This window comes from Acinetobacter sp. SwsAc4, assembly GCF_013391535.1.
In the GTDB taxonomy this organism is placed as follows: Bacteria; Pseudomonadota; Gammaproteobacteria; order Pseudomonadales; family Moraxellaceae; genus Acinetobacter.
Window position 1 is genome coordinate 1 of record NZ_JACAXC010000012.1, and the last position, 57,671, is coordinate 57,671.

The following is a 57,671-nucleotide window of genomic DNA, read 5'->3' on the forward strand; positions in this document are numbered from 1 at the left end:
GATCCCTTCCCGAACTCAGAAGTGAAACCTCTTAGCGCTGATGGTAGTGTGGCCTTTGCCATGTGAGAGTAAGTCATCGCCAGCTTTTAAATCTAAACACCCCTAACCTAACGGTTAGGGGTGTTTTTTATGCTATTGCTTCTATCTATTTGTGTTTCTTAATATTGAATAGCATTAAAAAAATACAGGGAAACAAAATCAAGAACCCAGTTTTGTTCGTGAATGGATATTGGATGATCCTGACGGTGGGCTATATGTAGCTTTTATTGCATCAGATAAAAAGGTCTGGACTACTTCTAGTCGTTATGCGCATTCATCTGCTTCAAGGAGTACGACTTGGTCTAGTTTTCTAGCAGAGGATTTAATTAAGCTTGTGCGAAGAACGATGGGACAGAACGTGCTTGAAGAAATGCTTGAGTGTCTTAAGCAGCAAAACATAAAATAATACTACGCTATTTGAATGTTTGTTAAATGAGAGGGATACAATCCCCATTTACAATAAATATTTGCACCTTTGTTATTTTTGAGCAGATTAATCAGTAGAAAAGAGCTTTGCTTATAGGCGTAAACATTGCTTTATGTTATAAATATTTTTATGGGCATGTTTTTTGCTTATTTAAAAAGGGAAGTCTTAGTATGAAATTATCTGTAGGGTTGAAAGTTGCGAATAGTTTATCGTTAACCCCTCAATTACAGCAGGCAATTCGCTTACTACAACTTTCTAGTTTGGAGTTGGAGCAAGAAATACAAATTCAATTAGATAGTAATCCGTTACTGGAAAAAATTGAAGAAAATAATACAACAGAAAGTTTATCTACTTCAGAGATCAGTGAGTCAGGAGATTTAACAACTGAACTTAATGCAGATCATTTACCAAATGACTTGCCTGTTGATACCGAATGGGATGATATTTATACACATCAATCAACTGCATTGGCGTCGCCAGAATATGAGGAACGAGAGGATAATCGTCAAGTTCAATTGAGTCTAAAAGAACATATCTTAGAGCAAGTGAATTTATTGCATTTTTCTACAGTAGATAAATTAATTGCCTATTGCATCGTTGATTCTTTAGATGATAAAGGGTTTTTAGATGCTGAATTAGATGATATTTTGCTTGCAGTTACTCGTTTATTACAGGAAATGGAGAGTGCTGATGAAGTTGAAGAAGATGAAATTATTGTTGTTTTAAAACATATTCAACGTTTAGATCCAATTGGAGTGGGTTCTCGAAATTTAGCAGAATGTTTAAAGATCCAATTAGAAGGCATAGATCAAAAAAAATCATACTTAGCTGAAGCAAAGTGTTTACTGAAGTATTATGAATTATTAATAGCAAATGATTTAAATAAACTATTAAAACAAACAGGTTTGTCTAAAGAGCAGTTGAAAGGTGCTGTTGATTTATTAAAAACATTAAAACCGTATCCAGGTTTAGAATTTAACCAACAAGAATCTGAATATCAAGTTCCTGATGTTGTGGTTTCCAAGAAAGATCAGCATTGGCAAGTGCAGCTTAATCCAGATGTTATGCCTAAATTAAGGATTAATTCTTTTTATTCAAATATGATTCGTCGTGCTGATCAGAGTGATGATAATGTTTATTTACGTAATCAAATGCTTGAGGCGAAAAATTTTATTAAAAGTATAGATGAACGGCATAAAACATTACTCAAAGTTTCAACTTGTATTGTGGAACATCAGCGAGCTTTTCTTGAACAAGGACCTGAGGCGATGAAGCCTTTAGTTCTCCGTGATGTTGCAGAGGAAGTTGAATTGCATGAGTCTACTGTCTCACGTGTAACAACCAATAAATATATGCTTACACCACGTGGTTTATTTGAATTGAAATACTTTTTTTCAAGCCATGTTGGAACAACGACAGGTGGTGAAGCATCTTCAACTGCGATTCGGGCAATGATTAAAAAATTAGTTTCGAATGAAAATCCGCGTAAGCCTTTGTCTGATAATGCAATTGCGGAAATGTTGAAAGATGAGGGGATTGAAGTAGCTCGACGTACAGTCGCAAAATATCGTGAATCGTTACATATTCCATCATCTTCAGAAAGAAAAGTCTTGATCTAAATTTCAAGGTGTGACTATTCTAGGGATTCATTATTACGGAATAATGAATCTTTTTAATAATCACTAAAGGAATCGCTAAAATGATTTAATGAATGTTGAATCTTAATATGCATTAAATTTGCTTAGGCGATTCTTTGTATCCTTAGAAAAGGTGAGGGATAGAATTATGCAAATAACGATTCGTGGACACCATTTAACTATTACGCCTGCTATTGAAGAAAATATAAAAATGAAATTTAGTCAAATGACTAAGCATCTAGATCAAGTGAATAGTATGCAAATCAAATTGGCTAAAGATCATCAAATTGATAGACGTTCTCATAAAGGGAGCTCAAATCATATTGCTGAGGCGATTATTCGCTTACCGGGGATTGAACTGTTTGCGCAGGCGACAGCAGATGATATGTATACTTCGATTAATAAATTAACAGAAAAACTAAAAAGACAGCTTGCAAAACATAGAAAAATACAGTGTTCTTATCAACATGAGCTGGCAATTTTAACTTAAGTTTTTTATCAAAAGAGGCTATTGTAACTAGCCTCTTTTTTTATCGATAAAAAAAGAAAAGGCTTACTGAATTATCTGAAAAAGTTATAGTAAAATGTATGGTTTGACGCCATGGTTGTATAAGAGGTCTAGTAATGAATAGTGAGCAGTTCACGCAAATTTTAAAAGAAGCTTTCCCTGAAGCAGAAGTAGCAGTGAGTGGCCAAGCTGGGAAATTCGACCTTCGAATTGTTGATGATCAGTTTGATGGCAAACGTACGATTACTCGTCAACAAGCCGTATATGCACCATTAAACTCTTATATCGCAAGTGGTGAAGTGCACGCAGTTACGATTCGTGCAATGACAAAAGACGAATGGCGTAAAGCAAGCCTTTTCGGAGCTTAAATATTAATGGATAAATTTTTAATTACGGGCGGTGTTAAGCTCGAGGGCGAAGTACGTATTTCTGGTGCTAAAAATGCGGCTCTGCCTTTACTTGCTGCAATGATTCTTGCAGATTCTCCGATTACTTTAACGAATGTACCTCATTTAAAAGATGTGAATACCTTAGTGAAGCTGATTGCTGGCTTAGGCGTTACAATGAGTTATGAAGGGGATACGGTTCGTGCGGATGCGTCAACATTAGATAATCAGTTTGCACCTTATGAACTTGTGAAAACTATGCGTGCATCAATTTTGGTACTCGGACCACTATTGGCTCGCTATGGAAATGCTAAAGTTTCATTACCTGGTGGTTGTGCGATTGGTTCACGTCCTGTTGATCAGCATTTAAAAGCATTGGAAGCTTTAGGTGCGCAGATTGAAGTTGAAAATGGTTATGTTCATGCTTCTGTTGATGGTCGCTTAAAAGGTGGCGAAGTTATTTTTGATATGGTCACTGTTGGTGGTACTGAAAATATCTTGATGGCTGCTGTATTGGCTGATGGTGTGACGACAATTCGTAATGCTGCTCGTGAACCTGAAATTACTGACCTTGCACAAATGCTCATTAAAATGGGTGCCAAGATTGAAGGTCTGGACACAGATACATTAGTTGTAACTGGCGTTGAAAGTTTACATGGCTGTGAATATGCGGTTGTTGCTGATCGAATTGAAACTGGTTCATATTTAGCTGCTGCTGCAATTACAGGTGGTCGAGTTAAAACCACGCATACGGACCCAGCATTGTTAGAAGCAGTATTGGATAAGTTTGAAGAAATGGGTGCAGAAGTGACCCGTGGTGATAATTGGATTGAACTAGATATGCAAGGTAAACGTCCTAAAGCTGTGAGCTTTAGAACTTTACCTCATCCCGAATTTCCAACTGATATGCAAGCGCAGCTTATGGCGGTCAATGTGATTGGTCGTGGTTTTGCAACGATTTCAGAAACAATTTTTGAAAATCGTTTTATGCATGTTCCTGAATTGTCACGTATGGGCGCAAATATTCAAGTGGAAGGGCATGATGCAGTCGTAACTGGCGTAGATAAATTGCAAGCTGCTCCTGTAATGGCGACTGATTTACGTGCATCATTTTCTCTTGTTCTCGCTGCATTAGCCGCAGAAGGTGAGACTTTAGTTGATCGTATCTATCATATCGATCGTGGCTATGAACAAGTTGAAGAAAAGTTACAAAGTTTAGGTGCTCAGATTAAGCGAGTAAAAGGATGAATGACTTAAGAAACGATGATCCAAATTTTGATGTAATGGGTAATTTTGATCATGGTTTAACCTTAGCACTCAGTAAAGGACGTATCCTAAAAGAGACATTACCTTTACTTGAGAATGCGGGTATTAATTTATTAGAAGATCCTGATAAATCACGTAAATTAATTTTCCCAACCACACATAAAAAAGTACGTATTTTGATTCTTCGTGCTTCTGATGTACCGACGTATGTTGAGAACGGTGCAGCAGATTTTGGTGTGGCGGGTAAAGATGTGCTGATGGAACATGGCGCCCAACATGTTTATGAGTTACTTGATCTAAAAATTGCAAATTGTAAATTGATGACTGCTGGTAAAGTTGGCATGGAACGTCCGAAAGGCCGTTTAAAAATTGCAACTAAATACGTGAATCTTACTCGTCAATACTATGCAAGTTTAGGTGAACAAGTTGATGTGATCAAACTGTATGGATCGATGGAGCTTGCACCTTTGGTTGGGTTGGGTGATTACATCGTCGATGTGGTCGATACAGGTAATACTTTACGTGCCAATGGTTTAGAGCCATTAGAAGAAATTTGCAAAGTTTCTTCTCGTTTAATTGTCAATAAAGCGAGCTTTAAACGTAAACAAGCCGTGTTGAATCCAATTTTGACGCAACTTGAAGAAGCTGTGAAATCACGTTCAGTATGATTTTGCATGATGATTCAAAAAACCGTTCTTTTGAACGGTTTTTTATCGCTTAATTTTCTAATTAAGGGAAAGAATGTCTTACTTTCAGATGATGCTCGTTTAAAACAACAAGATGCGCCTGAAAATTTAAATGCTTCAGTTGTTGTGGAACGTCATGGTGCTTTGAATTGGCTAATACAGCATGATGGAGATTGGAATAATCCAGACTTAAATACATAAAATTTAAAATATTTAAACCTAAAAATGATTTTTTCTATTAAAGCAGGTGGAAATGCTGATGTTATCTTGCCCACAAGCGTGTTGAAAAAGAGTAAACTTAGCCTTCTCTTATTCGCCTTGTGGGTAAATTGATGCGACGTTTATCGACTCAGGATCAAAATTTTAAACAGGCATTTGCTGAACTTTTAGCATTTGAAACTGTGAATGATCCTCAATTAGTACAAACTGTAGACCAAATCATTGCTGATGTTCGTCAGTATGGTGATGATCATGTACTTAAATTAACACAACAGTTCGATCGACATCCAGCGCATCAATTCTCGGATTTGGAACTGACCCAAGCTCAACTTAAAACTGCATTTGAAGGCTTAAGCACAGAAATTCGTGAAGCCTTAGAATTGGCTGCAAAACGTATTCGTTCTTTCCATCAGGCACAAAAGCAGGAAGGTTGGACTTATGTTGATGATCTGGGTAATACCTTAGGTCAGAAAGTCACGCCACTTGATCGCGTCGGGATTTATGTTCCTGGTGGATTAGCATCTTATCCATCATCTGTACTTATGAATGCTTTACCAGCACATGTAGCAGGGGTTCCTGAAATTATCATGGTGGTTCCAGCGCCGAATGGTGAATTGAATCCATTGGTTTTAGCAGCTGCATATTTAGCAGGGGTAAGCCGTGTATTTACTATTGGCGGTGCTCAAGCCGTTGCAGCGTTAGCTTATGGAACGCAAACTATTCCAGCGGTCGATAAAATTACAGGACCGGGGAACCGTTTTGTAGCAGCAGCCAAACGTGCAGTCTTTGGTCAGGTGGGTATTGATATGATCGCGGGGCCTTCGGAAATTTTGGTGTATGCCGAAGGGGAAAATAATGCTGAATGGTTGGCTATGGATGTATTGTCTCAAGCTGAGCATGATACGGTTGCACAAGCCATTTTTATTACGCCAGATGAAGCACTTTTAAATGCTGTCGAAACAGCCATTGAAAAGCATTTAAGTGAATTACCAAAAGCAGAAATTGCTCGAACTTCGATTCAAAATCGTGGTGCGTTGGTACTGGTAAAGGATCGTGCGGAAGCGATAAAACTGATTAATCAGGTTGCTCCAGAGCATTTAGAATTATGTCTTGATGATGCTGAATTAATGAGCCAAGAGATTCGTCATGCAGGTGCGATCTTTATGGGGCGTTATACGCCTGAAGCGATCGGTGATTATTGTGCAGGTCCAAATCATGTTTTACCGACTTCGGGTACAGCGCGTTTTTCTTCACCGCTCGGCGTTTATGATTTCCAAAAGCGTTCAAGTTTAATTATGTGCTCGCAAGAGGGCGTTAAAACTTTGGCTAAAACAGCAGATGTGTTGGCAGTTGAAGAAAATCTTGATGCCCATGCACGCTCGGCACGCTATCGTTATCAATAACCGATTCGAAGAATAGATAGGGGCTGATAGAAGCCCCTTTTTTGAGATATATGAGAGTAGAACAATGACGTTTACAACTGAACAAATGCGTTTTTGGAGTCCAGAAGTTCGTGAACTTGAGCCATATGTACCAGGTGAGCAGCCTAAGATTCAGAACTTACTAAAACTTAATACCAATGAAAACCCATATCCACCATCACCTAAAGTTGTGGAAGCTGTTCAAGCAGTTTTAACTCACCAAGCCGATGCTTTGCGCTTGTATCCAGATCCAGATGCGACCGCTTTAAAGCAGGCAATTGCTAAACAGCAGCATGTTGATGTTGCTCAAGTCTTTGTCGGTAATGGTTCGGATGAAGTTTTAGCGCATATTTTTAAGGCTTTTTTTATTCAGAAAGAGCCAATTCTCTACCCAGATATTACCTATAGTTTTTATCCTGTTTATAGCCAGTTTTTTGGAACTCAGACCAAACAGATTCCATTGAATGAAAAATTCGAAATTGATGTGTCGGATTATGAACAGGAAAATGGCGGTATTATCATTACTAATCCAAATGCGCCAACCAGCATTGCATTAGGCTTAGATCAAATTGAACAGGTGTTAAAAGCCAATCCTGATCGAGTCGTGGTGATTGATGAAGCCTATGTCGATTTTGGTGCAGAGTCAGCGGTACAATTGGTCAATCGTTACGAAAATTTAGTCGTTTGCCAAACGACATCTAAGTCTCGTTCATTGGCGGGATTACGTGTCGGCTTTGCGATTGCACAAGCGCATTTGATTGCAGCACTTGAAGCTGTAAAGAATAGCTTTAATTCATACCCAATCGATCGTTTTGCGATTGCCGCAGCGGTAGCCTCATTTGAAGATCAAGCTTATTTTGAAGCACAATGTGCCAAAGTGATTGAGAGTCGAGAAAAATTAGTTGGTGATCTCGTGGCTTTAGGTTTTGATGTATTGCCATCGAAAGCCAATTTTATCTTTGTCATGCATCCTCAATACGACGCTGCTCAACTGGCTCAACAATTACGTGAGCATGGTATTATTGTGCGTTATTTCAATAAACCACGCATTAATCAATTCTTGCGTATCACGGTTGGTACAGATGAACAAAATCAACGTCTAGTCGATACACTTAAAAATCAAATTTTATAATTCTATAAAATTTAGTTCTCAGATTTTTGCCATGTATTGAGCAAATCAAGCATGGCAGAAATTTTATCAAAGCATTCTTGGTACTCGGCTTCGGCATCAGAAGCAACCGTAATGCCGCCACCTGCCCACATCGATAATTGATCCTGATATTTTTGAATACTACGGATTAAGATATTCCAGCAACCTGTTCCATCAAAATTAAAATAACCCAAACTTCCACAATATGCGCCACGTGGAGCACCTTCTAATTCATTAATAATTTGCATAGCGCGAATTTTGGGTGCCCCTGTAATTGAACCACCCGGAAGGGCGGACAATAACATCTGCATGGGGTTTACTTCTTTTTTTAAGGTTGCAGTGATTTCACTGACCATATGATGAACTTGGTTGAAGCTTTCAATTTCGAAAAGTTTTGTCGTTTCTACAGATCCTGTTTCTGCATAAACACTTAAATCATTCCGAAGTAAATCAACAATCATCACATTTTCAGCCTGATCTTTTTCAGAGCGGCTGAGCTGATCTTTTGATTGTTGGTCTTGCTGGGCATCATCAAAACGAGGCATTGTACCTTTAATTGGTCGTGTTTTAATTTTTCGATTTGTTTGAAATTCGACAAACAATTCTGGAGAACAGCTGAGTAGCTCAAAATCATGTATCTTGAGATAGGCAGCATAAGGTGCATGGGTGAGCGCCCATAAATCCTGTGCTCGATCTAATAATGAGCCTTCTGTTTTTGCAATAAACTCTTGAGTTAAATTAATCTGATAGCAGTCACCAGCTTTGATATATTCCTGCACTTGATTAAATGCATGTAGGTATTGTTGCTTAGACCAGCGCGGATAGCATTTTTCTAATAATGAGAAAGGTGTTTTTTGAATATTGGTTGATTGATTAATTAGATTTATGACATTTTGATAAATACTTTCAGCTTCATTTTCATCACTATAAAAATACCAAGCATCATCCTGAAACTTTAAAAAAGTCGAATATAGACCTAAGAAAAAACTGGGTTGATTTCGTGAAACCATGTTTATAAATTGATTTGCACTATAGTCATAGCTAAAAAAGCCAATATATCCACCACCAAAAGTAGTTTTCTTTGAACTTTGTGAGTGGGATTGAAAATTTAAAAAATCGCTAATAGGTAAGGTTGCTTGTACATTCTTATATTTATTAAATTGAGTTTTACAAAATTTTTTGAGTTCTGACTGTTCTAATACTAAAAATTCTTGAGGCAAAAAACCAATTGTCGGAGTGTGATTGTCATATAAATAAACTAAACCAGTGAGTTCATTCAATTGTATAAGAAGGTCAAATGCAGAGGTGAGTTGCGTGTCAAGTTTTTGCTGAAAATGAGACATATAACAAAAATACATTCATATACATTTGGAAAATATAATTGTACTACAATCATCTAAACTCTACTGATATTTATCCTGTAGATAAAAGTTGAAAAATATTTCTGAAATGTATTGTGATTCTGTCTACTGAAATTGTAAAACAAGTTGCAATTTTCATGAATTGGTTTAAGAAAGCGCAATTGTTTACATTTTGCAGTGATTTGGGCGGATGATAAAAGGTTTAAATAGGATATTTGACTGTGATTTTCTAAAAATGCTAATTAAAAAACTATAGTGCTTTCCATATGTTAGAGCATATAAATTAAAGTGGTGCACGAAAAAAGTATTATGCCGTTTGTCGGGTTATTTATAAAAAACGATTAACAGTAGTTGAACATAAAATAACAAACCTGTAATTTAGTACTTGCTAAACGAACTACTCAAGGATTGGAAGTTCAAGTTGTCATTAAGAAAAAAACGACCGTGGACAGTTTAGAGTAGTGAAAGTCAAAAAATAAATGCTCTTGGGAGAGTGCTCAATGAAAATGTTTACTAAACTAGCTTTAGTTTCTTCAATGGCGATTAGCGCGAATGCAATGGCTATGCAGTCAATGGATGATGCTGCACTAAGCGCTGCTACAGGTCAAGACGGTATCAATATTGGTATCGGTATTTCTAAAATTGAAATCGAAAAAGTTTTAATTCACGATAATGATGGTTTACAAACATCAACTGGTATCACTGGCGCTACTGGTACTGCATCAACAACATCTTCTGGTGCGATTGTTATTAAAGGTAATGGTCAAGGTACTGCTGCAACGAACCCTAACTTTGCAAATGGTATTGTAATTACTGCTCCAATGGATGCTACAGGTACTGCTGTAGATAACACTCGTGCTTTAACATCACATAACCTTGCTGATCTTACAATTGATACAGACAAAGGTACTGGCACAAATGGTGCGTTCCTTAATGTCGCAGCTGCTGTATCTGGTTTAGATATTTATATCGGTGAAATTGGTGTGTCTGGCTCTAATGCAGCAAGCACTACAGTTCGTCGTGGTAACGATGCAGCTAACTACAACGCAATTTTATCTGGTTTAACAATCAAAACAGGCGTTACAAGTGCAAACATCCAGTTAGGTGCTGCTCCACAAGGTGCAATGATTGTATTGAATACAACCATGCAAGGTGGTTTGGAAATTAAAAACCTAGGTATTATTGATAGTTCAACTAAACAAGGTACCGGTGATGGTACAGCTTCTAACCGTGCTGCTGGTCAAATTTACCTTGATAGCATCAAAGTTTCAGATGCTAGCAATGCAAACTTAACAGTGAATGCTGCAGTAAGCGTAGTTGGTAAAGAAGGTTCTAACAACGGTTACTTACGTATTATCACTGGTTCTGGTGCTACTACACCTAAAACTGATATGTATATCAAAGGTGTTCATTTAGGCAGTCAAGCAGCAGCTTCAATTGGTGATGTAGAAGTTCAAGGTTTACAAACTTACTATTTCGATGGTACTGCAAATGTTAAAGGTTCTATGATCACTATTTCTGGTCACTAATCTTATAACAAAAAAAAGCGCACCAGTTGCGCTTTTTTTATTTGAAATAAGTATTTTTTATGTGCTAAAAAACTTAAAATAGTTTTGTTGAAGTACAATAAATTACTTAATGACAACTAGTTTTTATTAAAACATACATTTCGTCAAAAAAAACTAAAAAAAAGCTGCTTTTTTTTATAAAAAAAGGTATCTTCAACATGCAGGGATGAGGTGTTTACGGACACTAAAATAAAATGAATAAGGCAAGTTGTGCCACTGTTAGAAAAAGAGACTTATGTTAGAGATCGCTTTAGGCTCAGCATTGATGTATTACTTTACAACGCAAGCCTTCGAAATAGAAAAAAAACCAGAGGGGACTGTATATTATACAGAGACCTTAGATTCTCGTAATCCTTCTTTTACACGTAATCATCGTGAGGCGGTCACAATTAAACCTGCTATAGAAGATCAATTTCGGGGTATTGTTCGTCAGGCGTATGACTACAGTTGTGGATCAGCCGCATTAACTACGCTGTTAAATGGCTATGGTGGTTTACGTTTGACTGAACAACAAACGATGACAGGTTTGCTTCAGTATGGTGAGTATCAACGTATTATTGAGCGCCGTAGTTTTTCTCTGTTAGACATGAAGCGATTTGTTACTGCACTTGGGTTGAATAGTGGTGGTTATCGAGGGGAGTTTTCAGATTTAACCAGTTTAAAACAGCCTGCAATTGTTCCTATTACTTATGCTGGTTTTAAACATTTTGTTGTATATAAAGCATATAAAAACGGTCGAGTTTATGTGGCTGATCCATCATTAGGCAATATTAGTTTTGATGAAATTCGCTTTAAACAGATTTGGGATAATAATACACTTTTCATTGTAGATATTCCGGAAGAGTATCGTAAAAATTTATTAGCGTTGCAAGACTCAGATATGCGCCATGTAGAAGATGCAACTGTTAATAAATACGCGCTTGCGGAAATTCAGTTTCCGACACAAAAGTTTGAACGTATGGCTGATAAGGCATCAACGATGCGTAAAGTATTAGATGCAGATCCGACCTCTGCTACTTACAATCAACCAATTACGACTTTTATGCGCTTATATTACAAGCGGAAGTAATTTAGAAATCATTAAAATTAATGTATTAATAGGATGTAACGCAAAATGAAAAGTCCATGGATGAACATCAGTGTGTTGGCATTAAGTATGAGTGCAGTAACAACAACACTTTATGCTGAAGAACAGAAATCAACGGAAGTTCAGACCGAACAAACAGCGCAAGTAGATCAAGCTACAAATGCAGTGAAAGATGAGTCCAATGTAAAAGCTGGTGATAGTCAAGCAACACAAGCAGCAAATGCATTACAAAAGCAAGAAGGTGATGCGACTAAAGAAACAAATTTACAAGAAGTATTTACATCTAACGAACGTCAATATTCATTGATAAAAAAAGGTGTTTTTTCATCTTATTATGATATTGACTATACGTATTATCGAGATAGTCGAATTGACTTAGCAACGAATGATAGTTCAAGTTCATTAGCACGTTTGCGTGTCGAAGAAGATGCTAACCATACTTTAACAAATACTTTTACTGTGCAATATGGTGTTCTTGATAATGTAACTTTATCCGCTTCTTTACCATTAATGGCTAAAAAAGATTTATTACAAGACAAAACTGCTGCTGGTTTAGGTGATATTTCTTTTGGTGCACGTTGGGAACCATTCCCATTAAAGCAAAGCCGTCTACCTTTAGTACTTTTTGGTAACTTATCTACTAAAACTGGCGATAGTCCATACGAAATAGGCATTGATGAGCTATCAACAGGTAAAGGCTATTATTCTGTTGGTGTGGGGGCTAGTACACGTAAATATATTGACCCTGTTGTTTTGTTCAGCTCAGTATCGGCGAACTATGGTCTGAAAGAATCTGGACTTAACCAATTACGCGGAAACAGAGTGTTAGAAAGTTTTGATCCAGGTTTAAGTGGTGGTTTTTCATTCGGATTTGCATATTCGTTTAACTACGACGTATCACTCACAATGTCCTATCAGCAAAGTTTTAACACTGGTGCAAAATTTTACTTCAAGAATGATGAAAGTTATCAATCGGCCGATCAAAGTAGTGCCATGTTGTCATTTGCATTGGGCGTAAGGGTATCACCAGAGACAATTGTAAATGGCACGGTTGCTATTGGGTTAACGGAAGATGCGCCAGATGTGTCCTTGGGCTTGTCATTCCCACTCGATATTATAGGTTTCGGCAAAAAAGTTCGTTAAGGAGATGTAATGGTGAAATACCTAAAATTATGTCCTTTAACGGCAGCAATTTTTTTAGCTAGCTTATCTAATATTGCTAACGCACAATTAGGACAGGACTTATCTGTAGATTTACGTTCATTATCATTAGGAAATGCAGTTACTGCTGATCCACCAGGCATTAGTGCAGTACATTTTAATCCAGCAGCACTGGCGAAAATTGATGGTTTACAAACTGATGTACAAGGGATTTTAGCTAATTTTGCGATTAAACGGGATTATTCAGCTCCTGCTGGTTATAATGTATTTGGTTATTCCGATGATCCGTTAGTATGTAATGATGGGCCAGAAAATGACTCAAGCATTTGTACTGACTTCAAAGGTACAGTCTCTGGTGATGTTGAATATGCCAGTATCTATGTTCCTATACTTAAAAAAATTGTTGATCTTGGTCCAAACTCACCTTTAGCTGCACCAACTGCTGGTATCGCATATAAACCACCTGGTTCAAAAGTAACATATGCAACTGCAGTATATGCACCATTGGTAGCTGGTTTTGGAGCAGAAGATGGTAATCCAAGTAATTATATGGGCCAACAAGTTGCATTAGAGCGTATTACCTATTTATCGCCCTCTTTTGGCTATCAAGTGAATGATCATTTATCAGTTGGTGCATCATTTGGTATGTCTTACCAAGCGATCGCACTTAAAACGGATCTACGCTTTCCAAATGAAATGATTGGTGTATTGCGAATGGTAGATGAAGTGATATGTACTCCATTTAAGAATAATGGAGATATTATCACTAACTTTCTTTTTTTTGGTATGTGTAATGCAAAAGAGGGCATGAACCCTTTTAGTAAGGTTGGGGCTATGGATGTTTCACTCGAACAGTCATTAAGTCCAAGTTATAATCTGGGTTTGCTTTGGGAACCAACTGATGATTTTAGCTTTGGGATGGTGTACCAGAGTGAAGCCAAAATGCGTCTGCATGGCAAATACCTGATTAATGTTGCTGAAGCACCACAACAGTTGATTGCAGGTTTAAACTCATCAGCAACAGGGCAGATTCTTGCAGCAATTCTTGGTTTTCCAAGCTATGCGCCAGCGGTAGAGTCTGGTTTAGTGGCAATGGATTTTAAATATCCTCAGCATTTCAAAGCAGGGATTAAGTACAAAGTATTTCCAGATTTACAAGTGAATTTTGACTTGGGCTGGACTGACTTCTCAGCATGGGATAAGTTCAAGTTTGAATTTGACCGTCAGATTTCATTGCTAAAAGTTGCGAAACTGCTATCAAATGATGTAACTGACCGTTCATTATCCTTACCATTAAAGTTCCAGTCTTCTTGGCGTTGGGGACTAGGTATTGAATATTCGGCAACGGATCGATTGAAGTTACGCATGGGGTATGAGCCTCGCACAAGTTCGATTCCTGACGATAAACGAAATACGATGGTACCTATTAATAATGCTCAATTATTTGGTTTAGGTGCCGGTTATCGATTTGATCAAGATACAGATTTAGATCTTTCAATTGGCTTCATACGCAGTCGTGATGATATTCCTGCAAATACGAGTAGTCTTGCAAATAAAACAGGGGTTGATAATATTTTATTAAACCCATACGCAGGCTTAGATATTAAAACCAATACTAAGATCACTTTGCTTGGTATCAGCTATAGAACAAAATGGTAATGTTAACGACTATGATATTAAAACAATCTAAGCTTGCAATAGCTGTAATTATTACTGTTATTGCAAGTACTTCGGTTGTATATGCAGATGGTTTTTATACAATTATTGGCCCTGATGGAAGACCAATGATTATTCCTAAAAAACCAACAGAAAATGAGAATAAAACAGATAAGGTTATACGTTCTAGTGATGTTGATTCTTCAGCGGCATCAGAAAAAAATCTACCTGTTGGAAATAATGTTAATTTAAATTTACCTGCAATATCAATATCTAAGCAAGATGCTGTTAAGAATACAGTTAAAATGCAATCATCTTTAGAATCAAAATTAGCTTCTGACGCAGAAGTAGTCCATCAACCAAAATCTCAAAATTTTATAAATACTTCAAAAGAAATAATTGATGCAAATACCAATAAAAAGATAACACCAAAATTAAATGTTGCTAGTAAAAGTCTAACTAATATTGAGGCAGAATCATCTGCTTCATCTGCTTCATCTGCTTCATCTGCTTCATCTGCATTCATACAAGTAGATGGTATTGAATATGTGAATAATGAATATTTAGAAGATCAGGAATTTAATTTAGAGGGTAAAAAGCGCTTTTATACTATGCCTGATGGTACAGGACGTTTAGAGACGATAGAGCGTAAAAAAGGCGTAAGTCGATCAATTTTGGATAAAATATTAAACAAATCAAACCAGAGTCTAAATTCAATTACTTTATCTAATAATTATGTTCGTTTATCTGCACAAGATTTATCTCTGGCATTTGAGAATGATCGTTGTTTCTTAGAAAGCTATAGCAAAAATAAAACAATCAAGAGTTTAGTTCCCGAAAAAGAAATTGGCTTATGGCCTCGGAAACCTATAAAAGAAAAATTTGAATATGAATTGGTCAAGCTTGATCAAAATATTCAATATATGCAATTGGATTCTTATGCATCTAATACTGATAAACCGACATATTATTGGCCTTTAGTGATTTTTTTAGATAAGTCTGGTTGTATATTAGAAGGCGTGAGTGGATTTAAGAATCAGAAGATTCCAGCAACATTATTACAACATGCAGCCCTTCAAGGTGTAATTAAGATACCGCCTAAAAGTTATTATATGATGATGACTCCATTAGCATCAGCCGTGGATGTTCCAGAGCAGGAACTTTCAAATCAAGGACAGATTAAGATTGCTGCTTTACAGTAAGCATTAATAGGATGAACCCATGACAAATAAGAAAATTTTATTACCTTTTGCTTTAACTGCATTAGTAGCTTTTCTACAAGGCTGTGGAGGTGAAAGTGCTAAAATTAATGAAGATCCAAACAAGGGTGTTAGTGGGGTAACAAGTAGTACAAGTTGTCTTGTAGGTAGTGATAATTGTTTACAATTTGTGATGGATTATCCTATTTCGGGTATCAATTTTGATTGTAGTAGCGATAAGATAAACCATTTTGCCACTAAACTTGAATCTGATGATCTTGTTAAGGGAGCTTGTAAATTAGGTGATGAGGTTAGTTTCTATATTCAGGGTGAAGGTGCTCGTAAAATTGATCTAGGTAAAGTTAAGTTAGATAATATTTCTAAATTAATTACTAAAAGCTTACCTAGAATTCGATTAATTGACTTAGCGATTGGCTTAACAGGTAAAACCCCTACATCTTTAGTAAATAGTAATGATGAAACAGTTCGTGTTGCTATAGGTATTGCTAAAGTTTTCCAAAGTTTGAGTGTTGAGCAAAATAATGTAATTGGTGATATACAGCGAGTCGAATTAACTAATGAGAGAAAAAACCAACTTACTAAAATAAGTAAAGATATTGGTATGACAGAATGGGCTAATAATGAATATATTAGTGTTCTAAAACCATGGCTAGATGTAGGAGCAGTTCCTGATGATGAAGCACTAGATGTAATTACAAAATTAACTAATTTAACTAATGTTGGTGTTTGGGAGGCTGCTTTACCTATATTTAAACCAGGTGGTGACATTCAATTAACTGGTGTAGATGGTTTCTTTGGATGTAATAAAGGGGTATATGATGATTGCGTATTGCCTAAGAATAATTTAATACATTCAATGGGAAGCTTTAATTTATTGTCTGATCGCCAAGGTTATGTAATTGGTTCGGGACAGCAATGGCGAGGTGCAGCAACTATTATAAATAATATGGTTTCACCTCCACTTGTATTGATCAATAAGGTAAAGCCAGTAAAACTACAAGTGAATGCACAAAATGAATGGTTAAATCCAATTTCTAGAGAGGTTAATGCTACTAAACCTTTACATTTTAGTTTAAATAATAATATGAACGATGATTTAATGCTTTATCAAGGTAAAGTCATTAATGATACAACAATGCCAGGAACAGAAGCATTTTATAAAAAATTATTAAATACTAAAGATAATGAAACAGTAAATCTAAATCATTTAACTTTGTGGCAACAAACTATATCGGGTGAGTCATATCGTGGTGGAATGGATATTATTAGAGCTGCTCCAGCGAATTATCTCGATAAAAATATTTTTAAGACTGAGAAAAATGTTAAAGTCGGACAAACATATATCTTTCCATTTTATGCAACTTTGAATTTTAAATTTCAAGATTCAAATACTCCACCTGTGAAAATTGGAATAGTGATCGACGAAAATGGTGATATCCGTACAGATATTAAAAATAATTCAACTGAAACGGACATGTCAGGAGTTTGTGGTAAACCGAAAACATTAAATCCAGATGGAACAATAACGGATACTAATGATCAAATACAATATCGTATAGGAACCACGGGTGCGACTTCGAACTTAGTAAATGAAAAGTCTATTACTGTTCGTATGATTTTATCAAATCCTAAATTTTCTAAAATTGATGGAACAGTGTTTGGATTGAATTTAAGTGCTGGAACAGGCGCAAAAATTAACTTATATAATTTATTAGCAGGTCAAAAGATTGTTAGTCTCACCAATTTTATGAATAATCCTGTAACGTGGTCAAATACATTTGCACAAGCTCAAGCTACTTATATTAATATATACGAAAATAGTGAAACGGATAAAAATCAATATGTACCACCTACAGATGAAGAACGTGCACTTGCGAAAAGGAATTCTGGTACAGTGACTATCGAGCTTGCCAATCAAAATATCCCAGAATGTAATGCTATTAGAACTAAGTAATATTCTATTATACTAATTTTAATCAACTAAAAGCCTCATTTTTGAATGAGGCTTTTAGTATTAAGAAAACTAAAACTATTTATTTAACCTGTACGATCTAAACGTGTACCTAATGTTTCTAAATGAGAAGGAAATAATCCTAGTTTACGATCTGCAAAATAATGTTTTAAAGTTTGTTCTACACTTGGAAATGCGAGTTCCGCCCAAGGGATATTATGTTCTTCAAATAAACGGCATTCGAGACTTTCTTCTCCAGCTCCAAAAACACCATCTTTCAATTGTGCTTTAAATAGAACATAAATTTGTCCAATACGTGGAATATTGTACATACAATATAACTGTTCGATTTCAGCTTCAGCTTCAGCTTCTTCTCGTGTTTCACGAGCAGCACCTTGTTCCATGGTTTCAAATAACTCCATGTAGCCTGCAGGAAGTGTCCATAGCCCATAACGTGGCTCAATAGCTCGCCGACACAATAAAACTTTATTATCCCAAATGGCTAATGCACCGCAAATAACTTTCGGATTTTCATAGTGGATGTTGCCACAGTGTGTACAGACGAGCCGTGTTTTATGATCACCTAGCGGGATTTTTGCTTCAGTTTGATGTCCACACGCAACGCAAAAGCTCATAATTATCATCAGCTACAGAGATAACTCAGCATAACTGAATTTTGATCACTTCGCATCATGATCTATGATTGTGATTGAAATTTCAGTTATGATGATTTGTAAGGAAAACGAGAAAAAGAGATGAGTCATATGGAAGAACCATCGTTAATACAGCTTTTACAACAACGGTTGCGTTTTTCCAAACGAATCCAACAAGCTGATGCAGCGGTTTTAATTGCAATTACACAAGAACAGCAACCTAAGGTCTTACTCACACGTCGTTCAATCCATTTATCTCAACATGCAGGTGAGGTGTCTTTTCCAGGAGGAAAGCGTGATCCGAGTGATACCAGCAATATTGTGGTGGCGTTACGTGAGGCACAGGAAGAAACAGCGCTTAATCCGTTCGATGTCAAACTGTTAGGTGATTTGCCAATACAACGAGCCCGTAGCGGTTTATCTGTGAAACCGATTGTAGGATTAATCCCTGCGGAGGTGGACTTAATTGCTCAACCTACAGAAATTGATCGTATTTTTTTTGCACCATTACAGCAGTTAATTGATGCACCGCCTTTACCATATGAAGTACGTTTAGTTCGACAATCAATTTATTTTCCGAGTATGCAGGTTGAAAATGAGATCGTATGGGGCTTAACCGCTCGAATGTTAGTATCATTATTTCAGTATGGACTAGGACATCAAAAAAAATGGCCTTTTTTAGTTAATCCTCCTCATTTTGGATTATCTAAATTCTAATCACGTCTTCTTAAAATAGAGTAGTATTTTGTCATGATGTACACATATCAAGGATTGAGCCCTAAAGCATTACATGAACCTTGGGATGGCTGGATTGCACCGAATGCAACGGTGATTGGTCAAGCTGAGTTAGGTCGCCAAGTCAGTATTTGGTTTGGTGCGGTTGTAAGAGCTGATAACTGTAAAATTCGGATTGGTAATTTCTCGAATATTCAAGAGAATGCAGTTTTACATACTGATGCAGGTATTGAACTGAATATTGGGGACTATGTGACAGTCGGTCATCAAGCAATGTTGCATGGCTGTACGATTGGGGATAATTCTTTAATTGGTATCAATGCTGTAGTTTTAAATAATGCTGTGATTGGTAAAAATTGTATTATCGGTGCAAACGCATTAATTCCAGAGGGTAAAGTTATCCCTGATAATTCTGTAGTCATGGGGTCCCCAGGAAAAGTGATCAAAACATTAGATGAGCATGGCGCTGCACGGTTACGCTTGAGTGCTTTACATTATGCTGAACACTATAAGAATTTTTTAGTATTGGAAGAGTTTAATTTCTAATAATTACGAGTTGATATATTGTGTTTCTTTAGCCAAGTATATCCTTGGCTTTTTTGTATCTATAAAAAGCCAATAACTCGCTTAGGGCGCTTGAGTGGGGTATGATACTCGACGTTTTTTATCTCTTTTAAGCTAAGGTTTTTGCATGAAGTTGCTTGCATTGGAAACTGCAAATGAGCACTGTTCAGTTTCATTAATTGATGATGTTCAAGAACTCTATTTTCAATTAGATGAGCGACCAAAAGCACAAACGCAAACCATTTTGCCATTAACTGAACAGGCACTATTACAAACTCAAACTCAATTGGCTGATTTGGCTGCAATTGCGTTTAGTCGTGGGCCAGGTTCATTTAGTGGTGTACGTATTAATGCTGCGGTTGCTCAAGCTTTGGCATGGTCACAAGATTTGCCTGTTATTCCTGTATCAAGCTTGCAAGCGTTAGCGCAAGCTGCATATCGTTTGACAGGATTACAGCAGGTTACAGCTGTTTTAGATGCACGTATGCAAGAAGTTTATATTGCTAATTTTAGTCTAGATGAAAATGGCATTATGCATGCTGTCGATGAAGAAAAATTATTAAATTATGAACAAGCGACCGCATATCGTAAATTTACGGCGATTGGCTCAGGTTCAGAATTGATTAAGCCAAGTCAAATAGACTCGCAAGAGGCTTCCATTCTAAAAACGTCTGCAACAGAAATTCGAGCAACTGCACAAGACATTGCAACAATTGCGCAAATTTATGCTGTACAAAAAAAATGGGTTGATGCTGAGCATGCACTCCCTGTGTATTTACGTGATGATGCATGGAAAAAAATTCCAGAACAAAGTAAAGCGAATTAAGGTTAATTATGGATTTTTTATTGCTATTTAAAGCAGCAATTATGGGGTTGGTGGAAGGGATTACCGAATTTCTACCGATCTCAAGTACAGGGCACTTGATTCTAGCAGGGCAGTTGCTAGATTTTTGGACGCTTGAAAAACGAGATATGTTTGCGGTTGCTGTGCAAATTGGTGCGATTGCAGCAGTAATTTATGAGTATTGGGGCAAACTGTGGGGCGCATTAATTGGCGCACTCACAGGACAAGAGCAAGGTCGTCGTTTAAGCCTGAATTTAATCATCGCTTCTGTTCCAATTGTGATTATTGGCTTGAGCTTTGGTGATGTGGTAAAGGCTTATTTATTTAATGCGGTCACGGTTGCAATTGCATTAATTGTCGGTGGTTTCGTTATTTTATGGGCGGAACGCCGTCCGCATCAAATCGTGAGTCAAGAAGTTGAAGATCTAACATTCAAGCAAGCCACATTGATTGGTTTGATTCAATGTCTTGCATTAATTCCTGGGACATCACGTTCTGGTTCAACCATTATTGGTTCATTATTCTTAGGTATTTCACGTAAAGCAGCGGCTGAATTTTCATTCTTCCTCGGTATTCCTGTATTGATGGGGGCAGGCTTACTGGATATGTATAAAATGCGTCATGAATTACATAGTAATGATATGGCTATTTTAGCAGTTGGAATTATTGTTGCCTTTGTTTCAGCTTTAATTGTGATTCGTGCATTAATTCGTTATGTCTCTAAGCATGATTTCACCGCTTTTGCTTACTACCGTATAGTGTTTGGTTTATTCATTTTGGCGACATGGTGGACAGGTTGGGTGCATTGGTAATGCAGATGATCTGTTGGTATCAGACGGAGTACGCGGAGCAATTTCAACAACTTCAAACCCGATTAGCGAGTTTGGATGTCGAACTAAAAGGTCAAATCGTTGAAAAAGTGAATGCACGTTTCCTTCGTCTGAATCCAGACATGGCTTTGGTTTTAGATGAAGATGGGCTGAGTCTGGCTGCGAATGGGATGAAAATGCAACCGGATTGGCGTGCTGAAATTCCTCGTTTAAAACGAGCCAGTCTGAAATCCGAAATGATCGCAAGAGCATGTCAATTAGGTGAAAAACCTAATTTAATTGATGCAACAGCTGGTTTAGGTCATGATAGTTTATTGATGGCTTATTTGGGTGCTGATGTGCGTTTAATTGAACGTCATCCCATCCTATTTGTATTATTAGAATATACCAAAGCCCAAGCAGAACGAGATCCTTTTCTGCAATCTGTTATGCCACGGATTCAACTCATTTATGCTGATTCAACTGATTATTTACATGGATTAAGGCAGCGAGATGAACAGATCGATGTCATTTATTTAGATCCGATGTTCCCACAGCGAGATCAAAACCACCAAGCACAAAAGAAACAGGCACAGGTCAAAAAGCAAATGCAATTATTGCATATGTTATTACCTGAAGATGGTGAAATGGATTTAGGTGATGAATTACTGCATCTTGCCAGTAAAATCGCTAAACGCGTTATTGTAAAACGACCTCGACATGCAGTTTATTTGGCTGATCAAACTCCAGATCATCAATGGTTAGGTGATGCTTGTCGTTTTGATGCATATTTTCCCAAAAGTTCAACTTAACTTTTATCCAAGTGATTGTTTAGCTTAGGTGAATGCTCGGTAAAGATTTGTGATATAGTGCAAAAGCATGATTGATAAAAAATTCTTGTCGAGATTAAATGAAGGAAAGACGTTGTTCCTTTTAGGAAAAGTCATCTTCATTTGATAAAAGATAGACATATTTTCAATCTAAGCTTGAAAAGAGAAATACCCGAAGAACTTTATGATCGACCTCAAACCTTCCATTAATATCTGGCATGATTTTAAAAGTAACCAAATTGCTGGAATGTGGTTGTTCCTTGGGTCTCGACGTTCCTTACAGATTGTTCATCCATCAATTACCCAGCTCATTATTTGGGGTATTTTAGGTGGTTGTACCAACTCACTTTATAGCTGGTTGGTGGCAGGGCAAATTGGTGAGTTCAACCCTCAAGGTTTGATTGGTTACGCACTGTGGCCTTTTATTGCCTTAATTGTGGGGATTTTCCTTTCGCAACGCATGAACCAAGCCCGTTTAATGCTTGTACCTGCATTATTATGGTTAGTGCTTGATACCAATATCTTATTATTACAGTGTTTGATCCAATATTTAGGTTCAAATGGCTATCTAAATTTCATTCCCGATACAATCTATAATGGTTTCTTACCACCATTATTTGTTGGACTATTTGTTTGGCAAAGTCTGGCTGTGATTTGGGTATTTTCACGGGCATTAAATTGGCCGTGGTGGGAGCGTGCTTTAGTTTTTATTGCGACTATTGCAACCATGGTGGTTTGGCAGCTTTCGGTAAAAGATCAACCGATTTGGAAAGTTGAAGAAACACCACCAAGTTTTGCTGAAGATGCTTTTTATGCGCAAAGTCATGTGTTGGACAAAGCTTTAGATCAAATCCAATATGGTGATATTGCGAAAAGCCATTGGTATTTTATGGGCGTAGCTGGCGATAGCTACGCTGATGTTTTCAAATCTGAAATTGAGCGCATTAGAGAGCAATTTGATACCCGTTTTGGAACGTTTGGACGTTCCATTATGTTGATTAATAATCCTGCGACACGTCTAGATGTTCCAATTGCATCTAAAACCAGTATTGAGTTAGCGTTGCGTCGGATTGGTCAGCAGATGAACCGTGATAGCGATGTATTATTTCTTTATATGACATCCCACGGTGAGCGTAATCATTTTGAACTCGAAAATGCACCATTAGAATTAGGGCAAGTCGACCCGAAATGGCTACGTGAAACGCTCGATAAATCAGGTATTCGTTGGCGAGTGATTGTAATTTCAGCGTGTTATTCAGGAAGTTTTATTCCAGCGTTACAGTCGCCTGAAACCTTAATTATTACTGCTTCAGCCGCAGATAAAACCTCTTTTGGTTGTAATAATGAAGCAGATTACACTTATTTTGGTCGTGCTTTCTTCGATTTGGCGATGCGTGAACAATCCTCGATGAAAAAAGCATTTGATCAGTCTAAACAAACTGTGACACAGTGGGAAACAGCTCAAGGATTTGAACCATCTGAGCCGCAATGGGTCATTGGTCGTAACATGGAATTGATGTTGCCACAACTTGAGCCGTATTTATTCCCAACACAAAATATCACAACAACAGACATTACAAAAACACAGGATAATCAACATGCAGCTACTGCAAAAAAATCGTTGTTTTGAGGGTGAACAGCGTATTTATCAACTGGAATCACAGCATCTTAAAGGTCTAACCAAAGTTGGAGTGTATTTACCTCCTGCTGCTTTAGAAGGAAAGCCTTGTTCAGCATTATTTTATCTTGCGGGTTTAACTTGCACTGAAGACACCTTTGCGATTAAAGCACATGCACAACGTATGGCAGCTCGGCTGAGTCTGATTTTAATTTGTCCTGATACCTCTCCGCGTGGAGAGGGAGTTGCACAGGGCGATCATTGGGACATTGGTCAGGGTGCAGGCTTTTATATCAATGCTATTCAACAACCTTGGGTTGAACATTACCAAATGGAGTCTTATTTGGTTGATGAACTTTATGCACATGTTTTACAAGCATTTCCGATTATTGAAAGTCAGATTGGAATTTTTGGACATTCAATGGGTGGACATGGTGCATTAACTTTGGCGTTTAAATACCCAGAGCAATTTAAATCGGTTTCAGCTTTTGCTCCGATTTGCGCGCCAAGTATTTGTCCGTGGGGAGAAAAGGCATTTAGTCACTATTTAGGTACGGATCAACAGCAATGGTTAGCACATGATGCAACCGCTTTAGTTCAGCAAAAGGGTGGAGTCTTTGCGGAAATTTTAATTGATCAAGGTCTAGACGATCAGTTTTATGCTCAATTGAATCCTGAAAAGTTTAAGCAAGCTTGCCTAGAAGCAGGGCAACATTTAACTTTACGCCAGCACAAAGGCTACGATCATGGTTATTACTTTATTCAAAGTTTTATTGATGATCATCTGCAATTTCATGCGATTCAGTTACAAAAGGGAATGGCTTAAAAAAAAGAAGCTCGATTGAGCTTCTTTTTTAATGATGCTGCCATTCAACAATAAACTCTTGTTGTGCCATACGATTTAAATGATCAATAACCACCTGTTCTAGACGAGCAACATCTTCTTGCTGATTTTCAATCAATACATCTAAATGCTGTTCTTATGGTGTAAGCGTCACTGTTGCTGTCGGCATAAAAATTTTTGAATACTGCTCAGTCTCTGATACTTCAAATTTGTGCTTCCAGTGATTCAATAAATGTTTACTGATACGTTTACCATCGTGAGTTGTAATTTGTGTCGTACTATTCATTTTTTAACTGCATATGATTTCACCATTAAAAATAGCAAAATCGTATGCAGTCAAAAACAGTATTCATGCAACGTGTTGTTGCAAGTTTGCAATGTCGTAATCGTATCTTTGTAACAGCCTAAAGCCGATGAATTTGTTATAATTCAATTATCATTTTTCAAAGTTTGCCAGGTCATTCATGTCCAAGCCTTATTTAATTGCTCCTTCGATTTTATCTGCTGATTTTGCACGTTTAGGTGAAGATGTAGAAAAAGTTTTAGCTGCGGGTGCAGACGTTGTGCATTTTGATGTCATGGATAACCATTATGTACCAAACTTAACTTTTGGTGCAGGTATTTGTAAGGCATTGAAAAATTATGGAATTAAGGCGCCAATTGATGTGCATCTGATGGTTTCACCTGTTGATCGTATGATCGGTGATTTTTTGGAGGCAGGCGCAGATATTATTACTTTCCATCCAGAAGCAACGGATCATATTGATCGTTCTTTACAACTGATCAAGGCGGGTGGTGCTAAAGCAGGTTTAGTTTTCAATCCAGCAACCCCTTTACATTATCTTGATTATGTTCTCGATAAAGTAGATCAAATTTTATTGATGAGTGTGAACCCTGGTTTTGGTGGGCAAAAATTTATTCCAATGACATTGGAGAAACTTCGCCAAGCACGCAAAATCATTGATGCCAGCGGTCTTGATATTCGATTAGAGGTTGATGGTGGCGTCGGTCCAGCAAATATTCGTGAAATTGCTGAAGCGGGTGCGGATATGTTTGTAGCAGGTTCTGCAATTTTTGGTCAACCTGACTATACAACGGTAATTGATCAAATGCGTGCAGAATTAGCTCAAGTTGGTGCAAAAGAAATTTAGTGTTTTCATCCTATTTTTCACATAAGGTTGTGGATAACTTTGTTTATAACTGAGTGGATAACCGTGTTGATAAGCAAGTGGATAAGATGTTGTTAAAATAAACAAAATGATTTCAGTTGTTTATATTCTCAACAAAAATATCAAAAAAGGACAAATTTTTGTCCTTTTTTTGTGCGTCAAGTCCTTTATTTTGCTTTATTTTTGTTCATAACGTATTTTATTCTTTTTGCTTGATAAATCTGCAATCCTGTTGCTTAAATGCATGAAATTAGCATAAGTTGAACATAAAGTAGATTGTGCATAAGATAGAAAGAAATTATGCTAAGTAAATCGCATTCATTTGATGATTGATCCAAGGATATTTAGTGCAGCTTCATAAAAAATACAAGCATCTATGGTTTGTATTCCTGATGATATTTTTTATCGGGGGAAGCGGTGCGTCTATTGCAGCAGTCCAAAAGATTCAACTTGATCAAAAGACGCCTACAGCGCAAGTGATACCATGTCATGATCAACAGATGACACGTCCGCATCATCAAATGGATATGTCGCATGATGTAACCAATGTGGTTAAATGCCATGATGGGCAAATACAAGATCAGCAACATTGCCCTGGTTGTAATAATATTTCACATTGCCAAACGATTAATTTTGCACTCGATCAACAAATTCCAAGCCTGTCTGTTTCACCTTTTTTTGAGTTAAACACATATAAAAATACAGCGTATCAAGCTCGTCATCTTGCAGGTCATTGGCAAGAAATTTTACGTCCACCTAAAACCTAATCTGTCTTAGAAGCTCTTTTTCGCTTCAACGAGCGATTTAAAAATAGTTCACAGATTAGGAAAATATTATGTCCTCAAAAATATATGCTGGTGTCATTGCTGGCTTAAGCTTAATTTTTGCGCCTTATAGTTTGGCTGCAATAAAAGAATATCATCTGAACATTAATCAAGGAATGGTCAATGTCACTGGAAAACCTGTCAAACGTATTACGGTAAATGGCAAATTTATTGCGCCGTTATTAGAGTTTGAAGAAGGGGATGAAGCGGTCATTCATGTGCATAATCAACTCAAAGATCAAGATACGTCATTACATTGGCATGGATTGCTTTTGCCAGGATTGATGGACGGTGTACCCGGTTTTAATGGCTTTCAGGGCATTAAGCCAAAGAGTGATTTTACCTATCGTTTCAAGGTGCGCCAAAACGGAACTTACTGGTATCACGCGCATAGTAAAGGACAGGAACAGGATGGTTTATATGGTCCTCTGGTGATTTATCCAAAAGGAAAACAGCCTGTTGCCGCATATGAAAAAGCTGAGCGTGATTATGTGGTGATGTTGTCTGATTTTCATGAAACGGAAAGCGACAAGATCATGGCAAATTTGAAGAAGTCGGCTGAGTATTACCAAAACCAACGTGAAACGGTGGGTGATGTCTGGAAGCAGGTGAAACAAGACGGTTTAAAAGCAACGTGGCAAGATCGTTCGATGTGGAACCAGATGCGGATGCTCAAAACCGATTTATCTGATGTCACTGGTTATACTTTCTTGGTGAATGGGAAAACACCTCAACAAAATTGGACAGGCGCTTTTAAAATGGGTGAAAAGATTCGTTTGCGCTTTATCAATGCGTCAGCCATGTCTTTTTTTGATGTGCGTATTCCCAACCTAAAAATGACAGTCGTTAGTGCCGATGGTCAGCCAGTGAAACCCGTTCCTGTGGATGAGTTTCGTATTGGCACAGCAGAAACTTATGATGTGTTAGTGGAACCTAAGCAGGCACATTATCAAATTGAAGCTGAATCAATCGACCGTTCTGGTTTTGCAATTGCTTCATTGCACAATAGCATGACACCGAATACGCAAAAGGTTCAGATTCCTAAAGCGCGCCCACGTGCATTATTGACGATGGAAGATATGGGCATGGATCATGGTTCGCATGGTCAGATGGATATGAGCAAAATGAACCATGGTTCAGATCAGCCAGTGAATATGGCCAATATGAATCATAGTCAGCATCAGATGCCTCAAGGTAAAGCACCAGTTACACCGATGCAAAAAACAGCGATGGATCATCGCTCACATGAAAAAATGGACATGTCGAAAATGGATCATAGTGGACATGGTCGGATGAACATGTCGGGTATGGATCATAGTGCACACGGTCAGATGGATATGTCAGCTTCAGCAACGCCCTCAGATCATAGCCAACACCAGATGGTGGCATCTTCTGAAAAAACAACTTCAGATACCGTTCAGGGCTGGGCGAATGCAGCAACACCAATCGGTCAGAAAGCCTTAACTTATGCAGATTTGAAGTCGTTGCAATCACAACCTGAGCGTTATAGTCGTCCAGCAGAGCGAGAATTGGTGATTCGTCTTGGGGGTACGATGGAACGTTACATCTGGACGATTGATGGTAAAAAGTTTAGTGATCCTGACTTCAAACCTTTAACCGTGCGTTATGGCGAACGTATCCGTCTCAAATTTGTGAATGAAAGTATGATGGCGCATCCAATGCATTTACATGGCATGTTTATGCAGTTGGAGAATGGTCAGGCACCGCAGGATATGCCAAATAAACATACGGTGATCGTGTCGCCGGGCAAAACTGTTACAGCTCTACTGACTGCGGATGAGCTCGGTGAATGGGCGATTCATTGTCACCTGTTATACCACATGAGTGCGGGCATGATGAGTAAATTGATTGTCGCAAATGTCGATGGCAGCAAAGTTTCACAAACTATGTCTGTTCAACCTACTCAAGGAGCAAGCCATGCACATCACTAAGCAAGCTTCTACGATGAAACGCTATACACAATTATTAGCAATTGGTGGCATGGTTTCTTGTTTGAGTGTATTTGCATCTGCACATGAGGGGCATGATCAAATGATGCAAATGGATCAGTCGGTACAACAGAATATATTGATGGAGACATCATCTCCTGTTGATCATTTAGAACATCAACCTGAATTAAAGCAAGTACCATCTGATATTCAACATGACACACATGATCATCATCGTGAACATGGTGGACAAATTTATCAAGCCACAGCGATTAAAAATGCATGGATCGCTGATGACGATGGTCGAGGCAGTGCAAGTACTGAGCTAAAAACATGGGTGGGAAGTGATAAAAATAAAATATTCATTCAAGCACATGTTGAAAAAGCAGAATCGGAAAAAACTCAAACCGAAACAAAGCTGTTATACAGCCGCAATGTTGCTGACTTTTGGGATGTACAAACAGGTGTTCGTTATCAATATCAGCCTGAGCAAAAGCATGATAAAAATCAATGGGACGCGGTATTGGGATTACATGGTCTAGCGCCGTATTTTTTTGAAACCGAAGCCTATATTTATGCAGGTCAAAACCAACGCTGGCAACTGAGTTTGGAAACAACACGGGATGTATTATTTACGCAAAAGTTGATTGCTCAACCTTATTTGAATGCAGATGTAATATTCAATGATGAGTCAAGTTATGCAAATAAATCTGGATTATCTAAACTTCAGATAGGCCTGCAAACGCGTTATGAAATCAGTAAAAAAATAATGCCATTTATTGATGTCGCTTATGCATACAACAAAGGTTTGAAACAAACCGAATTACAGTCGGCTACAGACAGTAAAAAAGGTTGGCTATATGGTTTGGGACTTACGTTAAAGTTCTGATCCTTTGTCTAAAATGTCACTATCCTGAGATACTGTTGGTTTATACTAGCAGTATCTTTTTTGAGTCATTCATGGTGCATAAATGGCTTTAGAACAACAAGACAATTTAATAACTGATAAAGCAAATGAATCTCTAAGTCGGAGAGAAAAAACACAAAATTTGATAACTCAATTTGACACTGTTCCACGTGATGGCGGCAGTATGAAAGTCAGTTTTTATTATATTCCACACATGAGTAGTTTGGTGGAAGTACAACGTATTCGAAAAGCATTATTGCCATTTGCTGAAATTTTAGTTGAACATAGTATTGATTTAGATACACGTCATCTAACTTTATATCATCATTGTGGAATTGATGAAGTGACAATTGCTCTAATTCGCTTGAGCTTGGGAGCTGAGTTACAACAAACTTTGTCACATTATGAACCTTTAGAAATGAATACTTTGAATACAGATACTGCAACTTTACAGGAGCATAAAGTTGAGTCACAGGATAATTATTTAAGTGTTTTAGGTCATTTTTTAATTTCATGCTTCAATCATTTAAAGCAATGGATAAAATGCTTACAGAGAAAGAAGGATAATTAAGCATGCCAAGATGGATGTATGGTGTACTAGGATTGGCTATAGCATGGTTGGTTTGGACACAGGTATTAAAACCAGCGCCAAATATTAGTCAAATGACCACCCAACAAGGTGTACAGATTAATGCATTGGAGAGTTATGAAGGTGCATTTCGTGTGCTTTCTAGAGAAGACTACAATTTAGGGCGTGAAGCTGAATTTTCACCAATGGATATTGCTGTTGGTTGGGGAGATATGGCAAATCCGCAGATCTATAAACAAATTGATGTATCACAAAGTAATCGTTGGTATCACTGGCGTATAGATCATCAACCGCCTATTTCTTTGAGAGAAATCGCAACGCATAGTGCCAATATGCATCTAGTTCCTGCCAATGCTTATATCGCATCTCAAATGAAAAAAATTAAAAAAGATGATTTAGTCTATTTAAAGGGTTCTTTAATCGAAATACAGACAAAAGATGGCTGGCATTGGAAAAGTTCTTTATCCCGTGAAGATACAGGAAACGGGGCATGTGAGCTAATGCAGGTCGATCAGATTTCATGGCAGTAAATCTTAACCTTAGATAAACTTTTAATTTTTAAAATACTGCACTGGAATCCATACTTAACCTTTCACATAATCTCGAAATTTTACAGTACACTGCTTTTCCTAAGAGGACGACCTCACTTCAAAAGCATCACGTTGGGACGACCCAACTCTTGTTAAGGTTGAGTGTGAAAAATGGCATGGGCAATTTTAATTTTGGCGGGTATTTTTGAAATTATTTGGGCATATTCAATGAAGATGTCTGAGGGTTTTACCAAGCTAACGCCAAGTATCGTGACCCTCATTTTTATGATTTTAAGTGTCGTATTATTGTCAATTGCAATGCGATCGTTGCCTTTGGGTACAACTTATACGGTTTGGACGGGAATTGGTGCGATAGGATCATTTATTGTTGGCATCATGGTTTTAAATGAACCAATGACTGCGATGCGAATGATTGCTGCAATATTAATTGTATCTGGCTTAATGCTGATGAAATTGTCATCAAATTAATGGTTTAAGGAGAGTGTAATGCAACTGGTGTATATGTACATGGATTCTCCTGTGGGTGCATTAAAACTGGTTGCTCATGATCATGCACTGGTCGCCGTGATGTGGGACAATGAAGATCATAAACGAGTTCGACTGGCTGAACTGATACAAGATCATCAACATCCGATGTTACTTCGAGTTAAAAAACAATTAGAACAGTATTTTGCAGGGCAACGTCAGCAATTTGATTTACCTTTGGACTTTCAAGGGACAGATTTTCAACAACAGGTTTGGCAGACTTTATTAACTATTCCATATGGCGAAACACGTAGTTATAAGGAAATAGCCGTTCAGATTGGTAATGAAAAAGCAGTGCGTGCTGTTGGGGCAGCCAATGGTAAGAATCCGATTTCGATTATTGCGCCATGTCATCGGGTGATTGGTTCGAGTGGGGCATTAGTTGGTTTTGCAGGTGGTTTGGATAAGAAGCAGATTTTACTGAGTTTAGAGCAAAGCCAAATTCCATAATCTGTAGTGTTAATACTCGATTTTCATTTCTTTTTGGAATAAGCTACTTAACAGATATGAATCGACATATTTTATGACTTGAACCGTAACTCAGTTATTCGCGAGGCGGTGTCTTGCTTAGTGTAATTTAATATTAGGAATAACCTTCGGTTCGAGTTACTTTGGTTTCGCCCAAAGTAACCAAAGGCATTGTCATCTACAAAACCTGTTCACTTGTTGCATTTGTTTTATCTATCGCAGAAACGGGATATTACAAATACCACTCAGGTTATAGATGACCTTTCCGAGTCTCATATATAGGGTATGTATTCATTTTCTTTTTCATAACAAATTGAATGGAAGTTTAAAAATGGCTGTTGGTGACGTAACTATGCCACTTATGCATGTGGTGCAGGGTGTAAAAATTGGCTCAACTGAGGCGTATGTCCGTTATCCAAACCGACGCGATCTGGTCATTTTTGAATTTGCTGAAGGCTCAAATGTTGCAGGTGTATTTACTCAAAGTGCATTTGCTGCTGCGCCGGTTTTGCTTAGTAAAAAACACTTGGCAGAAAATACACCACGTTATTTGATTATTAACACTGGTAATGCAAATGCGGCAACAGGAACTGTAGGTTATAAAAATGCAGAAACGACGTGTGCCAAATTAGCGGAATTAGCAGGTGTCCAAGCGAATCAGATTCTACCATTTTCAACAGGTGTAATCGGTGAGCAACTTCCGATTGAGCGTTTAGTTCAAGGTATTCAGCCTGCATTAAATGATTTAAATGCGGATCGTTGGACTGAAGCTGCTTCTGGCATTATGACCACAGATACTACTCCGAAAGGTGCATCTGAACAGTTTGAGCTTGATGGTGTGACATACACCATGACTGGAATCAGTAAAGGTGCGGGTATGATTCGCCCGAACATGGCAACCATGTTGAGCTTTGTTGCAACAGATGCACCAATATCAAAAGTACTTGTTCAGCAACTGTTACAAACGACTGTCGAACATTCGTTTAACCGCATCACAATCGATGGCGACACTTCAACCAATGACTCTTGTATCTTTGTAGCAACAGGTCTAGCTGGTGGCGCAGAAATTGAGTCACAAGATGACCCTCGTTACCAACAAGTGCTGGATGTACTTGCGCGTATTATGAATCGTTTAGCACAATTGATTGTTCGTGATGGTGAAGGTGCAACTAAATTCATTACGGTACAGGTTGATGGTGGAGAAAATACTCAAGAATGTTGTGATGTTGCCTATAGCGTTGCTGAGTCGCCTTTAATTAAAACAGCTTTATTCGCTTCAGATCCAAACTGGGGGCGAATTGTGATGGCGATTGGTAAGGCAGGTGTACCCAACCTAGATAGTAGTAAAGTACAAGTTTGGTTAGGTGATGTACAGATTTGCTTAGATGGTGGTGCAAACCCAGATTATACTGAAGAAGCAGGTGCAGCCGTCATGGCTGAAAAGGAAATTACCATTCGTATTGACCTCGGTCGTGGTACTGCTAAAGACACGGTTTATACCTGTGACTTTTCTTATGACTATGTCAAAATTAATGCCGATTATCGTTCATAAATTTGCGTTATAATAAAGCCTCCACAGTGAGGCTTTTTTTATAAGCTGGTATGTGGATAGTGTGATATTAACTAAATGCTCACCAAGATACCCACGTTATAAGTTTGCAGCGATGCAAGCACGCAGGATAGAGAAGACGCTTTATGAATGATGCGAATTTAATTGCGAACGAAGCCAAAAATATTGTGCAGGCGCATTTAGATCGTTTGGGCGAGCCAAAGGACAATAGTCTTAGCCCAGAAGTGAAACAAGAAAAGTTTGCCCAAATTGCAGCTGAGTTGAAAAAGCGAAATGCAGTGCTGGTGGCGCACTATTACTGTGATCCTGAAGTACAAGAGCTTGCTGAACTGACGGGTGGCTGTGTTTCTGACTCACTGGAAATGGCACGTTTTGGTCGTGACCATCCTGCTACAACACTGGTGGTGGCAGGGGTGAAATTTATGGGCGAAACCTCCAAGATTCTCTCACCAGAGAAAACAGTGTTGATGCCAACTTTGGAAGCAACTTGTTCACTGGATTTGGGTTGTCCTGTGGATGAGTTCACCGCATTCTGTGACCAGCATCCTGACCATACCGTGGTGGTGTATGCCAACACCTCGGCGGCAGTGAAGGCGCGTGCCGACTGGGTGGTGACTTCTAGTTGTGCGGTTGAGATCATTGAACATTTAGATAGTTTGGGCGAAAAAATTATTTGGGCACCAGATCAGCATTTAGGTCGCTATATTCAAAAGAAAACGGGCGCTGAAATGTTGTTGTGGGATGGTGCATGTATCGTGCATGAAGAATTCCGTGCCCGTGGTATTGCGCAAATGAAAGCGCTCTATCCAGATGCAGCGGTTTTAGTTCATCCAGAGTCACCTGAATCAGTAGTGGATATTGCTGATGCGGTGGGGAGCACCTCGCAACTGATTAAAGCAGCTCAGACCTTGCCACATAAACAAATGATCGTGGCAACGGATCGCGGTATTTTCTATAAAATGCAACAAGCAGCGCCTGATAAAGAATTATTTGAAGCACCAACCGCAGGTGAGGGGGCAACTTGTCGTTCATGCGCACATTGTCCGTGGATGGCGATGAATGAACTGGATGGAATCTTGCATGTATTACAACATGCCGATCAAGAAATACACGTTGATCCTGCTCTTGCTGAACGCGCGAAATTACCCTTAGATCGAATGTTGAACTTTAGTGCTTCTTTGAAACGCTAAAACGTCTAAAAATGCTTGTTAAATATACATTTGATAAGGATTTATTCTTTTTTTGAAAAATAGGTGTTGACGTTCTAGGGCGTCGCGCCTAGAATGCACACCGTACCGCACGATGTGCGATACGCTAAAAGCTGAAAAGAAATCGGAGCATAGCACAGCCTGGTAGTGCACCTGGTTTGGGACCAGGGGGTCGTAGGTTCGAATCCTACTGCTCCGACCATTTAAAATATGTTGAAAAACATAGTTTTAAATATCGGCGAAGTATCGTGATAGTATTATCATCGTTATGCGCCTGTAGCTCAGTTGGATAGAGCATCCGCCTTCTAAGCGGATGGTCACAGGTTCGAATCCTGTCAGGCGCGCCATTTGGTAGCTTGGTATGTAGAATCAAAGTTTTGATGGTGGATGTAGCTCAGTTGGTAGAGCCCCGGATTGTGATTCCGGTTGTCGCGGGTTCGAATCCCGTCATTCACCCCAATTTCGGAGCATAGCACAGCCTGGTAGTGCACCTGGTTTGGGACCAGGGGGTCGTAGGTTCGAATCCTACTGCTCCGACCATCATCTTTAAGATGAGATAAAAAACCGCTAAGTTAGCGGTTTTTTTACGTCTGAATTAATTGATTATGTTATTAATATAATATTTATAACGTATTAGATTTATTATTTTAAACTTCAAAAACTATAAGTGATTGGGAAGAGATGCTTTTCTATTTTATTTTTATCATTATTATTTTAGCTGTTCTTACTTATTTGAAATCGCCCCATTTTAAAGGAAAGATGGGTGAACTCATGGTTGCCGTACATGTCGATAAAGCATTAGGCGATGAGTATATTCTGTTAAATAACTGTACGATTCCTGACCAAGAGCAGGGAACAACACAAATTGATCACATTCTAATAAGTCCTTACGGTGTTTTTATTATAGAAACGAAAAACTATACGGGTTGGATTTTTGGTAGTGCTCGTCAGAAACAATGGACGCAAAAGATTTATAAAAAAAGTTATAAATTTCAAAATCCATTACATCAAAACTACAAACACATGAAAGTTTTGGAGATGATTTTAAGTGATATACTTGAACCAAAATATTTGCATTCAGTTATTGTTTTTACTCCTAGAAGTGAATTCAAAACAGAGATGCCTGAAAATGTATTTCGTGGAAAGGCATGGATAAATTATGTAAAGAGCTTCAATGAGGAAGTAATCAGTTCAATGAAGCAAAAAAGAATTCATTACAGAATAGAAAAAGAAATATTGGAATCTTCATGGAAAACAGATCGCCAACATGTTGAATATCTCAAACAGAAAAGTAAGAATAACAAGCACTTGAATTAGAAAAACAATTACAGAAAGTCGGTGTAGTAACGCAATCAAGATATTTTGATCACAAAACTAATCCTACAGGACACGAATATCAATTTCTATCGGGCTAAACCTGCTCAACTGACTTTGCAGGATACACTTCAGTTTATGGTTACATATAGAAAAATGATTTGATCAAGAACACAAAAAACATAAATGTTAGGGTTTATAGCGCACCATATTTTTGCCATGTTTCACCCGTTTCATAGTTTGCATAATGGCTTTTGAGTTCATGCAGTGATTGGCTTTGGTAGATTGCAAAAACGATCATGATCAAAAACAGGCTGATCAACTTAATGGCGCGTTTATGTTTATATTCACTCTCATATAAATAGAAAATACAGTAAAAAGCGATGATCAAATAGGTGCAAAATAAAGAGTGAAAGCCCAGATAGAGCAACAGTAGTGCTGTAATCGCCAGAGCAATTCGATTTTTTAAGATGTTGGGGCGCAAGCTGAGTACGTTCAGAATCAACAGACCCAAAGAAGTCCAGAACAGATAGGCTTGACCCCCGATAATGATAATATAGGTCGACTGTAGCCACATCAGCACTAGCCATATAAAAACGGAAAAAATAATAAATTTGGAGGGACCTGAAGATTCGGGCAAAGTATGTTTCATATGATATTGGTTTTTTAAATAGCTGTTTGTTTGGGGGATTAAAAACGAAACTTCAATAAATCTTTGGTTTTGATCTTGGTCAGTAGTACACAGAACAAAGACAGTGAACCGCCAATCAACATAGCGGACACCACGCTAAAAAAGCGTGTCATCACACTGGACTGCAATGCACCCAGTTCATTACTCGAGGTGACAAAGATGCCATTAATGGCAGCGACACGTCCAAGCATGTCCTTGGGTGGAATCAGTTGTAGAATCGTTTGACGGATAATTATGTTAATGCTGTCACATGCCCCCATAATAATGAGAACTGCGATCGAAAAATAGAGGTGTCTGGTAACAGCAAATAACAAGGTGCATAGTGCAAAGCCAGTGACGGCAATCAGCATGATCTGCCACGGTCTAGATTTGGGCGGGTAACGCACCAAGATCAGCATCATGACCAAGCCACCAAATGCAGGCGCAGCGCGTAATAGACCAAAACCATCGGCACCGACATGCAAAATATCTTGGGCAAAAATGGGCAGTAGTGCGATGATGCCGCCAAAGAAAACAGAGCCGAGATCGAGAAACATCGCCCAAAAAATAATTTTGGTTTTAAAAATAAATTGTAGTGCGTCTTTTAGACTTTGAGTTACCGATTCTGTTTGGATTTGAGGAAAATCTCGTTTTTGCAAACACCAGAGGGCAATACTGCCACTTAAAAAAAGTGCCACGATGACGCTAAAAGTAATATCCAAATCCAGATGTGCCAATAGAAAACCGCCAACCACGGGTGCAAGTATGCCGCAAGCTTGCCAGCAAATGCTGGTCCATGTTGCTGCATTAGTATACAAATGTTCGGGTACGACAAAAGGACGTAAAGAATTAAAGCAGGGACTGTATATGCCGCGAATACAGCCAAATAAAAATAAAATACTCAAGGATGAGATTAATAATAAATTTGCACTGATGGTTTGGGTGTGGAAAAGATCAAAACTGATCCACAAAGCAATCGATAAGGGGATGGCAAAGCTAAAACTGATTTGTAAAATACGCTGCCGATTAAAACGATCAGCAATATAACCACCCCATAAAGACAGCGCCATAAAAGGTAAAAAATCCATGATCCCGAGTAAACCGAGGAAAAGTGGATTTTTGGTGATTTGATACAAATGAAAGGCAATCAGCACCTCTTGAATCAGCACCGCAAAAGTCAGGCAGCATTGATTGAGAGTCAATAACTTAAAGTCACGACTGGCAAATGCAGCAAAAGCAGAGTGGGGTGCAGCAGAAGGCATAGTATAAAAATAAAAGACAAAATGAGAAAAAGGGAAGAGCCAAAACTCCTCCCTTTTTGATGTACTTAGCGTTACTTATTGAGCAACAGCTTCAGCTTTTTCTACTTTCTTAGCAGGAACTAAGTTTGCTGGAGTCGTATAATTCAAGCCCAAAGTTGCACTTGAGTATTGACGGATTTGATCTAACAACGCTGGATCTGTTGCAAGGTCTTTACCATAAGAACGTACGATCTCATGCAATTTGTCATTCCATACACCTTTAGTCTGCTCAGGGAATGCTTTTTCAAGCAAGTTAAGCATGATGTAAGGTGATGTAGATGCACCCGGAGAAGCACCCAACAATGCAGTTACAGACTTGTCTTTAGATGCAAAGATTTCTGTACCGAATTGCAATTTGGCAGGTTTGCCTGGCTCTTTTTTGATGATCTGAACGCGTTGACCACCTTGTTGTAAATGCCAGTCTTTAGGATCAGCTTCAGGGTAGTATTTTTTCAACTCGTTGAAACGATCTGCATCAGACATTAACACTTGGCTTACGAGATACTGAACAAGATCAGCATTTTGTAGACCAATTGCAGCCATAGGCAAGACGTTGTTTTTGTTGGTCGATGCAAGCAAATCAAGCTGTGAACCATGTTTTAGGAACTTGTTTGAATAGGTTGCAAATGGGCCAAACAACACATATTTTTTACCGTCGATATAACGGGTATCGATATGTGGAACAGACATTGGAGGCGCACCCAGATCAGCACGACCATAGACCTTGGCCGTGTGTTTTGCTGTGACCGCAGGATTGTCAGTCACAAGGAACTCACCACCCACAGGGAAGCCCGCATATTGTTGCGCTTCTGGTAAACCAGTCATTTGCAATAATTTAATTGCAGCACCGCCAGCACCAATAAACACGAAACGTGTTTTTACATGACTGACTTCACCAGATTTGACATCTTTGAATGCAACAGACCAAGTATTATCGTCATTCTTACTAATCCCAGTGACTTCAGTCGAAGTTCTGAGTTTAAAGTTTGGACTTTTCTCGAGATTGTTAATCAATTGCTTGGTGATTGCACCGTAGTTCACGTCAGAACCAACGTCCATACGAGTTGCAGCCACTTTTTGCTGAGGATCACGACCGTCCATCACCAATGGTGCCCACTGCTGAATTTCGGCTTTGTCCTCACTCAATTTCATGCCAGCGAATAACGGATTTTGAATCATGGCAGCATAACGCTTTTCCATGAAGTTCACATTATCGCCCCATACGAATGCAATGTGTGGTACTGGGTTAATGAATGTACTTGGTGTTTCTAATACACCTTGTTTCACTTGATAAGCCCAGAATTGCTTAGCAATTTCGAATTGGCTTGCCACTTTAACCGCTTTAGAAATGTCCATTTTACCGTCTTTTTCTTCGGTATAGTTCATTTCCATAAAGCCAGAGTGTCCTGTACCCGCATTGTTAAAGCCATTTGAACTTTCTTGTGCGACTGCATCAAGACGTTCATACATGCGGATGTTCCAGTCAGGTTGTAACTCGTTGAGGTAAGTACCAAGTGTGGCACTCATGATTCCACCGCCGACCAATACAGCATCAACAACAGTTTCATCATTTTTCGTTTTAATTGCCTTAGACGTAATCGGTCTAAAAAGAAAGGCAATAGCAATCACTATTAGTACCAGTAATAGTACTAATAAATACTTCCAGAATTTTTTCATTCAATTTACCTTAAAAATTAAATGACTCCCTATATCGGTAATATAGAGAGAAAGGATTTCAATAAGAATTGGCGCAATCAAGGCACATCAGTAAAAGGGTTGTCTTTACTGATGTTTGGAGAAAAAGTTGGTGAATTTTACTTTAAAATAGAAATGATTTTGGTATACCAAATGTTGCAATATGTATTATTCAAGTCATTTTGAATGGTAGATTATAGGTCTTATTGTTTCTTGTTCTAGTCAATCTAAGTTTTGTAGGTTAAGGGGACATTTGATATTTATTACCATTAAAAAAGGCTGTCTAATGACAGCCTTTTTCCACTCGGTAAATGACCTTACCAGCTTAACGCACCACCAGTTTGGTAATCCGTAACACGCGTTTCAAAGAAATTCTTCTCTTTACGCAAGTCCATCATCTCAGACATCCATGCAAATGGGTTTGTTACACCAGCGAATTGCTCTGGTAAACCAAGTTGCGATAAACGACGGTTACAGATGAATTTCAAGTATTCTTCCATCATGCTTGCATTCATACCCAATACACCACGTGGCATCGTATCACGTGCGTATTCGATCTCAAGCATGGTACCTTCAAGAATCATTTGAATGACTTCTTGTTGGAATTCAGCAGTCCAAAGGTGAGGGTTCTCAATCTTGATTTGGTTGATCATATCAATACCAAAGTTCAAGTGCATTGATTCATCACGTAGGATGTATTGGAATTGCTCAGCAACACCATTCATCTTGTTGCGACGACCCATACTCAAGATTTGAGTAAAGCCACAGTAGAAGAAGATACCTTCAAGTACACAGTAGAATGCGATCAAGTTACGAAGTAAACGTTGGTCGTTTTCAGGTGTTCCTGTATGGAAATTAGGATCAGTTAAAGATTGTGTATATTTCAAGCCCCATGATGCTTTACGTGCAACACTTGGAATCTCACGATACATGTTGAAGACTTCGCCTTCATCCATACCTAAAGATTCAATACAGTATTGATACGCATGTGTATGAATCGCTTCTTCAAATGCTTGACGCAAAATGTATTGGCGGCATTCAGGGTTTGTAATATGGCGGTAGATTGCTAATACCAAGTTGTTTGCAACCAACGAATCTGCAGTTGAGAAGAAACCTAAAGAACGCATTACAATCGTACGCTCATCTTCTGTTAAGCCATTTTCAGACTTCCAAAGCGCGATATCATGGTTCATGTTCACTTCTTGCGGCATCCAGTGGTTTGCACACCCGTCAAGATACTTTTGCCAAGCCCACTCGTATTTAAATGGAACAAGCTGGTTTAAGTCTGCACGACAGTTGATCATAGCTTTATCATCAACTTGTACGCGCTGTGCACCCATTTCAAGCTCTTCTAAGCCTGGTGCAACATCAAGGTTTTCTAAGGCTTCAGATGCTCGAGCCAACGAATCGGTTGGATTTGTTGATCGGATGGTACTGGTTCCAGTGGGTTGTGCAACTGCCACGCGCGGCGATGGTTGCTCTGAATCAGATACCACTTGCGTATTAACCGTTTTTTGCGAGTCGAGGGGCGCAGACTTGTGTTCAGGTGTAGTCGGTTTTTGCGAATCATCTTCAAAATCGTCCCAACTTAAGATGGACATGGGATTCTCCTAGTTGTAAGGAATGAACCCCCTGAAACAGTAGAATGATTATAATCTTTCTACTGTTTCAAAATCATTTATTACTGCTAATAAATGATAAGGGGTCTTTTACTCCTTCAAAATATTTAACAAATTTTGGTCGATTGGAAATACCGCAAGACGATCTTTTTGGTCGACGCAATGCCTAAAATCTTTCATGATTTCATCTGGCGATTTAGGAGTTTTTAATAACCAAATCGACTTCTGTAATCTTTCATGCTCATATTGTTCAAGAGTTTGATAAATCTTAGAATAACTAGAGCGAGGTTTGTTATATAGGTCGTAGCTTAAACACATGAAATTCATGCAAATTTTCCTTCAAATTGAGATTGTGAGTGCAAATTTTTGGTTGCATTTTTAATGCTCCTAAAAACAAAGCGTTAGTTAATTGAGGAGAATTAACAGTTGACTCAAGACTCAAAGTGAACGAATATTCGCTTACTTTCTTTGCGGAAAGTCTTCAGGCAACCGTATTCTTGGTTTTCTGAGTTTAATGGAGGGGATATGCCAATATCCCCAACATTTTCTCAAATTTTTCTAAATATCAAATTATTACTTCGCTTTTAGCTTTCATAATCATCAATTTAGATTTGATCTTGTATTTCTACATAATCAAAAGAAGTAATTCATCTGCTAAAAGCTATAGAATAAAACTACTTATTTTGATTACGCTGCTGTTTCCGAATGGCTAAAAATGCATAGACCATTGGTACATAAAAGAAAATAAAGGCAAAGATTAAAACAGCTAGTCCTAACATGTAGTTATGGCTAATATTCAACATAATCTTTGCCTCTTTCCTTTAAATCTTAAATAAACCCTACTTTATTTAAGAAGGGTTTCTCCAAGATCTAATTACTGACAAGCTTCACAATCTGGATTGTCGATTGAACAAGCCATTGGTACAGGAGCTGCTGTTGTGAAACCATCTTCTTCAACTTGAGCTTCAGGTTTTTTCTCTTCAACTGCTTGAGCCGCAACGATAGGTGCTTCAATTGTCGCTGGTTTTACTGCATTCAGTGCACCAGTATTAATTGTTGATTTCTCAGCAGATGTTGCACCTAAAGCTCGGAGGTAATACGTAGTTTTAAGACCACGTAACCATGCCATCTTATACGTGATGTCAAGTTTCTTACCATTCGCGCCAGCGATGTAAAGGTTCAATGACTGTGCTTGATCGATCCACTTTTGACGACGAGAAGCAGCATCTACGATCCAACGTGTATCTACTTCAAACGCAGTTGCGAAGATTGCTTTTAATTCTTCAGGAATACGCGCAATCTTTTGTACTGAGCCTTCGAAGTGTTTCAGGTCATTCACCATCACAGTATCCCACAGACCACGTTCTTTTAATGCACGAACAAGGTAAGGGTTGATTACAGTGAATTCACCAGAAAGGTTAGATTTCACATACAAGTTCTGGAATGTTGGCTCAATTGATTGAGACACGCCACAAATGTTAGAGATCGTTGCAGTAGGTGCAATTGCCATCACATTCGAGTTACGCATACCGTCTTTTTGAACTTTAGTACGTAAGCTATCCCAATCTAAACGTTGAGTACGATCAACTTCGAACATACGCTCTGGACGAGATTTCGCAACAATTTCTAAAGAGTCAATTGGCAAGATCCCTTGATCCCACAATGAACCTTTAAATGTTGAATAAGCACCACGTTCGATTGCCAAGTTACTCGAAGTTTCGATTGCGTAATAGCTGATCACTTCCATTGATTCATCAGCAAAATCGACTGCTGCATCTGAACCATAAGCAATGCCCATTTCATATAGTGCATCTTGGAAGCCCATGATCCCCATACCCACAGGGCGGTGTTTCATGTTCGAGTTTTTCGCTTGTGGTACTGCGTAGTAGTTAATGTCGATGACGTTATCAAGCATACGTACTGCAGTTTTAATGGTACGAGCAAGTTTCTCACGATCTAACACACCACCTTGAACATGTTGTACAAGGTTGATCGAACCTAAGTTACAGACCGCGATTTCATCTTGGTTTGTATTTAAAGTGATTTCTGTACACAAGTTAGATGAGTGAACTACACCTACATGTTGTTGTGGTGAACGTAAGTTACATACGTCTTTGAATGTGATCCACGGGTGACCTGTTTCGAACAACATCGAAAGCATTTTGCGCCATAAGTCTTTGGCACGTACTTTCTTGTGTAGCATGTTTTCTTGTTTTGCTACAGCTTCGTAGTGTGCATAACGCTCAGCAAATTCAGCACCTGTTAAGTCATGCAAGTCTGGTGTTTCAGAAGGTGTGAATAGTGTCCATTCAGCATCTTCAAATACACGTTGCATAAATAAATCAGGAACCCAGTTCGCTGTATTCATGTCGTGAGTACGACGACGGTCATCACCTGTGTTTTTACGTAGCTCTAGGAATTCTTCAACGTCCAAGTGCCAAGTTTCTAAGTAAGCACAGACTGCGCCTTTACGCTTACCACCTTGGTTCACTGCAACAGCCGTATCGTTGGCAACCTTCAGGAACGGAACAACACCTTGTGATTTACCGTTTGTGCCTTTGATATATGAGTTCAAAGCACGCACAGGTGTCCAGTCATTACCTAAACCACCAGCCCATTTTGAGAGCATCGCGTTGTCACGCATTGCACCATAAATGTCATATAGGTCATCACCAATTGTTGTTAAATAACAGCTTGATAATTGTGGACGTAATGTACCAGAGTTAAACAGGGTTGGCGTAGAAGCCATATAGTCGAAGCTAGACAATAAGTTATAGAACTCAATTGCGCGTTCTTCTTTATTTTCTTCATTGAGCGATAGACCCATCGACACGCGCATAAAGAATAATTGCGGTAATTCGAAACGTACGCCATTTGAGTGAATGAAGTAACGGTCAAATAAAGTTTGTAGACCTAAATAAGTAAACTGGTTTGAACGTTCTGGTTGGATCGCTGCTGCCAATTTTGCAAGGTCAAAATCAAGAAGATCAGCAGAAAGAAGATCAAGCTCGATCCCTTTCTTCAAGAAAGTTTCTAAAGCATCATTTTCTAATGTGTCTTTAGATAGACCTAAGAACTCTAAACCTGTGCTCACTAGCTCATTACGTAATAAGCGTGCAGTTACATACGTGTAGTTTGGCTCTTGCTCGATACGAGTACGTGTTGCCATCATCATGGTGGTTGCGATGTCGCTTTCTTTTACGCCGTTGTATAAGTTTTTAACGGTTTCATCGACGATCGCTTGAACATCAATCCCTTCCAAACCTTCACTTGCTGTTTCGATTGTCGCTGTAAGTGCACCAAGGTCTAATGGTTGGAGCTGTCCATGAGCATCAGTGATTTGAAGGGTAGGATGATGGTTCGCACCTGCTTGCTGACGAGCAGTGGCACGTTGTTCACGATAAATCACATAAGCACGAGCAACTTTTTGCTCGCCTGTACGCATCAGTGCTAATTCAACTTGGTCTTGAATTTCTTCGATATGAATCGTACCGCCAGAAGGTAAACGACGATTAAACGTATTGAGTACCATCTCTGTTAATTGAGTGATACGGTCATGGATGCGACTAGAGTCAGCACCTTGTTGACCTTCAACAGCTAAAAAGGCTTTCCCGATCGCAACAGAAATCTTCTCGGCATTAAAAGACGCGATTTCACCAGTGCGCTTAATTACCTGAATTTGACCAGGAGTAGAAGTGATGATGCTCATGTCAGCATAGCTCCATTATCATCTATTTTTATGTTCATAGACCGTTTGAATCGAGCAAAATTTATGCCACGATGTTTGAGGGATAAACACAATACTTAGTGGTTAAAGTTTATTTTCAACACAAGATACGGGATTTTTAACAGCATATCAATCTTGACATTTTACTAAAGTTTTTTTTGTGTTTTAACTGCTGTATTCACAGGCACATAGCATAGCAAAGGGCTTTAAAAAGACGTATAGATAACTCTGTGGATAACTCAAAAAACAGACACTTAAATTATTTCGGAAGCGCAAAGAAACAAATTGTTTAATACTGGTACAAAATTTATACTCAATATCCATGTTGTTTATAACAAGCATGTAATTCTGAAAAAGACATTAAAATTCATCATATTAATAAAAATATAACAAAAGTGCTTAGCCGTGTATCAGTTTGGTGAACGCCTACTTGTTTACAATGTAAACGTGTGTATATTGCAAAACATAAACCAATGTATCTGTCAGATTTTTATAGATAGATTCACTCTAATTGTAGGGGCATACAAATGAGCCAAGAAGAAAAGTTACCAAAAATTTTGATCGTTGAAGATGACGAACGTTTAGCTCGCTTAACACAAGAGTATTTGATTCGTAACGGTTTAGAAGTTGGGGTCGAAACAGATGGTAATCGTGCGATTCGCCGTATTATCAGTGAGCAACCAGATTTAGTTGTCTTGGATGTGATGTTACCAGGTGCAGATGGTTTAACCGTTTGTCGAGAAGTTCGTCCACATTACCATCAACCGATCTTGATGTTGACAGCGCGTACAGAAGATATGGATCAGGTACTTGGTTTAGAAATGGGTGCAGATGACTATGTTGCTAAACCCGTTCAACCACGTGTTTTATTAGCTCGTATTCGTGCTTTATTACGTCGTACTGATAAAACAGTTGAAGACGAAGTTGCTCAACGTATCGAGTTTGATGATCTCGTGATTGATAACGGTGGTCGTTCAGTGACTTTAAACGGTGAGCTGGTTGATTTTACGAGCGCTGAATATGACTTGTTGTGGTTACTAGCTTCAAACGCAGGGCGCATCTTATCTCGTGAAGATATTTTTGAGCGTCTCCGTGGTATTGAATACGATGGTCAAGACCGTTCGATCGATGTGCGTATTTCACGTATTCGTCCAAAAATTGGTGATGATCCAGAAAATCCAAAACGTATCAAAACTGTGCGTAGCAAAGGTTATTTATTCGTTAAAGAAACTAACGGGATATAATTTGCATCTTGCTTTAAATTAGCTTGGATTTATTTCCCTTATGGTAAGTCGAGTACTAAAAAACAGCATTTTCTTGCGAATTTATGCTGGATTAGTGGTTTTAGTTGTTGTTGTTGCCGCATTTTGTTATTTGCTGGTACAGGTCATCAACTATCAACGCGCGCAAGAATATCGTGAATATCTGACGGATGGTATTTCATATGTCATCAGTGAGGGGGTATCTCGACAGCCTCAAAAACAACAAAAGCTAGATTGGATTTCTGATGCTTCCGATTTATTAGAACTTCCAATCTACTATGTTGATGCAGCACGTGTAGAGCTTTCTCGTACTGAGAAAAAGCGGATTGCTGAGCAGAAATCGGTGGTTCGTTATGATGCCAATAATGGTGTGGGTTATATCATTATTGGTCTGAAAGATGATGCGAAACATTATCTTTATATCAAAGTGGATAAGCTCGGTGAGCGCCAAATGAAGGCATTGCCAATTTTTGTACTGGATTATTTGATTTTTTATCCGGGGCAAGAGCGTGAATATTTAGAAAGAATTAAAAAACATTTTTACTATCCGATTACGATTGCCAATATTAAAGATATTAATCTAGATTCAGAGCAAATCGGTCGTTTACGTCAAGACCAAAGTATTCTGTTATATAAGGATAGTGCAACTGTACGTGGTACAACGATTTCAATTGTTTCTCCAATGCCAAATCATCCTGCACAAGTTCTTATCTTAGGTCCAGTTCCAATGTTTAATTGGATGCCTTTTCAGCTTTCAGCAGGTATTACCTTATTTAGCTTATTCTTATTAAGTCTAGGTGTTTACGGTTTAATTCTACCGCTTGAGCGGAAAATTCGTCAGGTTCGTCATGCCCTGAATAAAATGAAATCGGGTGACCTGTCATTACGTGTTCCGATTGAAGGCACAGATGAAATGGCAAATTTGGCATCAAGTTATAACAATATGTCAGACCATATCCAGCGCCTGATTGAGGCGCAACGGGAATTAATGCGCGCAGTGTCGCATGAACTCAGAACGCCTGTGGCGCGTATCCGCTTTGGTATGGAGATGCTGGCAGAAGAGGATGACTATAGTTACCGTATTCAGCAGGTGGAGATGATTGATAAGGATATTGAGGCACTCAATACCCTGATTGATGAGATCATGACCTATGCGAAACTGGAGCAGGGTACACCATCTTTGGACTTTGAGGACCTTGTGCTGGTCGAAGTACTCGATCAGGTTGCAATGGAAACTGAAGCACTGAAGACTCAAAAAGAAATTGAGTTAATTGCACCGCCGTTGTCATTATCTGTAGATGCTGAACGTCGCTATTTGCATCGTGTGGTACAAAACTTGGTTGGAAATGCCGTTCGTTATTGCGATCATAAAGTTCGAATTAGTGGTGGTGTTCGTGCTGATGGTAAGGCATATGTCTGTGTAGAGGACGATGGACCAGGCATTCCAGAGCAAGAGCGCGCACGTATTTTTGAAGCCTTTGCTCGTTTGGATGATAGTCGTACACGCGCATCAGGTGGGTATGGTTTGGGTTTATCAATCGTGAGTCGTATCGCGTATTGGTTCGGTGGAGATATTATGGTAGACCAAAGCCCTAACTTAGGTGGCGCACGTTTTACCATGACATGGCCAGCGAAGCGTTATAAACAGAACATAAAAAAATAGTTTTAATTCATTTAAGCTTGTATGAAGAATATAAGAAAGCCAAAGCATAAAGCTTTGGCTTTAATTTTTTATGAAGCATAAATATTGCTTATTCATGAATAGATGAATCAGGCTCGATTAATGGATGACCAGACCTTAAGCCATTCAGTGCATCTATATTAAAATCCAGAAGTAATGAATTATTTTTTACGTCTATTTTATAACTTTTAATCAATGGTTGATCGCCATTTAATGTTTCAACTTTATAGCTATCAGCAATGTTTAGAATACTTTCAAGATTGGTTGTTGTTGCCGCAAAGTCTTCTCTAAAGACTTCATAGATATCTCTTAGGTCGAAAATTGCATTATCAGCATCAGGGTGTTTTCGAATATAACTTTCAATGTGCCGCATCAGCAGCTGTGAAAAAAAGAAATAATCTGAGTCATGTGTATATTCTAAATGCATATTTTTCTCCTTGTTTGCTACTTTTAGAATATCGATCTCTCAGCCAAATAGTGTATAAAGTTAATTAAAGCATGTAGCTGAATTGCAACATATTATGTCGAAATGACAACCTGATTTCGGCCCTATCTTTTTGCGTGGTAAAGCGCATTGTCCGCCTGCTTGAATAAATGCTCAATCGGCTGGTGATTTTCGGGCGTGCAAATGCACAGGCCAATGCTAAGCTGAATGAAAAAATGCTGCTATTGATCAATTGAAATAGGAGTTTGGCTCATGTGTCGGCGAATCTGTTCGGCACAGGCATGAACAGCCTCCATGCTGACACTTTTTTTTGGGGGAAATTAGGTCGGGCTATTATATAAATTTTGTTTAAATTTTCAGCATAAATTTGTATCAATGCAATGATTTAGTTCATGCTGCAATATTTTTGAGCATTGATGACAAGTTGCGGATATTTTTGGCGCAAGAATAAAGAAAAAAATGATTAACATTGGTTAGTCGATTCGATAATTCGATTTTTAAGGGTGAATTTGTAGCGATCTAGGTCGTATCAGGAAATTAATCAACAAAATCATCCTAAAGACTAAAGCGCTTCAACTAGCATGAGAAATTAGAAATCAGGTACAATTGGCGGGATTAATTTTGTGTTTGGTGTATTTGAAGGCCAATACATACATTCTTTGTTAAAAATAGGCCTGCCAGGAGTTATCCCCGCATGAGTGCCATTACTCCATACGATTGGGCGATTATCGCCTTCGTGATCGGCGTTACATTTCTTTGCGTTTTTATGCTTACAGTTCCCTTACTCCTCGGGGGTAAAGCATGGGGGCGTGCGAAGCAAGAGCAGTTTGAATCAGGTGTAGTTGGTGCGGGCGGTGCTCGTATCCGCTTGTCAGCCAAATTCTATTTAGTTGCAATTTTCTTCGTTGTCTTTGACTTGGAAGCTCTTTACCTCTACGCATGGTCGACATCAGTTCGTGAAGTAGGTTGGTTTGGATTTACCACGGTCGTTATTTTTGTTGTGGATCTTTTGATCGCTTTGGTTTATGCAATTTCTGTAGGCGCGCTGAATTGGGCACCTGTAGATCGTCGTAAATCTGCTGGTGTGACAACAAAAATTGGTTCACCGAATATGAATATTGCTGACATTACTCGATTCAATAATATTGAAGAGCTTGTTGTCGATCCTACTGGTCATATTCCAGCACAGTCTTCTGGTCGTGTTAAGTCTAAAACACCGACTACATCATCATTTGAACAGGAGTAAGTCGGGATGAAATATACTTTAACCCGTGCGAATCCAGATGCCGATCAGTATCCATTACAAGATCGTCAAATCGTAACTGATCCTCTTGAGGAAGAAGTGAATAAAAGTGTGATGATGACACGTCTTGAAGATGTGTTGCATACCGCAGTGAACTGGGGACGTAAAAACTCTTTATGGCCTTTTAACTTCGGTACATCATGCTGTTATGTTGAATATGCGACGACTTTAACTGGTGTACATGACTTATCTCGTTTTGGTGCTGAGGTTATTCGTGCTTCACCACGTCAAGCAGATTTAATGATTGTTGCAGGAACCTGCTTTGTCAAAATGGCACCTGTAATTCAACGTTTGTATGAACAAATGCTTGAGCCTAAATGGGTCATCTCTATGGGTGCTTGTGCGAACTCTGGTGGTATGTACGACATCTATTCTGTAGTACAAGGTGTCGATAAAATTATTCCTGTTGATGTGTACATCCCAGGTTGCCCACCTCGTCCAGAAGCATTGATCCAAGCATTGATGTTACTTCAAGACCAAATTCAACTAGAGCGCCGTCCACTTTCAGCGGTGATTGGTGATGATCTTCAGCCTGTGTATAAGCCAAAGATGATGCCAGAACGCGATCGTAAAAATGCGGAACGTATTGCGGTGAAAAACTTACGCTCTATGGATGAAATTAAATAATTTGAACGATGAATTGTGACATGTCTGAAGAGACATGATCATCGGGAAAATTGCCAGAATTTGTATTAAATAGGAAGCCAAGCCAATGGCTGAAACTGACATTGCTATGCCAGAGTCAACGCAAGTTGATTCACGCCCAGCATTTGCAATCGTAGAAGAGCTCAAAACCAAATTTGGTGAGAACTTCTATGTGCAGGCGACTTTTGAAGAGTTTCCAACAGTCTGGGTTGAGCGCGCACGCGTGCAAGAAGTCCTTATGTTCCTCCGTAAAGTGGAACGTCCTTATGTAATGCTGTTTGACTTATCTGCGGTTGATGAGCGTTTACGTGTTCACCGTGATGGTTTACCAGCATCAGACTTTACTGTGTTCTATCACTTGTTATCGCTAGAGCGTAATAGTGATATTCGTATTAAAGTTGCATTAAATGAAAATGATTTAAGCATCCCAACCGCAACCAATATTTGGCCAAATGCCAACTGGTACGAGCGTGAAGCTTACGATATGTTTGGTATCGATTTTGCAGGGCATCCAATGCTCCGTCGTATCTTGTTACCAACCTATTGGGAAGGTCATCCATTACGTAAAGAATATTCTGCGCGTGCGACAGAATATACGCCGTATATGCAGAATCAAGCGAAACAGGATTTTGAACAAGAACACCTACGCTTTGTGCCTGAAGACTGGGGGCTAAAACGCGGCAATGCTGATGAAGACTTCATGTTCTTGAACTTAGGTCCTAACCATCCATCTGCACACGGTGCGTTCCGTGTCGTATTACAGTTGGACGGTGAAGAAGTGAAAGACTGCGTACCTGATATTGGTTATCACCACCGTGGTGTGGAAAAGATGGCTGAACGTCAGACATGGCATTCATTTATTCCTTATACCGATCGTGTTGACTACTTGGGCGGTTGTGCGCAAAACATGCCTTATGTGATGGCAGTTGAGCAGCTTGCTGGTATTAAAGTACCTGAGCGTGCGCAAGTCATTCGTGTGATGTTAAACGAATTATTCCGTATCAATAACCACTTATTATTCTGTGGTACAGCGATTCAGGATGCGGGTGGTATGACCCCTGTATTCTATATGTTCGCAGACCGTCAAAAAGTCTATGACATCGTTGAAGCGATCACGGGTTACCGTATGCATCCAGCATGGTTCCGTATCGGTGGTACGGCGCATGACCTTCCAAACAACTGGCAAAAACTTGTTAAAGAATTGCTAGAGTGGATGCCAAAACGTTTGAACGAGTACTACACTGCGGCACTTAAAAACTCAGTATTTATTGGTCGTACCCGCAATGTTGCGCAATACGACGCTAAATCTGCGTTGGCTTGGGGTGTAACGGGTACTGGTTTACGTGCAACGGGTATTGACTTTGACGTTCGTAAATATCGTCCATACAGTGGTTATGAAAACTTCGACTTTGATGTTCCAGTGGAATATGAAGGCGATGCATATGCGCGTGTTTTAGTGCATTTCCGTGAAATCACTGAATCACTAAAAATCATTCAACAGTGCTTGGATAATATGCCTTCTGGTCCATATAAAGCGGATCATCCATTGGCAGTTCCACCACCGAAAGATAAGACATTACAAGATATTGAAACCTTGATTACGCACTTCTTGAGCGTGTCATGGGGTCCTGTCATGCCTGCAGGTGAGTCATCATTTATGACTGAAGTGGTGAAAGGTGCGAGTACTTATTACTTGACTTCAGATAAGTCGACGATGAGTTACCGTACTCGTATTCGTACACCGACCTTCACACATTTGCAGCAAATGCCTTCTGTGATTAATGGCAGTTTGGTTTCTGACTTGATCATTTATTTGGCGACCATTGACGTGGTTATGGCTGACGTGGATCGCTAGGGGTAAACGATTATGATGATTTTGACTGATAAAAAACCTCGTGTGAATGTTGAAGGGATTTTGACTGCTGAAGAAATCCATGAGATTGAACACCATATTGATCACTATCCATATCCACGTGCGGCATCATTGGATGCATTAAAATGCGTACAACGTCGTAATGGCTGGGTAGATGACGCTCAAATGAATGCGATTGCGCAATTGTTGACAATCAGTGTGGCAGATTTAGAGGGTGTAGCAACGTTCTATAACCGTATTTATCGCCAACCTGTAGGTCGTCATGTGATTTTGTTATGTGACTCAATTGCATGCTTCTTGATGGGTGCGGAAACTTTAGCAGAAGCATTTCAGCGAGAGTTAGGCATTCAGTATGGACAAACCACAGCAGATGGTCGTTTCACCTTGCTCCCAATTTGCTGTTTAGGCAACTGTGATAAAGGTCCAACGTTAATGATTGATGAAGATACTCACGGTTTAGTGGATGTGTCATCAGTTAAACAGTTATTGGAGAAGTATGTATGAATACTGAACCAAAACCAATTTATGGCGACGGTAATCCAGAAACTCATCCACTCACTTGGCGTTTGAGTAAGCAAGATGCAGTACGCAATGCTGATGAATACGAAGCTTTAGAAGGTTATGCAGGCTTCAAAAAAGCGCTCAGCATGCCACCAAAAGATGTACTTGACGTGATTAAAGCTGCGACAGTTAAAGGTCGTGGCGGTGCAGGCTTCCCAGCAGGGATCAAATGGTCACTGATGGCGCCAAACGACAATTCAGGTCCACGTTACCTGATCTGTAATGCTGATGAAATGGAACCAGGTACCTTTAAAGACCGTTTGTTGATGGAAAAACTTCCACATCAATTGATCGAAGGTATGTTGATCGCAGGTTATACCCTTGAAGCAACGCATGGTTATATCTTCATTCGTGGTGAATACATCGAAGCAGCTCAATACTTAAATGAAGCATTAGAGCAAGTTCGTGCCAAAGGTTACTTGGGTGAAAACATCCTCGGTACTGGTTGGAACTTTGAGATGTATGTTCACACGGGTGCAGGGCGTTATATCTGTGGTGAAGAAACTGCATTGATTAACTCGCTTGAAGGTCGTCGTGCCAATCCGCGTACTAAACCACCATTCCCACAAGTTGCTGGTGCATGGGGTCGTCCAACGATTGTCAATAACGTTGAAACCTATAATAACTTGCCAGCGATTATGTTGCGTGGTCCAGAATGGTATATCAACCTTTCTGCACATAAGTCTAAAGATCCAGGTACGAAGATCTATGGTGCATCAGGTAAGGTGAAATTCCCAGGACTTTGGGAACTTCCTTTTGGTACAACTGCGCGCGAAGTGATTGAAGATCATGCGGGCGGTATGCGTGACGGTCTAACACTGAAAGCATGGTTACCGGGTGGCGCATCAACAGATTTCTTGGCGGCTGAACATATTGACCTGCCAATGGACGCTGAAAGCATCATGAAAGCAGGTTCACGTTTAGGAACATGTTTGTTGATGGTGGTTGATGAAACCCAGTGTATGGTCTCTGCAACGCGTAATTTAGAAGAGTTCTTTGCACGTGAATCATGTGGTTTCTGTACACCGTGCCGTGATGGCTTACCTTGGGCAGTCAAAGCGCTGAAAGCACTCGAAACAGGTACAGGTAAGAAAGAAGATATCGATCATTTACAAGAACTGACTCGTAAATTATGGATCGGTAAAACTTTCTGTGCTCACGCACCGGGTGCGATGGAGCCGCTTATGGGCGCATTAAAATATTTCCGCCATGAGTTTGAAGCAAAGGTTAAAACCCATGCTTCTGCTCTTGACGTAGAACAAGCTTAAGGAATTCGACTATGGCTACAATTCATGTCGATGGAAAATCGTATGAAGTCAATGGCTCTGAAAACTTGCTACAAGCATGTCTCAGCCTTGGTATCGACATCCCGTATTTTTGTTGGCACCCATCCTTAGGTTCTGTTGGTTCTTGTCGTCAATGTGCTGTTACGCAATATAATAATGCGGAAGATACACGTGGGCGCTTAGTCATGTCTTGTATGACACCAGCTGCCGACAATACCTATATCTCGATTGAAGACAAAGAAGCAACAGATTTTCGTGCATCAATCGTCGAATTCTTAATGACCAACCACCCACATGACTGTCCAGTCTGTGAAGAAGGTGGTCACTGTCATTTACAAGATATGACGGTGATGACGCAACATGACCGTCGTCGCTATCGCTTCACGAAGCGTACCCATCATAACCAAGAATTGGGTTCGTTTATTGCACATGAAATGAACCGCTGTATCGCGTGCTATCGTTGTGTACGTTACTACAAAGATTATGCGGGTGGTACAGACTTTGGTGTCTATGCTAATGCATCACGTGTTTATTTCGGTCGTCCGGAATCAGGTACTTTAGAATCTGAATTCTCTGGTAACTTGACTGAAGTCTGCCCAACTGGTGTATTTACCGATAAAACGCACTCTGCACGCTATAACCGTAAATGGGATATGCAGTATGCGCCGAGCGTATGTCATGGCTGTTCTTCGGGCTGTAACATCTCACCGGGTGAGCGTTATGGCGAAATCCGTCGTGTTGAAAACCGTTTCAATGGTTCAGTAAACCAATACTTCCTTTGCGATAAAGGTCGTTTCGGTACGGGTTATGTCAATCGTGAAGATCGTCCACGCCAACCTCAATTCCGTAACGGTGAAACTGTTGCAACTGTGAGTGTTGATCAGGCACTTGATCAAGTCATTGCACAGCTTAAAGGTAAGAAAGTTCTAGGTATCGGTTCTCCTCGTGCAAGCTTGGAATCAAACTACGCACTTCGCCAACTTGTTGGTCAAGCCAACTATTCAACAGGTATGTCTCAAAAAGAGCAGAACTTGGTTGAGTTAGCTGCTTCAATCATGCAAACACAGGGTATTTATAACCCGAACATGCGTGAAATTGAGAGCTATGATGCAGTTCTAATCTTGGGTGAAGACTTAACGCAAACAGCACCACGTATGGCTTTATCAGTTCGCCAAGCTGCGAAAAATAAAGCGAAAGAAATGGCTGCGAAAACGCGTACTCCTGACTGGTTAGCAGAGCCTGTGCAACGTATTGGCCAAGAAGCAAAATCACCGATTTATATTCTTGCTGCAACACAAACGCGTTTAGCAGATGTTGCAACAGGTGAAGTTGTTGCTTCTCCAAACGATATTGCACGTTTAGGTTTTGCTGTCGCTGCTGCTGTAAAAGGTGAAACAGTATCTGGTCTTGACGATGATGCAAAAGCATTTGCACAAACGATTGCTGACACTTTAAAAGCGGCGAAAAAACCATTGATTATCTCTGGTACAAGCTTGCAAGACTCAGCGATTATGGAAGCTGCTGCACAAGTTGCACAGAATCTTGGTGAAAATGCTGGTTTATCTTTGACGGTTCCTGAAGTGAACTCAATGGGTCTAGCATTATTCGGTGGTTTAAGTTTAGAACAAGCTTTTGCACAAGACTATGATGCCGTAGTTGTGGTTGAAAATGACCTAACTCGTCGTTTGCCAGTCGCTCAAGTAAAAGCTGCGCTTGATAAAGCTGAAACTGTGATCGTATTGGATCACAGCGAAACTGAGACCGTGAAGCTTGCAGACATCGTTCTTTCAGCAGCAAGTTTTGCTGAAGGTGATGGCACTGTAGTGAGTCAAGAAGGCCGTGCACAACGTTTCTATCAAGTGTATGACCCAAGCTACTACAAGCCTGAATATGCGATCAAAGAATCATGGCGTTGGTTACATGCTGTTGAGACAGGTCTTAAAGGTAAAGCAGTCGATTGGACATTGCTTGATGATGTAATTGATGACATCGTGAAGAATGTTCCAGTACTTGAAGCGATTCAAGATGTTGCACCAGATGCAGGTTATCGTGTTCATGGTTTGAAAATTGCACGTGAGCCACGTCGTTACTCAGGTCGTACCGCAATGCGTGCGCCGTTATCGATTCACGAGCCAAAACAACCAACCGATCCAGACTCAGCATTAACATTCTCTATGGAAGGTTATGTGGGTAATCAGACAGCATCGTCTTTAGTACCTTTCGCATGGGCTGCGGGTTGGAACTCGCCACAAGCGTGGAACAAGTATCAAGATGAAGTTGGTGGTCATTTAAAAGGTGGTGATTCGGGTGTACGTTTATTCGATCGCTTAGCAAAACGTCCTGCACGTAGCTATGTTGCACCGACAGCCGTGGTTGTGAATCCTGAAAGCTTCCGTCTTGTGCCAATGCACCATATCTTTGGTTCAGGTGAATTCACCATTAAAACACCAGCAATGGAATCACGTATTCCTGAAGCGATGTTTGCCGTGGGTGAACAAGATGCGACACGCTTAAATGTTCAAGATGGTCAACGTATTACAGTGAAAGCAGGCGAAACGAGCATCAGCTTACCTGTACAGGTCATCGAATATTTACCAACAGGCTATATTGGTTATCCAATTGGTCTAGCACCAACCGTTTCATTGGCAGAGCCTGTGTCTGTGGCAGTAGGAGTGTAATTCATGAATCAAGAAATTATACGTCAAACGCCACTTTGGGCTGAGAACTGGCCAATCGCTTATTCAGTGATTCAAGCAGTTGTGATCCTGTTGGTGGTGGTTTTGGTTGCTGCCTTAATGTCATTTATTGAGCGTCGTCTCTTGGCGTTATGGCAAGACCGTTATGGTCCAAACCGTGTTGGTCCGGGTGGTATGTTCCAGATCGTTGCCGACATGCTCAAGATCATGTTCAAAGAAGACTGGACACCAAAGTTTGCCGACAAGCTGACTTTCCGTTTAGCACCAGCAGTTGCGATGGCAACTGCGGTACTTTCGTTTATGGTCATCCCAGTAAGTCCTACACTGGGCGTTGCGGATATGAGTATCGGTCTATTGTTCTTTATGGCAATGGCGGGTATTGCAGTTTATGCAGTGCTATTTGGTGGTTGGGCGTCTAACAACAAATACTCGTTACTCGGTGGTCTTCGTTCTGCTGCTCAAACTATTTCTTATGAAGTGTTCTTGGGTATTTCATTGATGGGTGTGGTTGCGATTGCAGGCTCATTCAATCTACGTGAAATCGTTGAAGCTCAACGTGATGTTTGGTTTGTTATTCCACAATTCATTGGTTTCATTATCTTTGTTATTGCTGGTGTTGCAGTGACGCATCGTCATCCATTTGACCAACCAGAAGCTGAGCAAGAATTGGCGGAAGGTTATCACGTTGAATATGGTGGGATGAAGTGGGGGATGTTCTTCGTTGCGGAATACGTAAACGTGGTTTTAATCTCTGCACTGATCGTAACGTTATTCTTCGGCGGATGGCTTGCACCATTTAACTTAGAAATTCCATTTGTTCCACCAGTTTTTTGGTTCGTGATTAAAACAGCATTCTTTGTAATGATGTTTGTATTGGCGCGTGGTTCTTTGATGCGTCCACGTTATGACCAAGTGATGAATTTTGGTTGGAAAGTTTGTTTGCCATTGGCGTTGGTCAACTTGTTAGTGACTGGTGCTGTGATTCTGATGAATCAGGCCTAGGACAGCAAGGAGTACAAAATGTATAAAATTCTAGCTGGATTTGGATCGATTGTCCGTTCGTTGTGGATGGTGTTTAGCCATGTAACACGTAAACGTGATACGATTTTATATCCAGAAGTACCAGCTGAACAAATTGTGCCTCCACGCTTTCGTGGTCGTATCATCTTGACGCGTGATCCAGATGGGGAAGA

General features: G+C 39.3%; 51 protein-coding genes, 4 tRNA genes and 3 pseudogenes (1 of these 58 running past the window's edge). 46 read left to right on the forward strand and 12 right to left on the reverse strand.

What is annotated here, in order from left to right; translation table 11 throughout:
* Positions 1-636: 636 nt before the first annotated feature.
* The 8 genes and pseudogenes from HYG88_RS07650 (at position 637) to hisC (ending at position 7,721) form a co-directional block, all read left to right on the forward strand.
* The gene (locus tag HYG88_RS07650; RefSeq protein WP_005158801.1) at positions 637-2,085 is read left to right on the forward strand and encodes an RNA polymerase factor sigma-54; all 1,449 of its coding nucleotides are present in this window, start codon (positions 637-639) and stop codon (positions 2,083-2,085) included.
* Positions 2,086-2,251: 166 nt separating this feature from the next.
* The gene (gene hpf / locus HYG88_RS07655) at positions 2,252-2,593 is read left to right on the forward strand and encodes a ribosome hibernation-promoting factor, HPF/YfiA family (protein WP_005158799.1); all 342 of its coding nucleotides are present in this window, start codon (positions 2,252-2,254) and stop codon (positions 2,591-2,593) included.
* Between the two features lie 134 nt (positions 2,594-2,727).
* On the forward strand, positions 2,728-2,979 hold the full coding sequence (gene ibaG, locus HYG88_RS07660; RefSeq protein ID WP_178882837.1) for a BolA family iron metabolism protein IbaG: 252 nt from the start codon (positions 2,728-2,730) through the stop codon (positions 2,977-2,979).
* Between the two features lie 6 nt (positions 2,980-2,985).
* Entirely contained in the window at positions 2,986-4,245 is a 1,260-nt protein-coding gene (gene murA / locus HYG88_RS07665; protein ID WP_178882838.1) for a UDP-N-acetylglucosamine 1-carboxyvinyltransferase, read from the forward strand.
* A complete protein-coding gene (gene hisG, locus HYG88_RS07670; protein WP_004663840.1) occupies positions 4,242-4,931 on the forward strand; it encodes an ATP phosphoribosyltransferase in 690 nt (229 codons plus the stop codon). Before murA ends, hisG begins: the two co-directional genes overlap by 4 nt.
* 90 nt (positions 4,932-5,021) lie before the next feature.
* Positions 5,022-5,150: pseudogene (locus HYG88_RS07675) on the forward strand (DUF4272 domain-containing protein); the annotation flags it as partial.
* A 131-nt stretch (positions 5,151-5,281) separates the two neighbouring features.
* The gene (gene hisD, locus HYG88_RS07680) at positions 5,282-6,571 is read left to right on the forward strand and encodes a histidinol dehydrogenase (RefSeq protein WP_005158794.1); all 1,290 of its coding nucleotides are present in this window, start codon (positions 5,282-5,284) and stop codon (positions 6,569-6,571) included.
* Positions 6,572-6,635: 64 nt separating this feature from the next.
* Positions 6,636-7,721: a histidinol-phosphate transaminase gene (gene hisC, locus HYG88_RS07685; protein WP_178882839.1), complete on the forward strand. Its 1,086-nt coding sequence runs from the start codon at positions 6,636-6,638 to the stop codon at positions 7,719-7,721.
* 11 nt (positions 7,722-7,732) lie between these two features.
* Here the strand turns inward: hisC and HYG88_RS07690 are convergent, their stop codons facing one another.
* The gene (locus tag HYG88_RS07690; RefSeq protein ID WP_178882840.1) at positions 7,733-9,082 is read right to left on the reverse strand and encodes an anthranilate synthase component I family protein; all 1,350 of its coding nucleotides are present in this window, start codon (positions 9,080-9,082) and stop codon (positions 7,733-7,735) included.
* Between the two features lie 518 nt (positions 9,083-9,600).
* Here HYG88_RS07690 and HYG88_RS07695 point away from each other — a divergent pair.
* From HYG88_RS07695 to HYG88_RS07720, 6 genes are all read left to right on the forward strand, one after another.
* On the forward strand, positions 9,601-10,629 hold the full coding sequence (locus HYG88_RS07695) for a DUF6160 family protein (protein ID WP_178882841.1): 1,029 nt from the start codon (positions 9,601-9,603) through the stop codon (positions 10,627-10,629).
* 274 nt (positions 10,630-10,903) lie between these two features.
* Entirely contained in the window at positions 10,904-11,737 is an 834-nt protein-coding gene (locus HYG88_RS07700) for a C39 family peptidase (RefSeq protein WP_087536797.1), read from the forward strand.
* A 45-nt stretch (positions 11,738-11,782) separates the two neighbouring features.
* Positions 11,783-12,898, forward strand: coding sequence for a hypothetical protein (locus tag HYG88_RS07705; protein ID WP_178882842.1), 1,116 nt, complete (start codon positions 11,783-11,785; stop codon positions 12,896-12,898).
* Between the two features lie 12 nt (positions 12,899-12,910).
* Positions 12,911-14,575, forward strand: coding sequence for an outer membrane protein transport protein (locus HYG88_RS07710; protein WP_178882876.1), 1,665 nt, complete (start codon positions 12,911-12,913; stop codon positions 14,573-14,575).
* 11 nt (positions 14,576-14,586) lie between these two features.
* Complete coding sequence (filE, locus tag HYG88_RS07715) at positions 14,587-15,774, forward strand: putative pilus assembly protein FilE (protein ID WP_256731517.1); 1,188 nt, start codon at positions 14,587-14,589, stop codon at positions 15,772-15,774.
* A 19-nt stretch (positions 15,775-15,793) separates the two neighbouring features.
* Entirely contained in the window at positions 15,794-17,746 is a 1,953-nt protein-coding gene (locus HYG88_RS07720; RefSeq protein ID WP_004663822.1) for a hypothetical protein, read from the forward strand.
* Between the two features lie 83 nt (positions 17,747-17,829).
* Here the strand turns inward: HYG88_RS07720 and HYG88_RS07725 are convergent, their stop codons facing one another.
* Positions 17,830-18,378, reverse strand: coding sequence for an NUDIX hydrolase (locus HYG88_RS07725; protein WP_034601671.1), 549 nt, complete (start codon positions 18,376-18,378; stop codon positions 17,830-17,832).
* 120 nt (positions 18,379-18,498) lie between these two features.
* On the opposite strand from HYG88_RS07725, the gene HYG88_RS07730 reads away from it, so the two are divergent.
* The 7 genes from HYG88_RS07730 to fghA all read left to right on the forward strand — a co-directional run bounded on the left by HYG88_RS07730 (position 18,499) and on the right by fghA (position 24,622).
* Positions 18,499-19,113 carry a CoA pyrophosphatase gene (locus HYG88_RS07730; protein WP_004663818.1) on the forward strand — a complete coding sequence of 205 codons (615 nt, stop codon included), beginning with the start codon at positions 18,499-18,501 and terminating at the stop codon, positions 19,111-19,113.
* A 36-nt stretch (positions 19,114-19,149) separates the two neighbouring features.
* Positions 19,150-19,677 carry a gamma carbonic anhydrase family protein gene (locus HYG88_RS07735; RefSeq protein WP_161794016.1) on the forward strand — a complete coding sequence of 176 codons (528 nt, stop codon included), beginning with the start codon at positions 19,150-19,152 and terminating at the stop codon, positions 19,675-19,677.
* A gap of 145 nt (positions 19,678-19,822) precedes the next feature.
* Complete coding sequence (gene tsaB, locus HYG88_RS07740) at positions 19,823-20,521, forward strand: tRNA (adenosine(37)-N6)-threonylcarbamoyltransferase complex dimerization subunit type 1 TsaB (RefSeq protein ID WP_087545773.1); 699 nt, start codon at positions 19,823-19,825, stop codon at positions 20,519-20,521.
* A gap of 8 nt (positions 20,522-20,529) precedes the next feature.
* Positions 20,530-21,351 (forward strand): undecaprenyl-diphosphate phosphatase, encoded by an 822-nt coding sequence (locus HYG88_RS07745; protein ID WP_087545772.1) that lies wholly within the window; start codon positions 20,530-20,532, stop codon positions 21,349-21,351.
* Positions 21,351-22,160 (forward strand): class I SAM-dependent methyltransferase, encoded by an 810-nt coding sequence (locus HYG88_RS07750; protein ID WP_178882844.1) that lies wholly within the window; start codon positions 21,351-21,353, stop codon positions 22,158-22,160. Before HYG88_RS07745 ends, HYG88_RS07750 begins: the two co-directional genes overlap by 1 nt.
* A gap of 202 nt (positions 22,161-22,362) precedes the next feature.
* Entirely contained in the window at positions 22,363-23,808 is a 1,446-nt protein-coding gene (locus HYG88_RS07755) for a C13 family peptidase (RefSeq protein WP_178882845.1), read from the forward strand.
* The gene (gene fghA / locus HYG88_RS07760) at positions 23,777-24,622 is read left to right on the forward strand and encodes an S-formylglutathione hydrolase (protein WP_178882846.1); all 846 of its coding nucleotides are present in this window, start codon (positions 23,777-23,779) and stop codon (positions 24,620-24,622) included. The genes HYG88_RS07755 and fghA overlap by 32 nt, the downstream gene beginning before the upstream one ends.
* Positions 24,623-24,650: 28 nt before the next feature.
* Here the strand turns inward: fghA and HYG88_RS07765 are convergent.
* A pseudogene (locus HYG88_RS07765) lies at positions 24,651-24,926 on the reverse strand (DUF2218 domain-containing protein).
* Between the two features lie 178 nt (positions 24,927-25,104).
* Between HYG88_RS07765 and rpe the strand changes: the two are divergent.
* The 15 genes from rpe (at position 25,105) to HYG88_RS07840 (ending at position 35,717) form a co-directional block, all read left to right on the forward strand.
* Entirely contained in the window at positions 25,105-25,791 is a 687-nt protein-coding gene (rpe, locus tag HYG88_RS07770) for a ribulose-phosphate 3-epimerase (protein WP_178882847.1), read from the forward strand.
* A 365-nt stretch (positions 25,792-26,156) separates the two neighbouring features.
* Complete coding sequence (locus HYG88_RS07775; protein ID WP_178882848.1) at positions 26,157-26,576, forward strand: hypothetical protein; 420 nt, start codon at positions 26,157-26,159, stop codon at positions 26,574-26,576.
* A gap of 68 nt (positions 26,577-26,644) precedes the next feature.
* A complete protein-coding gene (locus HYG88_RS07780; protein WP_178882849.1) occupies positions 26,645-28,585 on the forward strand; it encodes a copper resistance system multicopper oxidase in 1,941 nt (646 codons plus the stop codon).
* Positions 28,572-29,471 (forward strand): copper resistance protein B, encoded by a 900-nt coding sequence (locus HYG88_RS07785; protein ID WP_178882850.1) that lies wholly within the window; start codon positions 28,572-28,574, stop codon positions 29,469-29,471. Before HYG88_RS07780 ends, HYG88_RS07785 begins: the two co-directional genes overlap by 14 nt.
* An 82-nt stretch (positions 29,472-29,553) precedes the next feature.
* A complete protein-coding gene (locus HYG88_RS07790) occupies positions 29,554-30,060 on the forward strand; it encodes a cobalt transporter (protein WP_178882851.1) in 507 nt (168 codons plus the stop codon).
* A 2-nt stretch (positions 30,061-30,062) separates the two neighbouring features.
* Positions 30,063-30,608 carry a hypothetical protein gene (locus HYG88_RS07795; protein WP_178882852.1) on the forward strand — a complete coding sequence of 182 codons (546 nt, stop codon included), beginning with the start codon at positions 30,063-30,065 and terminating at the stop codon, positions 30,606-30,608.
* A gap of 171 nt (positions 30,609-30,779) precedes the next feature.
* A complete protein-coding gene (locus HYG88_RS07800; protein ID WP_178882853.1) occupies positions 30,780-31,097 on the forward strand; it encodes a multidrug efflux SMR transporter in 318 nt (105 codons plus the stop codon).
* Between the two features lie 18 nt (positions 31,098-31,115).
* Positions 31,116-31,604 (forward strand): methylated-DNA--[protein]-cysteine S-methyltransferase, encoded by a 489-nt coding sequence (locus HYG88_RS07805; protein WP_178882854.1) that lies wholly within the window; start codon positions 31,116-31,118, stop codon positions 31,602-31,604.
* A 349-nt stretch (positions 31,605-31,953) separates the two neighbouring features.
* Positions 31,954-33,174, forward strand: coding sequence for a bifunctional glutamate N-acetyltransferase/amino-acid acetyltransferase ArgJ (gene argJ, locus HYG88_RS07810; RefSeq protein WP_178882855.1), 1,221 nt, complete (start codon positions 31,954-31,956; stop codon positions 33,172-33,174).
* A 143-nt stretch (positions 33,175-33,317) separates the two neighbouring features.
* Positions 33,318-34,382, forward strand: a complete 1,065-nt coding sequence (nadA, locus tag HYG88_RS07815) for a quinolinate synthase NadA (RefSeq protein WP_004655525.1) — start codon at positions 33,318-33,320, stop codon at positions 34,380-34,382.
* Between the two features lie 143 nt (positions 34,383-34,525).
* Positions 34,526-34,602, forward strand: a tRNA-Pro gene (locus HYG88_RS07820).
* Between the two features lie 68 nt (positions 34,603-34,670).
* A tRNA-Arg gene (locus HYG88_RS07825) sits at positions 34,671-34,747 on the forward strand.
* Between the two features lie 36 nt (positions 34,748-34,783).
* Positions 34,784-34,859 (forward strand) — tRNA-His (locus tag HYG88_RS07830).
* Between the two features lie 4 nt (positions 34,860-34,863).
* Positions 34,864-34,940 (forward strand) — tRNA-Pro (locus HYG88_RS07835).
* Positions 34,941-35,081: 141 nt separating this feature from the next.
* A complete protein-coding gene (locus HYG88_RS07840; RefSeq protein WP_178882856.1) occupies positions 35,082-35,717 on the forward strand; it encodes a nuclease-related domain-containing protein in 636 nt (211 codons plus the stop codon).
* 193 nt (positions 35,718-35,910) lie between these two features.
* Here the strand turns inward: HYG88_RS07840 and HYG88_RS07845 are convergent, their stop codons facing one another.
* From HYG88_RS07845 to HYG88_RS07875, 7 genes are all read right to left on the reverse strand, one after another.
* Complete coding sequence (locus tag HYG88_RS07845; RefSeq protein ID WP_178882857.1) at positions 35,911-36,366, reverse strand: hypothetical protein; 456 nt, start codon at positions 36,364-36,366, stop codon at positions 35,911-35,913.
* 38 nt (positions 36,367-36,404) lie between these two features.
* Positions 36,405-37,646: an MFS transporter gene (locus tag HYG88_RS07850; RefSeq protein ID WP_178882858.1), complete on the reverse strand. Its 1,242-nt coding sequence runs from the start codon at positions 37,644-37,646 to the stop codon at positions 36,405-36,407.
* Positions 37,647-37,721: 75 nt separating this feature from the next.
* Positions 37,722-39,362 carry a malate dehydrogenase (quinone) gene (gene mqo / locus HYG88_RS07855; RefSeq protein ID WP_178882859.1) on the reverse strand — a complete coding sequence of 547 codons (1,641 nt, stop codon included), beginning with the start codon at positions 39,360-39,362 and terminating at the stop codon, positions 37,722-37,724.
* Positions 39,363-39,697: 335 nt separating this feature from the next.
* Positions 39,698-40,981: a ribonucleotide-diphosphate reductase subunit beta gene (locus tag HYG88_RS07860; RefSeq protein WP_178882860.1), complete on the reverse strand. Its 1,284-nt coding sequence runs from the start codon at positions 40,979-40,981 to the stop codon at positions 39,698-39,700.
* A gap of 108 nt (positions 40,982-41,089) precedes the next feature.
* Positions 41,090-41,326: a CRISPR-associated protein Cas2 gene (locus HYG88_RS07865; protein ID WP_178882861.1), complete on the reverse strand. Its 237-nt coding sequence runs from the start codon at positions 41,324-41,326 to the stop codon at positions 41,090-41,092.
* 347 nt (positions 41,327-41,673) lie between these two features.
* Entirely contained in the window at positions 41,674-41,802 is a 129-nt protein-coding gene (locus HYG88_RS07870) for a preprotein translocase subunit YajC (protein ID WP_178882862.1), read from the reverse strand.
* Positions 41,803-41,873: 71 nt separating this feature from the next.
* Positions 41,874-44,708 (reverse strand): ribonucleoside-diphosphate reductase subunit alpha, encoded by a 2,835-nt coding sequence (locus HYG88_RS07875; RefSeq protein WP_178882863.1) that lies wholly within the window; start codon positions 44,706-44,708, stop codon positions 41,874-41,876.
* A 545-nt stretch (positions 44,709-45,253) separates the two neighbouring features.
* Between HYG88_RS07875 and bfmR the strand changes: the two genes are divergently transcribed.
* On the forward strand, positions 45,254-45,970 hold the full coding sequence (bfmR, locus tag HYG88_RS07880; RefSeq protein WP_004655457.1) for a response regulator transcription factor BfmR: 717 nt from the start codon (positions 45,254-45,256) through the stop codon (positions 45,968-45,970).
* Positions 45,971-46,010: 40 nt separating this feature from the next.
* Positions 46,011-47,651: a sensor histidine kinase BfmS gene (gene bfmS / locus HYG88_RS07885; RefSeq protein WP_005158651.1), complete on the forward strand. Its 1,641-nt coding sequence runs from the start codon at positions 46,011-46,013 to the stop codon at positions 47,649-47,651.
* Between the two features lie 88 nt (positions 47,652-47,739).
* Here bfmS and HYG88_RS07890 read toward each other — a convergent pair whose 3' ends face one another.
* The gene (locus tag HYG88_RS07890) at positions 47,740-48,096 is read right to left on the reverse strand and encodes a hypothetical protein (protein ID WP_087536821.1); all 357 of its coding nucleotides are present in this window, start codon (positions 48,094-48,096) and stop codon (positions 47,740-47,742) included.
* 122 nt (positions 48,097-48,218) lie between these two features.
* Positions 48,219-48,395: pseudogene (locus tag HYG88_RS07895) on the reverse strand (GGDEF domain-containing protein); the annotation flags it as partial.
* 413 nt (positions 48,396-48,808) lie between these two features.
* Between HYG88_RS07895 and ndhC the strand changes: the two are divergent.
* The 8 genes from ndhC to nuoI all read left to right on the forward strand — a co-directional run.
* Positions 48,809-49,360, forward strand: a complete 552-nt coding sequence (ndhC, locus tag HYG88_RS07900) for an NADH-quinone oxidoreductase subunit A (RefSeq protein ID WP_004663758.1) — start codon at positions 48,809-48,811, stop codon at positions 49,358-49,360.
* 6 nt (positions 49,361-49,366) lie between these two features.
* Positions 49,367-50,044: an NADH-quinone oxidoreductase subunit B family protein gene (locus tag HYG88_RS07905; RefSeq protein ID WP_004638049.1), complete on the forward strand. Its 678-nt coding sequence runs from the start codon at positions 49,367-49,369 to the stop codon at positions 50,042-50,044.
* An 85-nt stretch (positions 50,045-50,129) separates the two neighbouring features.
* Entirely contained in the window at positions 50,130-51,917 is a 1,788-nt protein-coding gene (nuoC, locus tag HYG88_RS07910) for an NADH-quinone oxidoreductase subunit C/D (RefSeq protein ID WP_004914299.1), read from the forward strand.
* A gap of 12 nt (positions 51,918-51,929) precedes the next feature.
* The gene (nuoE, locus tag HYG88_RS07915; RefSeq protein WP_087545390.1) at positions 51,930-52,439 is read left to right on the forward strand and encodes an NADH-quinone oxidoreductase subunit NuoE; all 510 of its coding nucleotides are present in this window, start codon (positions 51,930-51,932) and stop codon (positions 52,437-52,439) included.
* On the forward strand, positions 52,436-53,764 hold the full coding sequence (nuoF, locus tag HYG88_RS07920; protein ID WP_087547032.1) for an NADH-quinone oxidoreductase subunit NuoF: 1,329 nt from the start codon (positions 52,436-52,438) through the stop codon (positions 53,762-53,764). Before nuoE ends, nuoF begins: the two co-directional genes overlap by 4 nt.
* An 11-nt stretch (positions 53,765-53,775) precedes the next feature.
* Positions 53,776-56,460, forward strand: a complete 2,685-nt coding sequence (gene nuoG, locus HYG88_RS07925; protein WP_178882864.1) for an NADH-quinone oxidoreductase subunit NuoG — start codon at positions 53,776-53,778, stop codon at positions 56,458-56,460.
* 3 nt (positions 56,461-56,463) lie between these two features.
* Complete coding sequence (gene nuoH / locus HYG88_RS07930; RefSeq protein ID WP_004663752.1) at positions 56,464-57,480, forward strand: NADH-quinone oxidoreductase subunit NuoH; 1,017 nt, start codon at positions 56,464-56,466, stop codon at positions 57,478-57,480.
* An 18-nt stretch (positions 57,481-57,498) separates the two neighbouring features.
* Positions 57,499-57,671, forward strand: partial view of an NADH-quinone oxidoreductase subunit NuoI gene (gene nuoI / locus HYG88_RS07935; protein ID WP_004663751.1) — the 5' end (the start) only. 370 nt of this gene lie beyond the right edge of the window; the window shows 173 of its 543 coding nt (coding positions 1-173); it begins with the start codon at positions 57,499-57,501; its stop codon lies off the right edge, out of view.

What these genes read in the sequence shown, in the direction of transcription:
- HYG88_RS07840 (WP_178882856.1), top strand. Translation starts at nt 35,082, where the DNA reads ATGCTTTTCTATTTTATTTTTATCATTATTATTTTAGCTGTTCTTACT.
- hpf (WP_005158799.1), top strand. Translation starts at nt 2,252, where the DNA reads ATGCAAATAACGATTCGTGGACACCATTTAACTATTACGCCTGCTATT.
- HYG88_RS07745 (WP_087545772.1), top strand. Translation starts at nt 20,530, where the DNA reads ATGGATTTTTTATTGCTATTTAAAGCAGCAATTATGGGGTTGGTGGAA.
- HYG88_RS07735 (WP_161794016.1), top strand. Translation starts at nt 19,150, where the DNA reads ATGTACACATATCAAGGATTGAGCCCTAAAGCATTACATGAACCTTGG.
- hisD (WP_005158794.1), top strand. Translation starts at nt 5,282, where the DNA reads ATGCGACGTTTATCGACTCAGGATCAAAATTTTAAACAGGCATTTGCT.
- nuoH (WP_004663752.1), top strand. Translation starts at nt 56,464, where the DNA reads ATGAATCAAGAAATTATACGTCAAACGCCACTTTGGGCTGAGAACTGG.
- HYG88_RS07905 (WP_004638049.1), top strand. Translation starts at nt 49,367, where the DNA reads ATGAAATATACTTTAACCCGTGCGAATCCAGATGCCGATCAGTATCCA.
- ndhC (WP_004663758.1), top strand. Translation starts at nt 48,809, where the DNA reads ATGAGTGCCATTACTCCATACGATTGGGCGATTATCGCCTTCGTGATC.
- HYG88_RS07890 (WP_087536821.1), bottom strand. Translation starts at nt 48,096, where the DNA reads ATGCATTTAGAATATACACATGACTCAGATTATTTCTTTTTTTCACAG.
- HYG88_RS07785 (WP_178882850.1), top strand. Translation starts at nt 28,572, where the DNA reads ATGCACATCACTAAGCAAGCTTCTACGATGAAACGCTATACACAATTA.
- bfmS (WP_005158651.1), top strand. Translation starts at nt 46,011, where the DNA reads ATGGTAAGTCGAGTACTAAAAAACAGCATTTTCTTGCGAATTTATGCT.
- HYG88_RS07705 (WP_178882842.1), top strand. Translation starts at nt 11,783, where the DNA reads ATGAAAAGTCCATGGATGAACATCAGTGTGTTGGCATTAAGTATGAGT.
- HYG88_RS07720 (WP_004663822.1), top strand. Translation starts at nt 15,794, where the DNA reads ATGACAAATAAGAAAATTTTATTACCTTTTGCTTTAACTGCATTAGTA.
- HYG88_RS07790 (WP_178882851.1), top strand. Translation starts at nt 29,554, where the DNA reads ATGGCTTTAGAACAACAAGACAATTTAATAACTGATAAAGCAAATGAA.
- murA (WP_178882838.1), top strand. Translation starts at nt 2,986, where the DNA reads ATGGATAAATTTTTAATTACGGGCGGTGTTAAGCTCGAGGGCGAAGTA.
- nadA (WP_004655525.1), top strand. Translation starts at nt 33,318, where the DNA reads ATGAATGATGCGAATTTAATTGCGAACGAAGCCAAAAATATTGTGCAG.
- HYG88_RS07845 (WP_178882857.1), bottom strand. Translation starts at nt 36,366, where the DNA reads ATGAAACATACTTTGCCCGAATCTTCAGGTCCCTCCAAATTTATTATT.
- HYG88_RS07860 (WP_178882860.1), bottom strand. Translation starts at nt 40,981, where the DNA reads ATGTCCATCTTAAGTTGGGACGATTTTGAAGATGATTCGCAAAAACCG.
- HYG88_RS07750 (WP_178882844.1), top strand. Translation starts at nt 21,351, where the DNA reads ATGCAGATGATCTGTTGGTATCAGACGGAGTACGCGGAGCAATTTCAA.
- mqo (WP_178882859.1), bottom strand. Translation starts at nt 39,362, where the DNA reads ATGAAAAAATTCTGGAAGTATTTATTAGTACTATTACTGGTACTAATA.
- HYG88_RS07780 (WP_178882849.1), top strand. Translation starts at nt 26,645, where the DNA reads ATGTCCTCAAAAATATATGCTGGTGTCATTGCTGGCTTAAGCTTAATT.
- nuoE (WP_087545390.1), top strand. Translation starts at nt 51,930, where the DNA reads ATGATGATTTTGACTGATAAAAAACCTCGTGTGAATGTTGAAGGGATT.
- HYG88_RS07870 (WP_178882862.1), bottom strand. Translation starts at nt 41,802, where the DNA reads ATGTTGAATATTAGCCATAACTACATGTTAGGACTAGCTGTTTTAATC.
- filE (WP_256731517.1), top strand. Translation starts at nt 14,587, where the DNA reads ATGATATTAAAACAATCTAAGCTTGCAATAGCTGTAATTATTACTGTT.
- HYG88_RS07800 (WP_178882853.1), top strand. Translation starts at nt 30,780, where the DNA reads ATGGCATGGGCAATTTTAATTTTGGCGGGTATTTTTGAAATTATTTGG.
- HYG88_RS07725 (WP_034601671.1), bottom strand. Translation starts at nt 18,378, where the DNA reads ATGAGCTTTTGCGTTGCGTGTGGACATCAAACTGAAGCAAAAATCCCG.
- HYG88_RS07865 (WP_178882861.1), bottom strand. Translation starts at nt 41,326, where the DNA reads ATGAATTTCATGTGTTTAAGCTACGACCTATATAACAAACCTCGCTCT.
- HYG88_RS07805 (WP_178882854.1), top strand. Translation starts at nt 31,116, where the DNA reads ATGCAACTGGTGTATATGTACATGGATTCTCCTGTGGGTGCATTAAAA.
- bfmR (WP_004655457.1), top strand. Translation starts at nt 45,254, where the DNA reads ATGAGCCAAGAAGAAAAGTTACCAAAAATTTTGATCGTTGAAGATGAC.
- HYG88_RS07690 (WP_178882840.1), bottom strand. Translation starts at nt 9,082, where the DNA reads ATGTCTCATTTTCAGCAAAAACTTGACACGCAACTCACCTCTGCATTT.
- HYG88_RS07730 (WP_004663818.1), top strand. Translation starts at nt 18,499, where the DNA reads ATGAGTCATATGGAAGAACCATCGTTAATACAGCTTTTACAACAACGG.
- nuoC (WP_004914299.1), top strand. Translation starts at nt 50,130, where the DNA reads ATGGCTGAAACTGACATTGCTATGCCAGAGTCAACGCAAGTTGATTCA.
- nuoF (WP_087547032.1), top strand. Translation starts at nt 52,436, where the DNA reads ATGAATACTGAACCAAAACCAATTTATGGCGACGGTAATCCAGAAACT.
- tsaB (WP_087545773.1), top strand. Translation starts at nt 19,823, where the DNA reads ATGAAGTTGCTTGCATTGGAAACTGCAAATGAGCACTGTTCAGTTTCA.
- nuoG (WP_178882864.1), top strand. Translation starts at nt 53,776, where the DNA reads ATGGCTACAATTCATGTCGATGGAAAATCGTATGAAGTCAATGGCTCT.
- HYG88_RS07850 (WP_178882858.1), bottom strand. Translation starts at nt 37,646, where the DNA reads ATGCCTTCTGCTGCACCCCACTCTGCTTTTGCTGCATTTGCCAGTCGT.
- rpe (WP_178882847.1), top strand. Translation starts at nt 25,105, where the DNA reads ATGTCCAAGCCTTATTTAATTGCTCCTTCGATTTTATCTGCTGATTTT.
- HYG88_RS07695 (WP_178882841.1), top strand. Translation starts at nt 9,601, where the DNA reads ATGAAAATGTTTACTAAACTAGCTTTAGTTTCTTCAATGGCGATTAGC.
- HYG88_RS07755 (WP_178882845.1), top strand. Translation starts at nt 22,363, where the DNA reads ATGATCGACCTCAAACCTTCCATTAATATCTGGCATGATTTTAAAAGT.
- HYG88_RS07650 (WP_005158801.1), top strand. Translation starts at nt 637, where the DNA reads ATGAAATTATCTGTAGGGTTGAAAGTTGCGAATAGTTTATCGTTAACC.
- fghA (WP_178882846.1), top strand. Translation starts at nt 23,777, where the DNA reads ATGCAGCTACTGCAAAAAAATCGTTGTTTTGAGGGTGAACAGCGTATT.
- argJ (WP_178882855.1), top strand. Translation starts at nt 31,954, where the DNA reads ATGGCTGTTGGTGACGTAACTATGCCACTTATGCATGTGGTGCAGGGT.
- HYG88_RS07795 (WP_178882852.1), top strand. Translation starts at nt 30,063, where the DNA reads ATGCCAAGATGGATGTATGGTGTACTAGGATTGGCTATAGCATGGTTG.
- HYG88_RS07700 (WP_087536797.1), top strand. Translation starts at nt 10,904, where the DNA reads ATGTTAGAGATCGCTTTAGGCTCAGCATTGATGTATTACTTTACAACG.
- hisG (WP_004663840.1), top strand. Translation starts at nt 4,242, where the DNA reads ATGAATGACTTAAGAAACGATGATCCAAATTTTGATGTAATGGGTAAT.
- hisC (WP_178882839.1), top strand. Translation starts at nt 6,636, where the DNA reads ATGACGTTTACAACTGAACAAATGCGTTTTTGGAGTCCAGAAGTTCGT.
- HYG88_RS07875 (WP_178882863.1), bottom strand. Translation starts at nt 44,708, where the DNA reads ATGAGCATCATCACTTCTACTCCTGGTCAAATTCAGGTAATTAAGCGC.
- ibaG (WP_178882837.1), top strand. Translation starts at nt 2,728, where the DNA reads ATGAATAGTGAGCAGTTCACGCAAATTTTAAAAGAAGCTTTCCCTGAA.